The following is a 57,671-nucleotide window of genomic DNA, read 5'->3' as shown; positions in this document are numbered from 1 at the left end:
CATCTCGGCCGCCATCGGTTATGCCGAACAGACGGGCATTCCTTACGAGCTGGGATTGATCAAGAATAAATACACGGGCCGGACGTTCATTCAGCCGAGCCAGGAGCTGCGCGAGCAGGGCGTGAAGATGAAGCTGAGCGCGGTACGGCGCGTGGTCGAAGGCAAACGGGTGGTCATGATCGATGATTCCATCGTACGGGGAACCACCTCCCGCCGGATCGTCAACCTGCTTCGCGAAGCGGGCGCGACCGAAGTGCATGTGCGGATTACGTCGCCGCCGTTCAAGAATCCATGCTTCTACGGCATCGACACGCCGGATCGCAGGGAATTAATCGCCTCCGAGAAAAGCGTCGAGGAAATCTGCCGGGAGATCAATGCGGATTCCCTGTCGTTCCTGAGTCCGGAGGGACTGATATCCGCCATTGGCGGTTATGATGAGCACAGCCCTAAAGGCGGCTTGTGCATGGCATGCTTTGATAATGAGTACCCGACGCAGATTGATTTCAACGGGGAAGAGAAGATGGGCTGCAGCTGCTGATTCTGCAGCAGACAACCATTTTTTCTCGGATACACCCATTAAGTGCGTGTTCAAAAAGGTCGGTTTTCAGCACCGAGAGGGTTGGTTTGAACAACCTCTTTAAGCTGATTATTGATTAAGCCCATAAATGATGTGTGAACTGAACTGATACTTTCGTCATAACGAAAAAGGAGTGTTGAGCGCGTGTCTGATACTTACAAACAAGCAGGCGTGGATATCGCTGCAGGCAACGAAGCGGTAGAGCGGATGAAAAAGCATGTCAAAACGACTTTCAGGCCGGAAGTCATGACAGACCTCGGTGGTTTTGGCGCACTGTTCAAGCTGAATAAAGACCAATATGAAGAGCCGGTACTCGTCTCAGGCACGGATGGCGTCGGCACAAAGCTGAAGCTTGCATTCGCGATGGACCAACATGATACCATCGGCATCGATGCGGTAGCGATGTGCGTGAACGATATCGTGGTGCAGGGCGCAGAACCGCTCTTTTTTCTCGACTATTTAGCTTGCGACAAGGTCATTCCGTCCAAAATCGAGTCCATCGTCAAAGGGATCGCCGACGGATGCAATCAGGCGGGCTGTTCCCTGATCGGCGGGGAAACGGCGGAGATGCCGGGCATGTACAGCGAAGGCGAGTATGACATCGCGGGCTTTACCGTGGGGATTGTCGACAAAAGCAAAATGATCAACGGGTCGAATATCGCGGCAGGCGACACGGTGATCGGACTGGCCTCCAGCGGCGTGCACAGCAACGGTTTCTCGCTCGTCCGCAAGCTGCTTCTGGAGGATGCCGGCTACTCGCTGCAGCAGGAGCTCCCGGAACTGGGAGGACGTCTTGGCGACGTACTGCTGGCACCAACCAAGATTTATGTGAAGCCTCTGCTCGGGCTGCTGAAAGAGATCGAAGTGAAGGGCATGGCGCATATCACGGGCGGCGGATTCATCGAAAATATTCCGCGCATGCTGCCGGAGGGCGTCAACGTCGACATCGAATACGGCGCTTGGCCGATTCTGCCGATTTTTAAGCTGATGCAGGATAAAGGCAGCATTTCGAACAAGGACATGTTTACGACATTCAATATGGGAATCGGCATGGTGCTTGTCGTCAAGGAGCAGGATGCTGACGGGGCACTTCAATATCTCCGCTCCGCAGGCGAAGAGGCTTATGTGATCGGCCGCGTGACCGAAGGCGAGCGCATCGTAACCTTCACGGGAGCTGAGGTGTAATGAGAGCGTTTCGGATGGCGGTGTTCGCTTCCGGAAGAGGCAGCAACTTTCAGGCTTTGGTCGATGCGCAGCAAAGCGGAGCCCTGGGCGGCGAGATCAGCATTCTGGTATGCGACAAGCCTCAGGCTCCCGTCGTGGAGCTGGCTAAAGCGGCGAATGTGGATGTATTCGCCTTTCAGCCGAAGGAATATGCCTCTAAGGAAGATTACGAACGGGAAATTGCGGCAGAGCTTCAGCAGCGCGGTGTCGAATTAATTGTCCTTGCAGGATATATGCGGCTATTGAGCCCTTCCTTTGTCGAGTTTTATAACGGGCGGATTATCAATATTCATCCTTCACTCCTGCCTGCTTTTCCAGGCAAAGACGCGATCGGCCAAGCGCTTGCGTATGGCGTCAAGATGACCGGCGTCACGGTGCATTTCGTGGATGGCGGCATGGATACCGGGCCGGTTATCGCTCAGAAGGCCGTTGAAATCAAGGACGGCGATACGGCGGAAACGCTGGCAGAACGCATTCACGCCGTGGAGCAGAAGTTATACTCTGAAGTCGTTTCCTGGTTTGCCGAGGGGCGGATTTCGCTGAACGGGCGGAATGTGACGATTGCCTAATAGGCTTTTGTAATAAAAGCGGACAAGGTCTTACAGTTAATCGACATGTTCGATATTTCTCGGGAAATAATTTGCAATTATGGATCTTCGACAGCATCTACGGTATCAAGACAGGCCTAACTTAGTAGATTTTCATTCAAAATAGGGGGTATGAACGTGGGTATCAAAAGAGCTTTGGTCAGCGTGTCGGACAAAACCGGCGTCGTGGAATTTTGCCGCGAGTTGTCTTCATTGGGTGTAGAGATCATTTCGACAGGAGGGACGAAGAACCTCCTAGCAAAAGAAGGCGTTCCTGTCATCGGCATTTCCGATGTGACCGGATTCCCGGAAATTCTGGACGGACGCGTCAAAACCCTTCATCCAGCGGTGCACAGCGGCTTGCTTGCCATTCGCGACAGCGAGGAGCATCAGCGTCAAATGCAGGAGCTGGGCCTCGATTACATCGATCTGGTCGTGGTGAACCTGTACCCGTTCCAGGAAACGATCGCGAAACCGGATGTCGAGTATGAAGATGCGATCGAAAATATCGACATCGGCGGTCCGACGATGCTGCGTTCGGCTGCGAAAAACCATGCTTTTGTGAGCGTGGTTGTCGATGCGGCGGATTACGGCAACGTGATCGAGGAAATCCGAGGCGGCGGCGATACGACGCTGGAAACCCGTAAACGCCTTGCAGCCAAAGTATTCCGTCATACGGCTGCCTACGATACGCTCATTTCCGACTATTTGTCGAATGTGACAGGGGATCCGCTTCCTGAGCGCTTCAGCGTCACCTACGAGAAGATCCAGGACCTTCGCTACGGCGAAAATCCACATCAAAAGGCGGCATTTTACCGGAAGCCGCTGGCTCCCGCGGGAACGATGACGACCGCCGAGCAGCTGCACGGCAAAGAGCTCTCCTACAACAATATCAATGACGCAAACGCGGCCCTGCAGATCGTGAAGGAATTCGACGAGCCGACCGTGGTGGCCGTGAAGCATATGAATCCTTGCGGCGTCGGTATCGGGACGAATGTATTGGAAGCTTATCAAAAAGCTTACAATGCGGATCCGACGTCCATCTTCGGCGGCATCGTGGCCGCAAACCGGACGATTGACGCTCCGACGGCCGATCTGCTGAAGGATATTTTCCTTGAAATTATCCTGGCACCGGACTTCACGCCGGAGGCGCTGGAGATTCTGACGAAAAAGAAAAACATCCGTCTGCTGAAGATGGGCGAGTTCGGCTCGGCCAAGGAGCGCCAAAGCACGCTTGCCGTAACAACCATCGAAGGCGGCATGATCGTGCAGGAAAGCGATATGCATTCCCTCGATGCGGCTGACCTGAAGGTCGTGACGGACCGTGAGCCTACCGAAGCCGAGCTGAAGCAGCTGCTCTTCGGCTGGAAGGTGGTCAAGCACGTCAAGTCGAACGCAATCGTATTGGCGGCAGACGACATGACCGTCGGCGTAGGCGCAGGCCAAATGAACCGTGTCGGTTCCGCGCGCATTGCGGTGGAGCAGGCGGGAGAGAAAGCCAAAGGCGCGGTTCTCGCTTCCGATGCGTTCTTCCCGATGGGCGATACCGTGGAGCTTGCGGCGAAAGCCGGCATTACCGCCATCATTCAGCCGGGCGGCTCCATCAAGGATGAGGAATCGATCAAGGCTGCCAATGAATACGGGATCGCCATGGTCTTTACAGGCGTGAGACATTTCAAGCACTAATTCATTCGCTAAAAAATGACGGGGGCTTGGTTGCAGACATCAGACTGCATTCGAAGTACACCCCTTTCAATCAACATTGGCAGAGGCGACGCCGCGCTTAGCGCGCGCCGCCTTTACGTTTAAGGGGCGAAAGGCCGACTTATCGCTTTGCCCCGTAAATGATTCATGCGGTGAAACGATATCGCGGGCAATATGAAATGATTCGGGAGGGATAAACCATGGATATTTTGGTTATCGGAGGCGGCGGAAGAGAGCATGCCATCGTATGGGCACTGGCAAAGAGCCCGAAAGCAGGCACCATTTACTGTGCGCCGGGCAATGCCGGAATCGGGCAGCTGGCAAAATGCGTGCCGATTGCGGTATCGGAATTTGATAAGCTGGCGGCTTTCGCCGTAGAGAAGCAGGTGGGACTCATAGTTGTCGGTCCGGATGATCCGCTGGCGGAAGGCATCGTGGATGCGTTTGACGCTACGGGCATCCCGGTATTCGGTCCGCGCAAAAACGCGGCCGAAATCGAGGGCAGCAAAACCTTCATGAAGGATCTGCTTCATAAATACAGCATACCGACAGCGGCTTACGCGAAGTTCGACAATTACGAGGAGGCGCTTGCTTACTTGCGCCAGCAAGGCGCGCCGATCGTCGTGAAAGCGGACGGGCTCGCAGCAGGCAAGGGCGTTACCGTTGCGCGGACCATCGAGGAGGCCGAGCAGGCACTCAGCGACATCATGCAATCGAAGGTGTTTGGCGATGCCGGAAGCCGCGTAGTTATCGAGGAGTTCCTGGAAGGCCAGGAAATGTCGATCCTCGCCTTTGTGGACGGAGAAACCGTGAAGCCGATGTCAGCCGCGCAGGATCACAAGCCGGCGTATGACGGGGACCAGGGGCCGAATACCGGAGGAATGGGAACGTATTCGCCATTGCCTCATATTCAGCCGTCCATCATCGAAGAGGCCATTGAGACGATCATCAAGCCTACGGCAAAAGCGATGGTTGACGAAGGACGTCCGTTCCGTGGCGTTCTGTTTGCCGGATTGATGATCACGCCAGACGGCAGACCGAAGACCATTGAATTCAATGCCAGATTCGGCGATCCGGAAGCGCAGGTCGTATTGCCGCGCCTGAAGACCGATCTGCTTGACGTTTTCCTTGCTGCCGTGAACGGGACCCTGGCCGATCTTGAGCTGGAGTGGAGTGACGAGGCAGCCGTATGCGTCATCCTGGCTTCCGGCGGTTATCCTGCATCGTATCCAAAAGGAATTGCGATTACTGGCCTGGACAACGAGCAGGACGGGACGATCGTATTTCATGCGGGCACTTCTCGCGATGCCGATGGCACCTGGAGAACGAACGGGGGACGTGTCCTGGGCGTTGTCGGTTTAGGCACGGATATCGCTGCGGCACGCGCGAAAGCCTATGAACGGGCAGAAGCGATTGCGTTTGAAGGCAAGTTTAACCGGACGGACATTGCGCTGAAAGCACTGCAATAAGCAAGCTCATTCACTAACAACGATTCGTAAAAATAGGAGGACTGCCGCAGATCGGTTATTCAAAGATCACAAGCGGTAGTCCTTTCTTGCTGTTATCGGAAATACATGGGGAAGCCAAGCTTAGATGCAAGATCCGCTCATGGCAGACCCGGGTACATCTGTTTCTATTTCCCACTACTGTGCAAACGTTTGTTCAACGAGCAGGCATTTATGATGGCTTCTTGTCTCAAATAACGTGCAAAATGACAGGATTGCACAGGATCTGCACAACTATTTTTATGATAACTTACGAAATACAGTGAATATCGAAGGTAATAGAAGATTATATGCCTAAAACGGGGAAAAATGATCTGTGCAAACGTTTTTACATTCGATATTAAATGTTGTATGATGTTTTCAGTGAATGAAGCGCTTTCTCAACGGGATTTTTCCTGAGTATCTCGCCAGATGCTACATAGAAAAAGAGACGCTGAAAATTTTCTGAAATCGTTTGCGCAGATTTCCAACATTTTCTGATCATTTATTGAGAGGGGTAATCATGGAATGAAGATGAAGAAGTTACTTACGCTAGCTGCAACCTTCACGTTGGCGTTCTCCATTACAGCGTGCGGAGGAAATACGGCCGCACCAGCTACGGAGGCACCTGCTGAGACTCCGCCAGCACAGGAAACGCCGGCCGAAAATACAGAGACACAGGAACTTAAGCCAGAAGAAGGCGCGAAATTGGTCGTATGGGAAAGCCGGGACGAAAGAGCTTACACCGATGCGGTCGCCAAAGAATTTACCGAGAAATACGGCGTTGAAGTGACCATTGAAGAATTGTCCCCAACTGATCAAGTAACCAAGCTTGCGCAAGACGGACCATCCGGCTTGGCAGCCGACGTCGTACTGTTCCCTCACGATAACCTGGGCAAAGCCGTAGCGACAAACCTGGTTCTGCCAAACGATTTTTATGAAGAAAAAACGAAAAGCAACAACACGGAAGCAGCCATCCAAGGCGTAAGCTATGACGGCGTTCTGTACGGATACCCTCGCGCTGCGGAAACTTACCTGATGTACTACAACAAGGACTTGGTTAAAGAAGTTCCGACAACGATGGAAGAGGTTATCGAATTCAGCAAAACCTTCACCGACAAATCCAAGAACAAGTATGGATTCATGTTCGAAACAGGCAACCTGTACTTCGCATATCCGTTCCTTGCTTCCAACGGCGGATACATCTTCGGTAACGGCGGTGCCGACGTCAACGATATCGGCCTGAACAACGAAGGCGCAGTGAAGAGCATGGAAGTATATGCAAGCCTTAAGGAAATCCTTCCGGTTAAATCCGGCGATATTACGCCGGATATCAAGCGTGGCTTGTTCACGGCCGGCGATCTGGCGATGGACATTAACGGACCATGGGAGCTTGGCGGATACAAAGAAGCGCTTGGCGACAAGCTCGGCGTTGCTCCAATCCCGACGATCGGCGGTCAGCCTGCAGTATCGTTCTCCGGTATCAAAGCTTGGTACGTAAGCTCGTTCACGAAGTATCCGCAAGCAGCTCGTCTGTTCGCAGACTTCGCAACGTCCAAAGAAGCACAATTGCAATTGAGCGCATTGGTTGGTTCGGTTCCGACCAACAACGAAGCTCAAGAAGACGATCAAATCAAGAACGACGAGTATGTATCGGCATTCACGGAGCAGTTCAAATCTTCCCAGCCGATGCCGTCCGTACCGGAAATGGCTAACGTATGGTCTCCAGTAGGCGCTGCGCTGGCTGAGATCTGGGACAACAACAAAGACGTGAAAGAAACGCTGGATAAAGCTGTAACTCAAGTGAAAGACCTCAACAGTGGTGGAGCTGGCGAGTAATAGCGTTCTTATATAATACGAGACAGATGAAGAAGTTCACCCGCCGAACAACCGGCGGGTGATTCCTCGATTATACGGAGAGGAGAATGGAGGGAGCATGCGTCAACATCGTATCACAGCGGCCGTATTATCAGCCATCTGCATGGGTCTGGGTCAGCTTTACAATCGGCAATGGATCAAAGGCGTTATTTTACTTATCGTAGGCGTATTCAGTCTGTATTACTTCATTAACAACCTGGGTGATGCCATCTGGGGAATGGTAACATTGGGAGAACAGGGGAGCCATTTAGAAAAAGTCAACGGCTTGACCCAAATGGTAGCGGGTGACCATTCCATCAATCTCCTGATTGAAGGACTTATCACCTTAATTATGTTTGCGCTCTTTCTTATTGGCTACTATGCCAATATCAAAAACGCATATAACGCTGGAAAACTAAGGGAAAAGGGTGTAACGCCCAACAATTTCAGACAGACCCTTTACTATATTTTCGAATGGAAATTTGCGCAATCTTTCCTGACACTGCCGGCAATCGGTATTTTGTTTTTCACGGTTATGCCGATCATCTTCATGGTCCTGCTGGCGTTTACGAACTATTCCGCTCCAAACAATCTGCCGCCTGCTAGCCTGGTGGATTGGGTTGGCTTCAAAACCTTTACCAATCTCGTTGCACTAAAATCGTGGAGCCACACCTTTTTCGGGGTTCTGACCTGGACGATCATCTGGGCGGTGCTCGCAACGGTTACCACGTATTTCGGCGGCGTGCTCGTGGCACTGCTTATTCAACAAAAAGGAATTCGATTCAAAGGCGTATGGCGCGTCATCCTGATCATTCCATATGCGATCCCGCAGCTGATCTCGCTGCTTGTCATGCGTAATATGTTTAACGGGCAATTCGGCCCGATCAACCAGTATTTAAGGTACTTCGGTTTGGAAGGACTGCCTTGGCTGACCGATCCGGTCTGGGCTAAAGTGACCGTTATCGTTGTTAATATGTGGGTCGGTATCCCTGTATCCATGCTCCTCGTGATGAGCGTTCTGACCACGATTCCGAAGGATCTCTATGAAGCTGCGGACGTGGATGGAGCGACCGGCTTCCAGAAGTTCAAGATCATTACCCTGCCGATGATTTTGTTCTCGACGGCACCGGTGCTGATTACGCAATTTGCCGGTAACATCAACAACTTTAACTTGATTTTCCTCCTGACGAACGGTAACCCGGTGGTGGGCGACTATCAATACGCGGGAGCGACGGACCTGCTCGTTACCTGGCTCTATAAACTGACGCTGGATCAGCAGCGTTACAGCATGGCATCGGCCATCGGTATTATCATCTTCATGATTATTGCGACCTTCTCAATTTACAATTATCGTCGTACCAGATCATTCAAAGAGGAGGATATGATCCAATAATGGGAATTAAAATGAGAAACGCGATCCGCCTAACGGCAAGCTACATCACGCTTGTCATCATCGCGATCGGCTGTATTTACCCGGCGCTCTGGATTGTTCTGGCCTCTTTCCGTCCCGGAAAGTCGTTGTACAGCAAATCCTTGATTCCAGAATCCTTCACGCTCAGTCATTATAAAGAGCTGTTTACGTCCCAAAGCTTCCTGTTTGGCACATGGTACATGAACACGTTGAAAATTGCGGTGTTCTCCATGATTATCGGGACCATTCTTGTCCTGCTTACTAGTTATGCGGTATCCCGCTTCCGGTTCAAGGGCCGTCAGAATGCGCTATCGGTCATTCTCGTGCTGGGGATGTTCCCGGGCTTCATGAGCATGATCGCCCTGTATATCCTGTTGAACTCCCTGGACCTGCTGAATACGCATGCCGCGATGATCATCGTGTATGCGGCCGGGGCACCGCTTGGCGGAACCCTCATCATGAAGGGCTTCCTGGATACGATACCGCGAAGCTTGGATGAAGCGGCGAAGATTGACGGAGCCACCAACTTCCAGATCTTCCGCAAAATCATTCTGCCGTTGTCGAAGCCGATGATTACGTATATGGGCTTGACGCTGTTCGTCGGCCCATGGGTAGACTTTATCTTTGCCCGGCTCGTGCTCCGGACCAAGGAAAACTGGACGCTTGCCGTCGGCCTGTGGGATCTCGTTAACTCCACCCAGGACAGCAACTTTACGTTGTTCGCGGCGGCATCGGTGCTGATCGCACTGCCGATCACCCTGCTGTTTGTGTTCCTGCAGCGTTTGCTGGTCGATGGCATGACGGCCGGCGCAAGCAAAGGGTAAGCCCAAAAACGGATAGCCCAACTTACGATATCATAAGACACATAGATAGAGAGAACAGCGAAGAGACACAGCCGGTAATTGCCTTGCTGTGTCTTTTTGCATGTATTCATGCAATCAGGGGGTACATAACATGAACATGACAAAGCGTTTTCAATTCAAGGCGGTCGGCATGAAGCTGTTTGTTATCTTTTTTACAACGATCGTGCTGTTATCTTCGGCGCTGGGGTTATTGTCGTATTCCATCTCCAAGGACACGGTAATGGATCAGGTATCCGAAGCGACCTCGGGGCAGATGATGCAGGCTGCGGACAAGCTGGATTTTCTGTTAGGCCAGTATGAAGCCGCTTCCCGCCAGTGGGCGCTGGACACGGTGCTTCGCGAAGATCTGGTGACGGTCAGCACGGCGGATATCGGCATTCGGGACAAAACGCAGGCCGAGAACCGCATCCGTGAGAAGCTGAACGGGATGGCATCTTCGGATAAACGTCTGCAGGGCATGCGTCTGGTCGCGCCCAATCTTCAGGCTCAAAGCTCCTATAACTCCACGGGCTATTCGGGAATGTCTTCTTCGGACGGGGTGAAGGCGAAGATCGACCGGATTATCCAGGCCGATGGCGAACCGGTATGGTTCCCGACAGAGATCAAGGGTTTTATGGAGAATGAGAGTACCGCCACCATGACGATGGGGAGATTGCTGAAAAACCTGAAAAATCCGAATGCGCAGTACGTCCTGCTGATGGATGTCAAGGATGAGGCGGTCGGCGAGGTGCTGGCGAATCTAAAAATAGGGAATAACGGACAGATGCGGATCGTGGCCGAAGATAACCGGATCGTGCACGACATGGACCCGGCCCAGCTGATGCAGCCGTCCGCCATTACGGTTCCTCCGGATGCCGAGGAAGGGGGGATCTATTATACCGCCGACGAGCAGATGGTGGTATATACGCCTTTAAAGACCGCGCCATGGCATATGGTCGGCTTTGCTCCCGTTAGCGATTTCGTGCAGGCCACTGACAAATTGCTTGCCGTGACGCTTGCGGTCATTGTGGCAGCGGTTCTGGTTGCTGTTCTGATCGGCTACTATATGATGCGTACCGTCGGCCGACCGCTGAACCAGATGTGCAGCCTGATGGAAGAGGGAGAGCAGGGGAACTTAAGGGTGCGGACGGAATTCCGCCGTGCCGATGAGATTGGCCGTCTGGGTCAGAGCTTCAACCGGATGATGGGGCAAATCTCGGCTTTGGTCGATCAGACCAATGCGTCGGCGAAGGAAGTGCTGGTTACGGCCGAGGAATTGGCCGAAGCCTCAAGAGGAACCTCGCTTACGGCCGGCGAAATTGCGGCCGCCATGGAACAGATTGCGCAGGGAAGCGGAAGCCTGGCCATGGAGGCCGAACGCGAGAATCAGCTGGCCGAGAACATCGGCGTCCGGATGAGCAAGGTGTCCGATACGAATCAGGTGATCGCGGCCGCGGCGGATCGCGTGCTCCGGGTAACGGGGGAAGGCGCGCAGCATATGGACAGCCTGGTGGAGAAATCGACGCGGATTAACCAGGTGAACCGGGCGATCGTCCAGAATGCGGAGAAGCTGAAGGATAATACCGCATCGATTCACAAAATATTGGAGCTGATGTCGGAGATTACGCATCAGACCAACGTGCTGTCCATTAACGCGACGATTGAAGCGGCCCGCGCCGGGGCGGCAGGCAGCGGCTTCATGGTGGTTGCCAATGAAGTGCGGAGCCTCGCGGATCGTTCCAAGGAGTCGATCCAGACCGTAGGCGCCATGATTCTGGACATTCGGCGCGAGGTGCAGGGCTCCGTGGATGCTTTGACGTCGGCATCGCCGCTCTTTGACGAGCAGCTGCATTCGGTGCAGGAAGCACAGGGTGTCTTTGATAACGTGCGTCACGAGATGGATGCGCTCTTAACCGAGATCAGCGAGTCTACGCATGCGGTGGAGGTTCTGATCGATTCCCAGCTGGCGCTGACCGACTCCATCTCGGAGGCGAGCTCGATTGTCCAGGAAACCAGCGCCGCCACGGAGGAGGTCGCTTCGATGTCGTCCGAGCAGTTCAAGGTGAGCGAGAAGCTGGTCGGCCTGTCGTCGCGATTGGAGGAGCTGTCGGAGGGCTTGCGCAAATCTTTGGTGATGTTTAGGACGTAAATGGTTTTGGTAATGATGTGATGGCTATATACAGCACTCCGTATGCGGATCATGCTTCCGATCCCTGTTACCCCCGGATTTCTATTGGAATGATATTTATGGTTGAAATCCGGGGATAAAGGGGACCACTTCGTTTCTCCACCATGATTCCGCCTGATCCGTTGAAGCTTGCGGGGAATCGATTCGTCCTCTCCGCTACTACGTGCTCTGCGTACAGCCATTTACGCTAAGGTGTGGGGGGGAGAAAAAGGCCGATGAAGGGGAACATCTTCATCGGCTTTTTTGCTGGTGTGCGTGGTGCTCGGATGGCTGGAAATTAGCGCGGGTCCGTTGGGTTTCCTCGTGCGCTTGGTGAGTTACTGCCTGCTGAGCACGCTCTCTCTTTGGGAATCGCTCATGCAGGGCTGAGGGAATGTTGAGGTGCTTCGCGTAACGGGCTATTGCTACTGGAATTATGACTGCATGAACAAAACCAGCTCCGGGATCATATCCGGAGCTGGTTTTATTTAGGTGCCGTTCTTCGGCAAAAGCTAGTCGTTCTTGAACTTACGGCTGCCAGTTCACGTTAATGGTGGCCGTGCCGCTCGTTGGTGCGGTGAAGGTATGGTTCGAGCCGCCTTCCCATGTTACCGTCGAGCCCTGTTTTTTCAGGAATTTGAATTCGATCGTTTTGCCGGCGGGCACGCTGACGTCATAGTACCAGGTTGGGTATTGGTAGATGACCTGGTTGTACAACGGACCGATGGCTTTGGCCGGGTCCCAGTTGCCAAGCTCGCTTACGCTGCCTGCCAGATACACGTTCTGGCCGAGCGCGGTGGTGGCGTTGTTCACCACAAAGCGCACGCTGACCTGATCCCCGCTCAGCACTTCGAAGTTGTCATGCACATTGCTTGAGGTTCCGGCACTGTTGGCGATTTTGATATTGTATACGCCTCCGGCAACGGCAGGGATTTTCACCTTGATCTGCGTGTCTTCCCAAGCCGTAATGTTAGCGCCGGTAACTGCCGTCGTGCCGAAGTATACCGTGCCTTTGGTTGCACCGAAACCGCGGCCGTCAATGGTGACGGTTGCGCCCGGTTTGGCCATCATCGGTCCTACGTGCCCGATGGTTGGCGCAGTCACGGCCGTGGTGTACTGCCACACGGCCGTACCGCCCGCTGCCAGCGTGAAGTTGGAAGCGGATCCGCCGGAGCCGACGGTCAGGCTGTTACCGTTCAGGAGGCCGCCCAGCACGTCGGTGTAGCTGCCGGCCGGCAGTGAGGTTACCAATCCCGTAATGGAGGCCGGCGTGTTCACGTTGCGGTTGACGGCGATGACGGCCACGTTGTTGCCGAACTTGCGCTCATAGATCAGCACATCGTTGTTGATCCAGCGCTCCTGCGTCGTCCCATAAGCGATGGCCGGGTTGGATTTGCGCAGAGGCGCCAGCTTTTTAATGACCTGATAAGCCGTAGTCGTGGTAGAGAAAGAAGGAATTCGAGCCCGGTTGTCGGGATCGTTCCCGCCGGACATGTATTGCTCGGTTCCATAATAGATGGCTGGCACGCCGCGGGAAGTTAACGTGAAGGCGAGCGCTTGCTCCAGCTTCCGGCGGTTGGCGCTGTTATTATGGAAACGTTCCATGTCGTGGTTATCGATGAACGTGACCTGATCCTCCACCTGCGCGTAATCGGCTGCAGAGCCCTCCAGCATGGATTTCAGTCCGTACATATTGTCGGTGTTGTCCCTGAATACCTGGCGAACCTTCTGCGCGAAGCGGAAGTCCAGCAGGCTCATGCCGGACTCGTTGGCGAACTTATGATTCTCGGCACTCACTTCGTTTACCCCGAGGAACCATTCGCCGAAGGTGAAGACCGGCTTGTAATTGTTGACGGTGGCCATGAAGCTCTTCTGCCAGCCGAACGGCATATGTTTTACCGCGTCCATTCGAATGCCGTCAATGCCCAGATCGAGCCACATTTTAATGGCATCCTTCAGGTAGGTATCCACGGTGCTGTTGTTATGGTTCAGGTCAGCAAGGTCGTACAGGTTTTTGTAAATCCCGTTCTCGGTCGTCGAGAAATCGGTGCCTCCGTTATGGTGGAACAAATTCTGCGTATCGTTTGTATATCCGCCGAGCAGGGTGCCGTTGTTGTACAGCTTACCGTTCTCCGCGAACGAAGGCTGGTCCGAGGAAGCGGGGGACGTGTGGTTCGGTGCGAAGTCGATGATGACTTTGATGTTCTTGGCATGGGCGGCAGCGATGAGATTCTGGAAATCGGCGATCGTGCCGTAAGCCGGGTTCGTTTTCTTGAAGTCTCTAGCCCAATAGCCGTGGTATGCGGTGTTGTTCACGCCGGAATAATTAATGACGCTGTAGATGTTCTCGACCGGCTGGGAGATCCAGATGGCGGTAACGCCCATGCCGGTCAGGTAGCCGTCGTTGATTTTGTTGATGATCCCTTGCCAGTCGCCGCCGCAGTAAAGCCTCAGGTTGGTGCAGGTACCGTCAAAGGCCGGGCCGGTCGGGTTGTTGGCAGGATTGCCGTCGGAGAAACGGTCCGTAAAGATTTGATAAATGACATCCGTGCTGAAATTTTGCTTGTTGGATACCGAGGTATCCGGGGCTGCATGGGCTGGTCCGAGCAAGCTCAGCGCCAGGGACAAGCTAAGGGCAAGGGCGGTTGTCAGTTTGTAGAATTTTTTCATCGTATTCCTCCTATGTAGCAGTTATTGAATGGGGGTTGGTTCAATGAGCAAACCGAAGCTGCGGGGAATCACCTCCTGTACGAAATATAGGGCAACAAAAAACCCCGGCATCTCCTGAAGAGAAACCGGGGTTGTTCCATACCGGGTGTGCGGTGACGGAATGCATGGCCCTTAAATTATGCGAGTGTTTGATTTCAACAATATTGTAAATGAAAGCGTATTCAGGTGTCAATATGTAATATCCAAATAAAAGGAAATTAATATTTTATGACATGAAATTAAATTTTATAATTCTTATTTATTATTGAAACAAAATTTTACAGGCCATATAATAGGTTTAGCAAGCGTTTACAATTTGAAGATCCGTTCATGTGAAAATGGCGTGTTTGTTGTTCAGTTAATCCAATTCAAGGCCTTGAAGAAAGGGGGGGAGTTCAGTGAAGACTCATGTGAAGGCCGGTGCAGAGCAGCTGGGCTTGGGAGTCAAGGGAGTGAAGGCGGCGTGCGCCGCCATTGAACGCGAGATAGCCGCGGGTACGACGCCGGGTGCCGTACTGGGCGTTCTGCATGAAGGCAGGATATGGTTCTACACAGCAGGCTATGCCAATCCTAATCCGGTGCAGGGCCAGCCTGTGCCTGTTAGCGAGGATACATTATACGACTGTGCATCCTTGACCAAGGTGGCGGTCACGCTCCCGTTGATTCTGCAATTGATCGATGATGGGGTTCTGACCTTGAGCACAAAAGCGAGCGATATGCTGCCTTCATTCGGAACGGCAGGCAAAGAAGAGATCACGGTAGGCCAGCTGCTGACGCATACTTCCGGGCTCCAGGCGGATATGAACCTGCATTCCCATGGCTGGGACAGGGAGCAGATGTGGGATGCCGTTTTTTCAGCGCCGCTTGCAGCGAAGCCGAATACCGAAGTGATTTACAGCGACTTGGGGTATCTGACGCTTGGTCGCATCATAGAACGGTCGCTCAAACTGCCTTTGGACCAAGCGTTTAAGCGATGGGTGTCGGATCCGCTGGGCATGCGACATGCCACGTTAACTCCTTCGCCGGGACAGCCCGGCCGCTATGCCGCAACGGAGTATGAGGATACCATCCAGGATCATCTGAGCGGGATTGTGCATGATGAGAAGGCAAGGGCCTTAGGGGGTGTATGCGGCCATGCGGGATTGTTTGCCACGGCAGGTGACCTGCTGCAGTATGCCCGAATGTGGCTTTCACTGGGCGCAATTCCGACGGTTACGGCTGCGGAGACCGGAACAGACGAATCGAGGCTCCTATCTCGGGCTGCGGCGGCTACGGCCACCCGCTCCCATACGAGCCATATTCATGGCTCGAGCCGTGGTCTGGGGTGGGTGCTGAAAGGGGATAAGATGGACGCCTCCGGAGATTGGATGAGCCCGGGCTGTTACGGACATACCGGCTTTACCGGAACCAGCCTGTGGATCGATCCCCAGTCTGATCTTGCGGTCGTATTGCTGACCAACCGCGTATATGGGGGGCGGAGCAGCAGCGTGGCTCAGCTGCGCGCACAGGTCCACAACGCTTTGAAGGGAGCCGTGGCATGGTAAGAATGGAATGCGGCATATGGTTGACGGCCATCCAAGCATGCTCCAGACCACGCACCGTTTGTACAGGGATCAGCGCTCACAAAAGCACACAATAGCCGTCGTTCTCGATTCGGCAGCGGCAGCAATCCGAAAACCGATCTAACGACGGGATGGACGTAAGCAATGCCCCCTGATGTCGGAACATTTATGGGAGCTGCCACATAGATATTCCGTCCGTACATGAGGGATTTGTGAATGGACATGAACCGGTCGCATGCCGTTACGGGCAAACGCCGACGATCCAATGACTTACTACTATAAATGACTTACGACTATAAGGAGGGAATACGCAATGACGAGTTTAGCCTACAGGTCTTACCGGCCTGGGGACGAGGAAGGGATTACGGCTTTGTGGAATGCCTGCCTGCCGGGAGATCCCATCACCCGGCTCCGCTTTCGGAATTTGGTGCTGCTGGACCCGAACTTTGATCCGGAGGGACTGCGGATCGCGGAGCAGGAGGGTCGCATAGTGGGCGTCCTATATGCGGTGCGCCGGAGATTGCCGATGATCGGCACCGAGCTGGACCCGGATCACGGCTGGATCACCTTCTTCTATACCGATCCATCGGTTCGAAGATTGGGGGTGGCGTCGCGGCTGCTGCAGGAAGGAGAAGATTATCTTCGTCATCATGGGCGCAGCAAAGTCTTTTTCTCCTCGTATGCCCCGAATTATATCGTTCCGGGCATTGATGGGGAGCGCTATCCGGAGGGCTTGGCATGGCTTGCGGCCAGCGGTTTTACCCGCAATTACACGGCGGTTGCGATGGATCGCTCCCTGGTTGGCTTCCATATGCCGCCTGAGGTTGCGGAGCTGAAGCGGCAGCGGGAGCATGAAGGCTTTACTTTCAAGCCGGCTAAGGACAGCGATCTGGTGGAGCTGATCGAGTTTGCGACGGACGTGTTTAACCCGGATTGGGGCCGGGCGATTCGTGAGGGGCTGCTCCAGCGATTAACAACGGATCAGATTCTGATCGCACGCGATCAAGGGAAGCTGGTGGGCTTCTGCCTGCATGGCGGATATGAGGGCGTGGCGGAACGATTCGGTCCCTTTGGCGTGGATCCGTCGATGCAAGGGAAGGGACTCGGAAAAATCCTCTTGTATGACTGCCTTGCCCTTATGCGTGCTCAAGGACTGCACGGTGCCTGGTTCCTCTGGACGGGCGAGCAGAGTCCCGCAGGCCATCTGTACCGCAAAGCCGGCTTCGACGTGACACGCCGGTTCGATATTATGAGCAAGCCGCTGCAATAGATAGCTTCGACTACATGGATATATAAAGGAGAGATTACATTGACGGAAGCAAAGCAGCATCACATTTTGGCGATTGGCGGGCATGCGGGCGATATGGATCTTACCGCAGGTGCAGTGATCGCCAAATATACGCAGGCTGGCCACAAAGCGACTTTTCTTCATCTAACGCCGGGAGAGAAGGGACACCCCCGTCTGACGCCGGAGGAGTACGCAAAGCAAAAGATTGACGAAGCTCACCAATTTGCCGATATCGTCGGCGCGGATGTGCGGTTCCTTGCCTACAAGGATGCCGAGCTTCCGCTGGACGAGGAAGTAAAGTATCAGGTCGCCGACGTCATACGGGAAGTGAAACCGGATATCATCATCACGCATTGGAAGGAGAGCATTCATAAGGATCATTCCAATACGCATTATATCGTGGAGGACGCCCGCTTCTATGCGGGCCTGAAGACGATTGAACGCGAGCTTCCGTCCCACTATGCCCAGCATTTATACTATGCGGACAATTGGGAGGACCCGTACGATTTCCATCCCGAGGTATTCATCGACATTCCGGACGAAGCCTATGAAACCTGGGTGAGAGCCATGAACGTATACGCTTATGCGCGCGGGGAAACCTACGGCTTCCCGTTCATCGAATACTACAAGGCACTGACGATCGTGCGGGGAGCGCCGATGAACTTCAAGCGCGCGCAGGCCTTCGCTGTACCGAGAGGTGCGTTGACCAAACGGTTACAATTTTTCTAAATATATGGTTTTTTATCCAATCAACTGGAATAATCGCTAACATTCTCACAAAAAAATTGTGAGAAATACCAAAACATCCACTGACATTATACCTATCTTTTGATATAATGAGTGATGTTACGGGGGAACACGTACGGAATCATATATAGAGAATACAAACAGGAGAGGAAGTCTTCCATAGTGGAGGCTTCCTCTCTTTTCGTTTTGTTCGTCACCGGTTGTGATACACAGGCTACGGGCGACATAGCGTTTCCGATTGCAGCTCTAGCGGGGAGGCGATGCGGAAGGGCAGCTGTTGCATTTTTTAAAATCCATGGTATGATGTATTTAAAGAATCTTAAATTAAAGATATTATAACAGGATATAAGGGCAACCTTTGATGGGGATTGCGACCTAATTTATGAAGTGGTTTTTAGGGCAGCCTTTGGTCCTATTGAGCTATTCCAGGGCATTCTAACATTAATGGTGTCAAACGGATTCGAAATTTAACCATATCACCAATCGAAGGGAGACTACAAACATATGGAACATACGCATATTTACCGCCAGGGAACTTCCCCGGAGGCACCAACCTTACTATTGCTGCACGGTACCGGAGGGAACGAGGAGGATTTGCTGCCGCTGGCCGAGATGATCTCGCCAACGTCGAATGTGCTCGGCGTCCGCGGGAACGTGCTGGAGAACGGCATGCCGAGATTTTTCCGGCGCCTGGCCGAAGGCGTGTTTGATCTAGAGGATCTCGTGAAACGCACGCACGAGCTGAATGAATTCCTGAACTGGGCAGCGGCCGAGTACGATTTTGACCGCAGCCGCATCGTGGCCGTCGGGTATTCAAATGGCGCCAACATTGCCGCAAGCCTGCTGTTCCACGAAGGGGACGCGCTGCAGGGGGCCATTCTCCACCATCCGATGGTTCCGCTGCGGGATAAAACCTTGCCGGATTTGACCGGCGTTCCGGTCTTTATCGCTGCAGGCCGGCGCGATCCGATGTGCACGCCGCAGGAGAGCGAGGATCTGAACGAGCTATTGAGCGGGGCAGGCGCGGACGTGAAGCTGCATTGGGAGAACGGGGGGCATCAGCTCAGCCGTGCAGAGGTCGGGATGGCCGCTGGCTGGTTTAAGGAGAAATTCCTGTAATACCGGGCATGCCAAGATCCATGATGCGTTCCCTGTCTAATCAAGTAAAAATGAAAGCGAATATGATCAAAATACCGTCAATGCGTTGGCGGTATTTTTTTTATACTTTACCCATCGAATAAGAATCGAGGGGGTCCGACATGGCACAAACAATGGAGACGATGAAAAAGCCTGGCGCCCAGCCGACGCGGGTGGACAAGTCCAGGGGATCCTTGCAGCGGGGAGAGAACCTATGGGGGATCGCATTCGTAAGCCCGATGCTGATCGGCGTTATCATTTTGGTGCTGTTTCCGATATTGGCTACGCTCGTGCTGGGTTTTGCCGATTGGAATTTCGTGCAGGGCTGGGACGGCATCCAGTGGGTCGGGTTTCAGAATTTCCGCCAGCTGCTGGAGGATGACATGTTTATCAAGTCGGTACGCAACAACATCTTGTTTCTTCTGACGGTTCCGGTCTATATGATGATTTCGATGACGCTGGCCATCTTGATCGACCGGTTTGTCTATATGAAGGGCTATTTTAAAGTGGCTTACTTCATGCCCTACATATCCAACATCGTGGCGGTGGCCGTCGTATGGCAGGTGCTGTTCCAGCCGTCCTACGGGCCGATCAACGAAATCCTCCGGACGCTCGGGATGTCCAATCCGCCCAAGTGGATCGCGGATCCGAATTTCGCGCTGATTTCCATCATGCTGATATCGATCTGGATTTCGATCGGCTTCAATCTGATTATCTATATCGCCGGCCTGCAATCCATCCCGAAGGATCTGTACGAAGCGGCCGATATCGATGGAGCGAACGGCTGGACCAAGTTCAGGCGCATTACGCTGCCCCTGCTGTCGCCGACGTCCTTTTTCCTGCTGGTAACGGGGATCATCTCCACGTTCAAGGTCTTTGATATCATTGCCGTCATGACGCAAGGGGGACCGATCGGCTCAACGACCATGATGGTGTGGTACTTGTACGATACGGCATTCGTCAACCTGAAGGTCGGTTACGCATCGTCCATTGCCGCGGTTCTGTTCGGCTTTGTCATGCTGATTACGCTGGGGCAGTGGGCCGCTCAGAAGAAGTGGGTCAACTACTAAGAGGGAGGGCGTTATATGGGGACAAGAGTCGGCGTCGACTGGCGCAAGCTTATCGTCACGATCGCGATGTTCGCGGTGAGCATTCTGTTTCTCCTTCCTTTTATCTGGATGCTGGTGACATCCTTTAAGATGGAGCGAGACGTATTCGTATATCCGATTCAATGGATTCCGCGGGAGTGGAACGCGATTCAGAATTACAAGGAGGTATGGTTCGGCGATTATCCCTTCTATCTCTATTATTGGAACTCGATCAAGGTCAGCATACTGACCACGATCATCTCGGCCATGGTATCTGCCCTGGCAGCCTACGGCTTCTCCAAAATCCGGTTTGCCGCCGGCAATTGGCTGTTCATCATCGTGCTGGTGACCTACATGATTCCGGGCCAGGCCATCCTGATCCCGCAGTTTATTCTATACCGCAACATCGGGCTGTTCGATAACCATTTCGGGCTCATTATGCTGGGAAGCTTCAGCGTGCTCGGAACGTTCATGCTCAGGCAATTCTTCATGGGGGTGCATCAGGAATTCATCGAATCCGCCAAAATCGACGGTGCGAACCATCCGCGAATCTTCTGGTCCATTGCCCTGCCGCTGGTAAAACCCGCTGTTGCCACGTATGCGATCCTGCGGTTCATCTGGACGTGGAACGATTATCAGAATCCGCTCATCTTCCTGCGGACGGACCGGCTGTTCACGATTCCGCTGGCGATGCAGAAATTCACGTCCTTGAGCGGAGAATTCTACTCCCTGATCATGGCGGCTGCCGTGTCGGCGATATTCCCGCTGCTGATCGTTTTTATCATCGGCCAGAAGAGCGTCATCGAAGGTATTGCGCTGGGTGGGGTCAAGGGCTAAGTCTCTCGGGAATGAATGGGGTAAAAATAGTTCCAACATCAGTAAAGATTGTTTTATGGTTAAGATGTAAGCGCTCTATATAATGTGGATAGTTACAGCTAGAATCGTCACGACCTTACATACCGATATCAATGGGGAGGGTTATAGACAATGATGAACAAGAAATGGTGGTCAGGCGTTCTCACGGCCGCGATGGTGATCGGCTTGCTGTCCGGCTGCGGGGGAGCGAAAGAGGATGGGGCGCAAGGTGATTCCGCGCAAGGCGGAGGCAAGACCAATCTGAGGCTGTACACGTATGGCACGGAGGAAGCCTACAATTGGAAGAAAACGATCCAAGCCTATGAAGAGGCAACCCCGGGCGTGACCATTGAGCTGGTCCAGCTCAGCGAGAAGGGGGATACGCAGGAGGCGTTCAAGAAGCTTGACCTGGAGGCGGCATCCTCGGCCCAGATGGACATTCTGATGTTCAGCGATCCGGCGGGTTATGCGCAGCGGGTGGCGCTCGGCATGGCCGAGCCGCTGGACGACTATATCGCGAAGGACGGCTACAGCGTGGAAACCGATTATAAAGTGGATACCCGCCTCGACGGCAAGGTCTACGCGCTGCCAGGCAAGTTCAACCCTTGGTATGTGCTGCTGAACAAGGATCACCTGGAGGAAGCGGGACTTCCTGTACCGACGGACTGGACCTGGGACGAATATGCGGATTATGCCAAAAAATTGACCCAGGGCGAAGGAGCGTCGAAGCGCTACGGGACGTACTTCCATGGCCCGCAAGGGGGCGGATGGCTGGAATTTCTGAAGCTGATGATGGCCAATCAGCCTCAAGATACCGACTATTTGAAGGCCGACGGCTCTTCCAATCTGGATAACCCGACCTTCAGGCAGACGCTGGAGCTGCGCGTGCGGATGGAGAAGGAGGACCAATCCTCTGTGCCTTATACGGACATGATCTCCCAGAAGCTGAATTACCGGACGCAATTCTTCAATCAATCCGCAAGCATGATCACGATCGGCAGCTGGATGAACACGGAGATCGGCGGAACGGATAAAGTGCCGCTGGACTTCAATGTCGCCGTAGCTCCATTCCCGAAAAACGAGGAAGGCGATCCGACGGGACTTACGCCGGTCACCACGGATTACGTGGCGGTGGCGGCCAAGTCCAAGCATAAGGAAGAGGCCTATAAATTCGTCCGCTGGTATACAACGGAAGGGCAAATCGTGCAGGGCAAGAACATTCCGGCCTGGCAGCAGGTGAAGACCGAGCAGGTGGAGGAGATCATCGACACCATCCTGTCGGGCACGAAGAGTCCGGATAAGGTAGACAAAAAATCGCTCGTGGACACATTGGTTGCCTCGAAGGCCTCGGCCATCGTCCCTCCGGCGCCTTATCAGGCGGAAGTGTACGAGGCGGTGAACGAGGAATACGAGAAGCTGATACTGGGCAATCAGGATATTGACCAGACCATCGCGAATTCGCAGGAGCGAGTGAACAAAATTATAGAATCCAACAAAAAATGATCTGGTATAATAGACAAAAAAATCGGGACGAAACTCTTCGTCCCTTTTTTTGAATTCGCGTACATCATTCCCGTCACGCCATACCCGAGGTGGATCCTATGCCCGCACGATTGAAGAGCCTGATCCCCAGCTCCATCAGGCATAAGCTGATTTTGGCTGCCGTCACCTGCATCGTGGTTCCCGCCATCGTCAGCCTGATTCTGTATAATTCGTTAACGAAAGAAGCCTTGAGGCAGCAGGCGGTATCCAATGCAAGCGATGCCCTTCAGCTGGTCCGCGGATCGGTGACGAATCTGCTCTTAAGCAAAATCAATATCGCCAACTATATCCAGATGAATTCCGGTTTGAATTCCTATTTCAAGCAGGTGGTCTCCGGCAACGAGGACCCGGATCCTTATCGCAGGTTCATGGAATCCAACCGGGTGCTGGAGCATCTGGACAGCTTGACGGTTGTCGGCGAGAAAAGCTATGTCACCGTCATTCTGGAGAACGGCTCCTATTACATGAATTATTCCGTAAGCGATTACAATCCGCCCGATTACAGGCTGCGCCCCTGGTTTGGCCAAATTTCGGAGCTGCAAGGCTTGGAGTCCCTATGGACGGAGCCGGAGGCCACGATGTTTCGCTCCGATCAGATTGATCATCCGACGCAATTATCGGTGGTGCGCACGCTCCGGCTGCCGGATTCCGAAATTTACGGTTACGTGATCGTGACGTTCATGGAGGATCAGATCAGCGGGATCTTCAACTCCCTTTCGGAAGGCAACGAGCTGGTGCTGCTGGATGCTGAGGGAACCATCGTTTCCGGCAGCCATCAGAGCCAGATCGGAACGACCTTTGCTTATCTCGAAAATTTGGATCAAGAGAAGCCGTATTCAATCGTGCCGATGAAGGGGGAGAAGCAGCTGATGGTACACCAGGACATCCCGTATGCCGGGTGGCGTCTGGTGCTGATGCAGCCGTACAAGGATGCGATCGTCAATATCAACTCGATTTTCAACCAGGTGTTCTGGTTTCAGATGTGCTCCTTCCTGATCTTTCTGCTGCTGCTCATTGCGCTTGTCCGCGCGTTTACCAAGCCGTTAGTCAAGCTCGGCAAAGTGGCGACCTCCGTGCAGCGCGGAAACCTGGAAGTGAGGTCGAATGTTCATGGCAATGATGAGGTTGGACGGCTGGGGCATTTATTCGACGACATGCTGGACCGGTTCAAAGCCATGATCTCGGAAATATCCGAGAATCAGGCGAGAAAACGCAAAGCGGAGCTCCGAATGCTTCAAGCCCAGATCCATCCCCATTTTCTGTTCAATGTCCTGAATTCGATCCGGATGAAGGTCATGAAGCGAGGCGATCCCGAAAGCGCCAAGATGATCGGCTCCCTGTCCGTGCTGCTCCGCATGACGATCAGCCGCGAAGAGGACGAGATTGCGCTACATGAAGAAATCGACCTGATCTCGCATTACGTCGCCCTGATGAACCTTCGGCAGAAGGAGGAGGTCAGGCTGGAGCTGGATATCGCGCCGGAGGCTTTCCTCTTCAAGGTGCCGCGCTTTTTTCTGCAGCCGATCGTGGAGAATGCGTTGATCCATGGGCTCAACCAGCAGGCAGGGACGATTCGGATTGCAGCCGCCATGAAGGGCAGGCATCTCGTGCTGGCGGTGAAGGATGACGGCATCGGCATGGATGCCGCCATCCGGGAGTCGATTGCCCGGAGAATCCAGGGCGGCTCCGCCGGGTCCTCGACGCAGGAGGAGGCAAGCGGGGGCAGCTTCTCCCACATCGGTCTGCAAAATGTAATGGAACGGATGAGCATGGTGTTCGGCGAGGCTTTTCAATGTCGCGTCTACAGCGAGCCTGGCCAAGGAACGGTGATCGAGATGTTTATACCGGAAAGAGGGAAAACGGATGTATAACGTGATGCTGGTGGACGATGATTATCCGGTCATCGAGCTGTTGTCGGAGGCCATCTCGTGGAATGAGCTGGGCTTGAATCTGATGGGAAGCTATGAGAACGGGATGAGTGCTTGGGAGGATGCGAGATCTTCGCCCCCGGACATTCTGATTACGGATATCGGCATGCCCAAAATGAACGGGCTTGAGCTGTCCGCACGCATCAAAGAAGTGAAGGCCGATGTGCGGATCGCCATTCTGTCCTGCCACAACGAATTCCAATATGCCCAGCAGGCCATGCGCCTGAACGTGCAGGATTATTTGTTGAAGGATACGCTTGACCCCGAGGAGCTGGCGCAGCTGCTGAGGCGGTTCAAGCAGGCGATGGACGAGGAAGCCCAGAAGGGCTGGGAGCGGTCGCGGATGATCCATCTGGTGGACGAATCCAAGGAGCTGCGGAAAGAGCAGAGTCTCAAAAATTTCATCCATCAGCCCCTGCTGTCCCCCGAAACATGGCGGCAGGAGCTGTCGGAGTACGGAGTGCTGAAGCCTGGTTATCACTGCCTTCCCGCGGTCGGACATCTGGAGGATGTCCGGGTGATCAGGCACCGCTTCGCCTCCAACCAGACGCTGCATTTTGCCCTGGGCAACGTGCTGCGGGAGGTGCTGGACCAACTGAATCCGGATGCGGTGCATGTCCTATACGATGCAAAGTCTTCGCTGCTCCTGTTCTCGTATCGACCCGGCTTGGGCAGCAACATATACGATGAGGCCGCAGCCTGCCTGAAGGAGGTGCAGCGGACGCTTCAGCGCGTGCTGCGAATCCGCATGTCATTCCTGATCGGCCGGGGGTGCGCGGATCCCGAAGGCCTAAAGGCAGGGCTTAATGAACTGCTGGCGTGCCAGCACCAACGATTTTATCTGGAGCCGCAAGAGATATCCAAACTGAACGGAGCTCTGGAGAAAAGAAGCCAGCATGGGGATCCCGATCTCTTCGCTTATTATGAACGGGCCAGTTCGGAGCTGCGGGAATCGCTGCTTGGAAAAGACGGCTTATGCGGGGTGCGCGACACGGTCGATCGGTGGATCTCATGGATACAGGAGAAGCGGTACGCACCGGAATCGGTCAAGGACTGGGTATTGAAGCTCCTGCTGGATCTGAAGCTGAGGCTTCACCTCCTGCACTCGCTGTCACCCGCGTATACGGCCGATGCGTTGCACAAAGAGATCATGGACATGGATTCCCTGAACGAGCTGAAATCTTGGCTTCACGATTATTTGGAATCCACCATGCAGGCTATGGACCGGGGATTCGGGGGCAGCAGACGATCGGAAGTGGCGGAGGCCTGCAAATACGTGTCCCTTCGGCTTGACCAGAGGATCACGCTGGATGACGTTGCGGGCTGCCTGCACCTGAATCCGAGCTATTTCAGCCGCATGTTCAAGAAAGAAACCGGTGTGACCTTCATTGAATACGTCACCCGCATGAAGATGGAGCGCGCCAAGGAGCTGCTGCGGCAGACGGACCGTACGGTCGGGGAAATCTGCGAAAGTCTGGCTTACGACAATGTGAGTTATTTCAGCAAGACATTCAAGGCGTATGCGGGGGTAACCCCCGTAGAGTTCCGGAATGGTTGAAAGGGCGCCTTAAGGGCGTCACTAACAGACGTTGAAACGGAAAGGAGGGGGGGCTTAGTCCGATGAACAGGATACAGGAGCTGACAACGATCGTGAACGGGATGGCTCCCGCCGATCTGCGGATGTATTACCAGGGCGGGGACCAGAGTTCCTTCTGGGAAGGCATTCAGCGAAGCGGGGATTACAAGCAGGACATATCCGAGATTCGCGAGGAAGGGGAGCGGCTGCTGTCTGCCCCGAACCCGCCGCTGACGTATGACTTATTCACCCGGTTTGCCCGGCAGGGAACGAGGCTGGATTATGAGAAGGCGTATTTCGAGCGAAGGCGCCGGCTGAATACCTTTGCCCTGCTGACTCTTCTTGAGCCGGATAAAGAAGCTTACCGGACGGCTCTCCAGGAGATGATCTGGTCCATCTGCGATGAGTATACCTGGTGTTTGCCGGCGCATGTGAACGTCGAATCGCCGGGCGGCATCAAAGGGACGATTGATCTGTTCAGCGCCGAGACCGGATTTACCCTCAGCGAAATCCGCGTGCTGCTGCGGGACCATCTGCCTTCCCTGCTAATCTCGAGAATCGGGGAGGAGGTTGAAGCGCGGTTGTTCATTCCTTTCCTAAGTCACGAGCACGGCTGGGAGACCGCCACGCATAATTGGTCTGCGGTCTGTGCCGGTTCCATCGGCTCCGCCGCGCTGCTGCTTAAAGAAAGCGGGGAATCGCTTGCGAAGGTTCTGCTGAAGACGGAGCGGTGCATGGACTATTATCTGCAGGGCTTCGGCCCCGATGGAGCCTGTCTGGAAGGGCTGGGATATTGGAATTACGGGTTCGGGTATTTCGTGTACTATGCCGATTTGCTGCGCAAGCGCACCCGAGGCGAGATGGACTGGTTCCGTGCGGAGAAGGTCGGCCGCATCGCCTTGTTTCAGCAAAAGGGCTTTTTAGGAGGAAAGGCCGTCGTCAACTTCTCCGATTCGCAGCCGGAAAGCACGGTACATATCGGCTTGTCTCATTATCTGGCCGGATTGTACGGGGACTTCGAGTCTCCGCCGCAGTCTCTCCGATCGGGTTACCGCGACGACCATTGCAGCCGCTGGGCTCCGGCTTTGCGCAACCTGATCTGGCGGGATCCTTTGATAGCGGGAAGCGATTGGGGGGAGGCAAGTTATTATTTGCCCGATGCCCAGTGGCTGATCTCCCGCAGCTTCCATGGAGGCGAAGTGTACGCGTTTGCCGCCAAGGGCGGCAGCAACGGCGAGCCGCACAACCATAATGATCTTGGGCATTTTATCCTGTACGGCGCCGGGGAAGTTTGGTGCTCGGACCTCGGCTGCGGCGAGTACACGGCGGAGTATTTCGGCGAAGGCCGGTATGGTTATGATTGCAACGGCTCCCAAGGCCACTCCGTGCCGATCATCGACGGCCATGTTCAGCAAGAGGGCCCGGATAGCGCCGCGGTCGTATTGGAAGCGGTGACGGGTGAAGCCCTGGATCGGCTTGCGCTTGAGCTGACCTCGGCCTACCGGGTTCCTGGGCTTCAGTCATTCACGAGGACGCTGGAGTGGAACAAGCAGGGGAATCGGCCGGAACTGACGCTGAGCGACCGGTTTACGTTCGATTCGCCGCCGAAGAGTCTGGTGGAGCGGGTGGTCACCAGGATACGGCCCGAGCTTGTGCTGATGGATGGGCGGGAGGTCGTTAGGTTGCGGGCACCGGGTTCTTACGAGCAAGCAGAGACAGGAGGTCCAGAAGTCGTTCAAGCCTTGGATGACAGGCCCGGCCTGCTGATCCACTATGACAGCAAGCTGGTGGAGCCTGAGCTGACAAGCCACGTTTTCCGTGATCACTTCGGCAAGGAAGCGGCTTGGCATGCCGTGGATTTTAGAGTGAAGGCCCCTGGCTTGCATGCGAATATCGATTTCAGATTTCAATTCATATGAACAGAGGAGTGGAGAGGGATGAAAACGGAGGTCGCTTTGGATTGGTTGACGGAGGCATGGGAAAAATCGCTTGCGAAGACGCGGCGGAACGTAGCACGGATCGGGGCGAGGTTTCCGCATGCCAGCCAGAATGGCGTCTACCAGCTGGAGCCGCCGCATTGGTGGACGGCCGGCTTCTGGCCGGGCATGCTGTGGCTTCTTTACAATGACAGCGGGATCGTGGAGCTTAGAACCACCGCTGAGCAGTGCGAGCTCATTCTGGATGACGTACTGAACCAATATGTGCGTCTGGACCATGATCTCGGCTTCATGTGGACGCTGACCAGCATGGCGTCCTATAAGCTGACCGGCAGCGAAGAGTCCAAGGTGCGCGCGCTCAAGGCAGCCAACTACCTGGCTGCACGCTTCAACCTGAAGGGCCAATACATTCGAGCGTGGAATCCGTGGTCGGAAGGGGAGGATAACGCGGGTCTCGCCATTATCGATTGCGCCATGAATACGCCCCTGTTGTTCCTGGCGTCGCAGATCAGCGGCGATCCCCGCTACCGGCATATAGCCGAAGCGCATATGGATACGGTGGTCCGCGACTTCGTCCGGCCGGACGGTTCCGTCTATCACATCGTACGATACGATCAGGTTACCGGCGAACGTCTGGAAGGGATCGGCGGGCAGGGCTTTGCGCCGGAATCCGCCTGGTCCAGGGGAACGGCGTGGGCGATTTACGGCTTGACGCTTGCCTACCATCATACGGGCAAGTCGATCTACCTCGATACGGCCAAAACGGTGGCGCATTTCTTCCTGGCGAACCTGCCGGAAGACCATGTCCCGTTCTGGGACTTCCGCGCGCCGGACGAGGCCCGCATCTACCGGGATTCGTCCGCCGGAGCCTGCGCCGCCAGCGGGCTGCTGCTGCTGGCTGACCAGGTGGAGCCGGGGCAGGCGGCCGTATACCGGACATCCGCGGTCCGGATTTTGGAATCGCTGTACCGGAATTACGGCACATGGGACAACGATGGCGAGGAAGGCTTGATTCTCCATGGGACCAGCCATTATCCGGAGGGCAAGAATATCGATGTGCCCCTGATTTACGGCGACTTTTTCTTTGTGGAGGGACTTGCGCGGCTGAGAGGGAAGGGGCCGTTTTACTGGGAATAGCGGAGATTGAAGCGGTGCTCGGGAAGCAAATAGTAGAAGTAAGGCAAGGAAGAGGATAAGGGAATTAGAAGAAACATTCCGGAAATGGAGTGAGCATTTAAGATGAGCATACAGGTTACTGGAATTCCCGAGGGCGGCTTAATCCATCCGGTTGTCCGGAATCCGCTGAGAACAAGACGGGACGTGCAGGAGGCGCTATCGCAGCTGCTGGAGCCTTTAAGCAAATGCTACAGCGAGGGGCGCGCACGCTTAATCCTTGAGCGTTCGGGCGCCGATGCCTATGCCGATATTGCGGAGATGGAGGGTTTCTCTCGCGTCTTGTGGGGGCTCGTTCCCGCCGCTGCCGGCGGCTCCCATGACGAGCTGTGGGAGCTGTGCCTGCAAGGGATTCGCGCGGGGACGGATCCGGAGCATGCCGAGTACTGGGGGCAGGTTAATGACTATGATCAGCGTCTCGTAGAGATGGCGGTATTCGGATTGGCCTTTGCCCTGATTCCGGACCGCATCTGGCAGCCGCTGAGCGAGAAGGAGAAGGCCAACCTCTATCAGTGGCTCGATCAAATCAACCATCATCCTTGCTATGATTGCAATTGGCTGTTCTTCCATGTTTTTGTCAACGTTGGTTTCCGCAAAGCAGGCCTACCATACGATGCCGGGCAGCTGGAGAGCAATCTCCAGCGCATTGAGGAATTCTATCTGGATGCAGGCTGGTATAGCGACGGGATCGGGGGGCACTGCGATTATTACGTGCCGTATGCTTTTCATTTCTATGGCTTGCTCTATGCGCAGCTGATGGGAGACGAAGATCCAGACCGCGCCGGGCGCTACAGGGAGCGGGCCGCGTTGTTTGCACGCGATTTCGTCCACTGGTTTGCTCCCGACGGGTCGGCCGTTCCTTACGGACGCAGCTTGACGTACCGCTTTGCGCAGTCGGCCTTCTGGTCGGCTGCGGCTTATGCCGGGCTGGACGGGTTTAGTCCGGGCCAGCTGAAGGGACTGGTCCTTAGAAATCTCAGATGGTGGTTTCAGCAGCCGATATTCGACCGGGACGGCGTGTTGACGGTGGGTTACGCTTACCCGAACCGAATCATGTCGGAGAACTATAACGCGGCCGGCTCGGTGTACTGGTCGCTGAAGACGTTCCTGATCCTGGCTTTGCCGGATAGCCATCCGTTCTGGGCGGCAGAGGAGCAGGAGCAGGCGGAGCTAGAACGTATCTCGGTGCAGGAGCCTGCACATCTGGTGCTTTGCAGGGACCCGCAGACCGGCCATGTGGCTGCGTTCAATACGGGCCACCCGTCTACCAACGAGCATACGCATACTTCCGCCAAGTACGAGAAGTTTGTTTACTCTACCGCCTTTGCGTTCAGCGTGCCGAGGGCGGAATGGGGACTGGCCCAGGGGGCGTTTGATTCCATGTTGGCCCTTAGCGAGGGCGATCGGCTGTTCCGTGTCAAGCGCTTATGCGAGGAGACGCGGATTCAGGAGCATGTGCTGTATGCAAAATGGAAGCCGTGGAGAGACGTCGAGGTAAGGACCTGGATAGCGGCAGGGCTGCCATGGCATATTCGCATCCATCGGATCAGCACGGAACGAAACCTCGATGCTGCCGAAGGCGGGTTTGCTTTAGGCTTGGGATCTCTGGACAGCTCCCGTGCGGGAGATGGGGCAGCATCAGCTTCCGGCACCTTCGGCACGAGTGCCATCCACGGCATGCTCGGTTACGATACGGCAGAGCTCATCTATCCCCATGCCAATACCAATCTGCTGCGTCCCCGCACGGTGATTCCTACGCTGAGGACAGCACTCGAACCCGGAACCCATTGGCTCATAGCGGCCGTGCATGGCACCCCCAGCGCTCCCGACACTCCCGCCATTGAGGAGCCTTCCATGGAAGATGTGAAAGAAAGGCTGGGCGTCGAGATTTTGCAGCATCAAATTACAATCACCACGCAGACGGGAAACGTGATCGTGATTCCGATGGACTAAGGGCAGGTGGTCTCACCCTAATAGGTATGTGTTATGAAGCAGTGGTTTGTCAGAGCTAATATAGATCATACAGATAGACAGGCGAAAGCCGGGGGTCATTAACCCCCGGCTTTCAATATCCTGGCCTTCCGCCCGCGCGAATCATTGCAAGGGCTTATTTTGTCAAATAGGAACTGGTCAGAGGAACAAACAGGGAAGTGCCCGGCCCTTCATCAACGATCTCCACAAAAATAAAATCGGCAGCCGATACATCGACGTCTACGCCGACCAGGCCATCTTCAGCACCCAGGGACACCTTTTTGAGCGTTGAGTTGTTGTGGTCCATAATTACGATTTCTTGCGCACCGCCAGTCACGGCCAGCTCAAGATGCAGTTTGGCATATTTTTTACCCGTCATGATCTGGAAGCTGTTGCCTTGTTTGGCCGAATCGGTATGTAAATAAACGTCTTTATAATCTTTGCCTTTGTAGACCGTATCGCTGGAATCTTTGGTGTGCCAGGCTGATGTCCCCAATACGGAGGCTCCGAGCGAGCTTAATGATAACGGACTGGAGGTTTGGGATGGGGATCCCTGATTGCCGCCAATCAGTACTGAAGAAGTTGCGCTGTCATAACGAATGTCGATATTCATCAGATCGCCTACAGCTCGCACAGGCAAGTACGTCGTGCCGTTGTAAGTGATCGGCAGCACGGTTTTGCCGTTTGCGTCTTTCGGCGTTACCACCGTACCGTTTAATTTCAGGGAAATCTTGCTGTTCAAATAGGCTTTGATTGGCTCCAAAGCTGACGACGCCATAGCGCCTGTACCAATCCCCAGCGTGAGTGTACCCGCCAATAACCCATACAATACTTTCTTCTTCATTAAAATCACTCCCAAAATTTAGGTTAATTTTCATGCTTTATAGTATTAAAGTGTCAGAAGGAAGTCAACCCTCTTTAAAGGAAAGGTCCGATCCTTCTATCCATATCCGGGTTACCGAGTATCGGCTGTACATCCGGCTTATACTTGTTGCGAAAATGACTCTTTTACGAAAGCTTGCCAGAAAAGGGCGGGATATTTTCATGAAAAGTGATACAATGATAGAAATACGTAAATAAGGGTAGCGGATGGATCAACGTTTACCTGGCAGCGAAGTGGGAGTGTGATCGAGAGAATGGAAGAGACGTATACGGCAAAACGGGCAGTCAGCATGGAGGACATCGTGCGCGCACACCACGTGCTTCGCGAAGTGATCGTACGCACGCCGCTGCAGCGGGATGCAGTACTGTCAGCCAAGTATGACTGCGAAGTGTATCTGAAGCGCGAGGACCTGCAGGTGGTTCGCTCCTTCAAGATCCGCGGCGCTTACAATATGATTCGCAGCTTGTCGGAGGAAGAACGCAGCAACGGCATTGTGTGCGCAAGCGCGGGCAACCACGCGCAAGGGGTGGCTTTCTCCTGCAACGCGCTGAATATCAAAGGCAAGATTTACATGCCGAGCACGACCCCGAACCAGAAGGTGAAGCAGGTGAAGCGTTTTGGCGGGGGCAGCGTCGAGGTCATTCTGACAGGGGATACCTTCGATGATGCATATGCCGAAGCGATTAAGGCATGCGACGAGTACGGCATGACCTTTATCCACCCGTTCGATGAAGCGAAGATCATCGCGGGCAACGGCACGATCGGGATGGAGGTTATGGAGGAGCTGGACGCGCCGGCCGATTATATGTTTGTCACCATCGGCGGCGGCGGTCTTGCGGCCGGCGTGGCAACCTACGTCAAAACCGTCAGCCCAACGACGCAAGTCATTGGCGTCGAACCGCTTGGGGCAGCGTCCATGATCGAGTCCAAGAAGCAGGGCGAAGTCGTCACCATGCATGAGATCGACAAATTCGTGGATGGCGCCGCCGTGAAGCGCGTCGGGCAGCTGACGTATGATATCTGCTGCGAGTTGGTGGACGACATCGTGACGGTACCGGAAGGCAAGGCCTGCACCACCATCCTGGAGCTGTATAACGAGAATGCGATCGTTGTGGAGCCGGCGGGGTCGCTGGCCGTAGCGGCACTGGATATGAACAGGGACCGGATTCGCGGGAAAACGGTCGTCTGCATCATCAGCGGCGGCAATAACGATATCGACCGGATGCAGGAAATCAAGGAGCGCTCCTTGATTTACGAAGGGTTGAAGCATTACTTCATGATCAACTTCCCGCAGCGCGCGGGGGCGCTCCGCGAATTTCTGGAAGAAGTGCTTGGTCCTGACGACGACATCGCGCGCTTCGAGTACACGAAGAAGCATAACAAGGAAGACGGGCCTGCCCTGGTGGGCATCGAGCTCTTGAGGCCGGAGGATTACGGCCCGTTAGTGGAACGGATGCAGCGCAAGGGATTGGATTACACGGAGCTGAACAAGAACATGAACCTGTTCAATCTGCTGATTTAAGAGGTACAAGGAACACCATAAAAAGCCGGATTCCCCTAACGGGAACTCCGGCTTTTCTAGTTATTTCATGTATGGCTCTCTTGCGGTCCATGGCGTCACCCGCCATTAACGTCGGGATGGCTCAGTCAATCGGAACCGCCTTGGCACGGTACCGCTCCACTTCCTGGTTCAGCTTGTCTTTGTTGCTCTCCAGCACGTCGGACCAGGACTTGAGCTTTTTGAGAAGGGCGCTTTTTGAGACAGCGTCACTGTCTTTCAGTACTTTATCGAATGCTTGCCGCACTTCCGGGTCCAGCAGATTGTCCTCGTATTTGAACAGCGGCGTGTTGTTGTATCCGTAGTATAAGCTAAGCTCGGTGAATCGAAGCTTCAGCTTCACGTCCGCAGTCCGATTGGATTTGGGATACGCGCTGATAAAGGCCTCTTGCGTTAGTCCCCGATCAATGACCTCGCTCCATGGGATCACCAAAGCGGCATCACTGACGGCAGGCTTCTCGGATTCAACGACCATGATGTCGATATAGGCTTGAATATCCTTGTTGATATAAGGCTTGTAAGGCTTCAGCGTGGTATAGTCGATAATCGGGAAGATCACGCCCTCGGTCGTATACAGCCTGTAGCCGCTGTCGCGCAGGTTGATGAGCACCTTTCGGAGCGTTTCATCCTTGGTTTTGTTAATGGTGATGTTAATCGGCTCCCCGTATTTGTACAAGTTCATCAGTTTATCCTGAATGCCGATTTCGTACACCTTGTCGGTTTTTGCCGGGAGCGCATCATTCATCGCATTCTCCAGCTTAAGCACCAGCATGGTCGCCTGATACGCGGTCACGCTGCGAATATGCTTGGTGATGTAAGACTTGGCATAAGCCACGTCGGATTCCTTCAGCAGTTTATTGGCTTTGTTGTACACGGCATTGCCGAAGGCGGCAGCTTTGCTTGAAACTGTGTTTGAGCCAGCTTGGGATGCGGGTGCTGCGCTAGCGATAACCCCGGTCTGGATCGATAGAATAAGTGCAAGGATGGCAGCAATCGCGGATTTTTTCGACTTTAACATGGTTTTCCTCCCTTACCACACATTACCCTTATCCTATCATCTTCTATAGAACATTACTTTACAAAGAACGAAAAAATATTAAAGATTTTGTTATGCGACGCCCGCGAATTCATGACGAGTTTGTATTATTTGCTCGAAAAAAGAAGCTTGGTCCCTGCGATTCCGATCAGGAATATGACGAGGCTGATCCATGGCGCAACCGTCAGCACCGGCAGCAGCCGTCCCAGCCACACGCCCGCTACCAATATCAATACCGTGATGGCGACATAAATCCCGATATTGCGAGCATTCACCTTGCGTTTGTCTTCCTCCGGCTTGAAGGCGTCGTTCTTCATCCATCTCAGCAATGCGTGGATCAGCACATAGGAACCGCCTGCGATCAGAATCAGGGTCGATAAACGCACCTGCGTCATGCGCTCGACCGGCCCCCCGGCCCACATCGTGATGAACCCGACCAGGGCCTGAACGAAGAAAAACCAGGTTAAGGCCACCCACGGGATCATGAGTTGGAATTGGAGGCTGCTGAGGCCTTTCATTTTTGGCAGCTGCTCGACCAGCTCCTTGCAATAGGATTCGGGATCGCTTCCGAATACCTCCTCGGCGCTTTTGCCTTTGGCTTGCGCGTCCAGCAGGTGCTGGGCGATTTCGAGCAGCAGCTCCTCGCCTTTTTGCTCCTGCACGGAGCTGCTGCGGATATAGACCACCATGTCTTGGTAATAGCTCAAGTTGTTTGGCTTCATGGCATCCTGGAGTTGGTTGTTCTCTTTGATCATCTGTTTGGTATTCATCTTTACTGTCCTCCGCGGGTTAAAATGTGGTCCACACTATCTTTAAGCGTTCCCCAATGTTCCTTGAATTGTTGAAGAACCTGTCGGCCTTTATCGGTCAAATTGTAATATTTGCGTGGCGGTCCCCCGGCACCGGGCGCGGGCCTTAGGGTTCCTTCGATGAGCTGCTCTTTCTGCATGCGCAGCAGCAGGGGATAGATGCTGCCTTCGCTCACAAACGTCAGCCCGCTGTCTTCCAGCAGCGTGCTGAGCTCATAACCGTAAACCTCCCGATGCTCCATGAGCGAGAGGATGCAGCCTTCGAGAATGCCTTTTAGCATTTGACTTTGGGTGGTCATGAATGTGGGAATTCCTCCTTCAGGTATATTGCTATGCAAGGTAGTGAGGCGCATGGGGGACTGCGAGTAGGTACGATAGCAGACTACCTTGTTATGCAATATATCATAGCAGACAACATGCTTGCATTGCAAGGTAGTGCTGCTGAATCTTGTCACCTTCGTGAACAAGGTATAATTCTCCGGCTCCTATTTCACAATAATAAGCATTCTGAATCTATATACGACGCCCTGATCATCAGGGACAAGAAGGAGGAGTTCTCAGATGAGCGCTAGCTTTTTTGACGATGAATTGCACGGAGGAGACGCTGTGCCGGCACAAGGGCAGGAGGTAATCGCAAACAGCGGTGCTCCGGATGGTTCACCGGCCCAGTCTGAAGGAGGATTCGTCTCCGAGCGTGAGGACCATGATCGCTCCGCCGCATCCTTATGGGAGAACGATCCCGTCGGGAAGACCTGGATGAACGATTGGAGCGGGCGCGAAGAAACCCATGCGATGTTTCGCCAGAGCTACGAGTAAGGCTGGAGGTGCGGGCGTCAGCGGGATGAACGACTTGTCAAACAGATATCGCGTTAGTCCGTAATACAGCTAGAGGGCTGATCGGACCGATTCTTAACCCAGCCTTCATTGTTGGCTGAATCTCGCTGCATACTGCCAATTCACCGTTCATCGCACCGTCACACCTTTGCTGAGTTTGCATTTGACTCCTGCTCAATTGCGTTGACAATCCATAATCACGATGCTAAGATAAGTTTAATTAATTCATATTAATCTTATCGGAATTATTAATATAATGATTACGGCGTGTTATCGCAAGGAGGAATCGGCATGGAGCGGCAAATTACAATCCGGCATAATCAAGAGGAACTTACGGCAACCATCCACTACCCATTGAAGGAATCGGCTCACGGAAGCCGGTGCAATCGGGTCCCGCTGGTCATCATCTGCCATGGCTTTGTGGGGAGCCGAATCGGCGTGGATCGGTTGTTTGTCAAAACGGCGCGCGAGTTTGCCGAGGACGGGTACATGGTGATCCGCTTCGACTATATCGGATGCGGGGAAAGCTCGGGCAATTACGGCAGCGAAGGCCTCGACTCGATGATTGCCCAGACGCGTTCCGTTCTTGATTACGGACTCAGCTGCGCAGATGTCGATCCGACGCGCATCACGCTCCTCGGACATAGCCTGGGCGGCGCCGTCGCCCTGCAGACGGCCGTTCGAGATCGCCGGGTAAAGAATTTGATTCTGTGGTCCGCGGTAGGATACCCGTTCAACGATATCGTCAAAATCACCGGTCGCGACGTGTACGACACCTCGGTTAAGTCGGGATCCGCCGATTATTTGGGATACTCGTTTACCCCGGTCTTTTTCGATTCGTTGGCTCAGGGGCAGCCATTCCAGGAAGCCATCAAGTTTACGGGCAATGTGCTGGTCGTCCATGGTACCTCGGATGAGGTGATTCCGGTGGACTACGCTTTCCTGTTTCAGAAGGTGTTCTGGATGCGTCAGGAAGGCCGCTGCGATAAGGAGATTATCTTCCAGGCCGATCACACGTACTCAGCCGGACCCCAGCGCCAGCTGCTCCTTGAGCGGACGCGGGATTGGTTGAACGGGCAGGAGAACATTCAGCAGGAATGGCAGCACTGGATGATTTAAGGGAGTTATTTGGCATAATGGGCGATTTAACGGTACAATAGAGTTGTCCCTTGATTTTGAAGCTGGAGGTGGCATCGATGACGTTACCTGCTTTATTTATTGCCCATGGTTCGCCGATGATGGCCCTGGAGGACAACGAGTACACCCGCTTCCTTGAGCAGTTGGGGCGGGAGCTGCCTGCACCTAGAGGCATTGCGGTATTTTCAGCCCATTGGGACGATCCGGATCAACGGTTGACCGAGGACGCCGAGCATGGAACCATGCATGATTTTTACGGATTTCCGGAAGAGATGTACAAAATTACGTACCCTGCCCGAGGCAGTGCGGAGCTGGCAGCTCAGATCCGTCAGCGTTTTGAGGCAAAAAATCTGCACGCCAAAGCCGTAACCGGCCGCGGACTGGACCATGGGGTATGGGTCATTCTGCGCAAAATGTACCCCGATGCGAATATCCCCGTGGTGGCCTTGTCCGTGGACTCCAAGCGCTCGCCAAGCGAACAATATTCCATCGGTGCGATGCTGTCCGATTTGCGTGATGAAGGCATTCTGATTATCGGCAGCGGCGGCTTGGTGCACAATCTGCGGATGGTGCATCAGAGTAATGAGCCCGATGCTTGGGCGGCTGAATTCGACGAATGGGTCGCGGAGCAGCTGTCGAATTGGGACCTGCACAATCTGTTTGCGTATGACAAAAAAGCGCCTCATGCCAGCGACGCCGTACCTTCCTACGGACGGGAGCATTTTGTTCCCTTGTTCTATGCGATGGGAGCTGCGGACAACGGCCGCAAGGCGAAGCGATTGTTTCAATCTTACCAATATGGCAGTTTGAGCCTGAACTGCTGGTCATTCGAATAATGAGAAGCCGAGCTTGGATCACAAGCTCGGCTTTTGTTGTGTTTGGATGGTTTGAGCGCGTGAAACGCGCGAAACAAAAAAACACCCGCTATGCGGGTGCCGGAGAACAAGAACGCAGTGCCATAGGTCTTATACACAAGCCCATGCAGTCTGAAATAAGATTGCATGGTTTTTTTCTGCACAAACTCGAGTTGACATTATTGAACTACAGTTGTAGTATTGACTTGTAACTACAGCTGTAGTTTATTAATAAAGATTATAGGAGAGGAGCATTACCAAATGAAAGCAGCAACGAAAGTAGCAATCGCTACCCTAAGCAGCATTCTATTACTGGGTTCTTCCGCAAGCCTTGCGGCGGAGGCACAATCCGTCAAGAAAGCCCAAGAATCCGCTGTTAAAAAAACAGCCAAAGCAGACAAGTCTATATCTGCAGAGGAAAAAAAGTTTATCGAAAAAGAGATCCAGAGAGTAAAGGAGTTAACCCAAGAGTCGGGGGATATGTATGTTGTGTATCATAAATACCCAAAGTTAAATAGCGGATTTGATATTAGCTATTGGGGAGGGGTGCATGAATTCACTACATACGAGGACTACTTGAAAAAAGCTTCAACCCTGAAAGGATCCATTCTGCAGCAGCCTGCGAACCTGCCAAAGGGATATAAGTTCTTAACAGCGGTCATTGAAGCTCCGATCGAAGGAAAGTTCGTTGATGAAGTAAGAGCCGAAGGCAAGAAGAGCGGAAAGCCCATCTACATGAAAAAGATAGATTGGAAAGAAGCGGCAACCATCCGACTAAAATATACGAACGGAGAAGACACGCTGGGCTTTTCCAAGTATACGGCAGATTCGGCGGGAAGCAAGAAAAAAGGTTTCTTTAACGATAAGCTGCCGGCTCATGTTTTTCCAAAATACGTTTTTTGGAATGATGGCGGCAAATTTGAATACAGTATTTCACTAACCTCATTGGATATGTCCAGGAAACAGAAGATCGAGATTCTGAAAGCAGCGGTGAAAAAATAACATTTGCGTCAGCTGTAAGTCTTGCGGACAAGCCCATACATCTCTAGAAATCGGATGGCATGAGTTCTTTTACAGATCAACATGCCCACAAGCGGTACAAGTATACGGCATGTAACGAAACCAAGAATTTTCTTGACCCAACATGTTGACATTATTAAACTACAATCGTAGCATTAACATAACTACACATGTAGTTTGACTGAATTAACATTGGAGGTTTCATGCATGAATCATCAAATACCACCGATTACGGATGCAGAACTGGAAATTATGCGCGTATTGTGGGCTAATCCGGACTGCCCTTCCAGCGAGGTCGTAAAGAAAATGACGGATCTGATGGGGTGGAACCCCAATACAACCCGGACGCTCCTCAGTCGTCTGGTGCAGAAGGAAGCAGCGGGTGCGAAACTGGAAAAGGGTTCAAAGCGCAACCAACTATTTTATCCGATCATCAGCGAGCAGGAGTATCTGCAGTCTGAAACCAAATCCTTCATGAAAAAACTTTATGGGGGGGCCTTAAAGCCAATGCTGGCCAACTTTTTGCAGGATAAAAAACTGAATGCGCAAGAAATCGAGGATCTGAAAGCTTTGTTTGACGAGAACAGCAGCGACGGGGAAGCAGAAAAGAGAGAGCCCTGATGAGTCATACATTGCATGAAAATTTATTGTTGTTTTTCGGCTGGGTCATTCGCGGATCGTTCATGGCCGGCATCATGATCGTCCTCGTCCTGATCCTGCAATTTCTACTAAAAAACAAGATTGAAGCCAGATGGAGATACTGGCTTTGGTTTCCTGTGGCCATTCGCTTGCTGCTCCCTTGGGCCCCGGAATCTTCGCTTAGCCTATACAATGTTTTGTCTCTGGAGGCTCTAGTGCCCGGCATTCACCAACAAACTCAAGCTCCACCGCTCTGGATGGAAACGGGGAGAATAAGCGAAGCGGTGGTTCGCGCTGAGGGTTCTTTAAATCTGGAAGCAGGCGGAACTTCGGAAGTACCTGCTCCATCCCTTGAATCAGGACCCGTGCAGGAGAGCCGCTTTTGGTGGAATGGGTTCAAGCAAATAGGCTTCACCAATATATTGATGTCGGTTTGGCTTGCGGGCGTGCTGATTCTTGCCGCGAAAACGGTCTACGACCAGATTCGATTGAAACAAGCCCTGCGCGCGGGCCGAAAAATGGATACGCCTTTTTTATCGGCAGTGTTTCACGAGACGAAACAGCAATTAGGCGTGAAGCGAAACGTGCAGTTTGTCGCCAGCGAGCGAATTCCAGGACCTGCCGTCGTCGGTTATAGTAAGCCGGCGATCGTCATTTCGCCAAGCCTGCTCATCACATTGAAACAGGAGCAGCTTCAATATATTCTTGCGCATGAGTTCGCGCATATTCAGCGGCGGGATGTGGCAGTGAACTGGTTGGTGCATATCATCCTGATCATCCACTGGTTTAATCCGTTATTATGGCTGGCCGTACATAAAGCTAGGCAAGACCAGGAGATGGCTTGCGATGCATGCGTCTTGGATCGGATGAGCCCGCAGCAAAACAGTGCATACGGACAAACGATCCTCCATGTGTTGGAGCATTTTTCAGGAAACCAACGCCAGCCGGGGCTTGCCGGCCTGTCCGCCACGCATAAACAAATGAAAAGGAGACTGAAAATGATTAAACATTTTAACAAAAAATCCTACCGCCTGTCCATTTTGGGACTGGGAATGATTCTCGCGCTCGGAAGCGTGACGTTGGTTAATGCAAAGGAAAGCAATGCGGGGAACGTACCGCAAAAAGCTCCAGTTCAATCGGAACAGGATTCAAAAGCTGCTGTGAATCATGATCAGGATATGATTTATCCCGATGGGGATATAGACCGCGAGCTTTACAAGAAAGAACGGGAACAGGCCCAGAAAAAAGCAGCAGCCGCAGCCAAGGCTCTAACTCCAGAGGAAAAGAAGTATATCGAAGATGAGACCAATCGAGTGAAGAAACTAAGTAAAGAGACAGGTGATATGTACGTTCTGTATCATAAATATAAGGATCTTAACAGCGGATTCGACCTAAGTTATTGGGGAGGGATAGAAAAATTCTCTGCTTACGAGGACTACCTGAAAAGAGCTTCCACGCTGGAAGGTTCCATCCTGGAGCAGCCTGCCAACCTGCCGGAAGGATATAAGTTTGCCAAAGCGAGAATTGAAGGTCCAACCGAAGGAAAGTTCCTTGATGATGTAAGGGCCGAAGGCAAGAAGAGCGGAAAACCCGTCTACGCGAAAAAGATAGACTGGAAAGAGGCGGCAACCATCCGTCTTGAATATACGAACGGGAAAGACACGCTGACCATTTCTAAATATACGTTGGACTCAGAAGGAAGCAAGAAGAAAGGTTTCTTTGAGGATGACTTCCCGGCGCATATCTATCCAAAATACGTTTTTTGGCATGAAGGCGGCTTCGAATACAGCATTTCAACCACATGGGATATGTCCAAGGAACAGAAGATTGAAATTTTGAAAGCAGCGGTGCAGAAATAACATTTTGAGCAAGCTATTATTCGCGATAGGCCCATGCAGTCCTGTAAATAGGATTGCATGGGTTCTTTTGTTGATCATGATTTTTCTGGAGTCCGAAAGAAGAGAATCCTAACTGGGAAGGAATATATGATCAACTTGCTTTTCTGGATTGAAAACGGCAAGTCATTTAGCATCACAACCGATCCGGGACATCCGTTGACGAATGAAGACCTGATTCCCATGATTCGAATGCCAAAAATGCGATTACATGAAAAAGCCTGGCTTTCCAGGCAGCGCTCTGAAAGAGCTCGTAGGCTACCACGTTGTATGTAACACGAGTTACGGCCTGGCCGTATCGGACCTCAGATCCGCTATTTTTGCTTTTTGCTCGCAATTGGGGGATCTATCGGACACACGATCCGTTAAGTTGCGGATATAGCGTAAAATGAAGGCCAAATTCGGAGAATAACGGATCTCTGGTCCGTTAGTGTTAAAGAAAAGGTGGTTTTGGTCAATATAAGGTCCGCTGAGTCCGCTAAAATGGTAAGTAGCTAGTTAGTGCCGTATAAATTAACGTTCGAACGTAAGCACAACGCCCGAACGTATGTTAAAGCTCGAACGTAAGCCAAAGCTTGAAAGTAAGCCAAGGCTCGAACGTATGCCAAAGCTTGAAAGTAAGCCAAGGCTCGAACGTATGCCAAAGTGTAAGCCCAACGCCCGAACGTATGTTAAAGCTCAAACTTATGCTGAGGCTCGAACGTACGCCAAAGCTTAAAAGTAAGCGAAAGCTCCAGCCGTATGCCAAAGCTCAGACGTATGCCAAGCATGAGCAGCATGCCAAAACACAAGCAGTATGTCCAAACCCAAACGTATGCGAAAACAGAGGTGGTATGCCGAAACTCCAACATATGCCATAACAAAAACCACCCGGCTTGATGGCTCAAGTCGGGCGGTTTAATCAATAGGTTAGATTGTTTAGTTTCAGTTGATTACTATGTTATGCGGTTTGTTTTTTGAAAGGTGTGTGGGTGGTGCCGTCGCCTTTGGTGGTTCTGTGCGTCATTTTGTTCCACAGGCCGCGGAGGTAAGGGAGAACCCAATGGTCGAGACCGATTTTACCGGCGTTAGCAGCAGCGACGATGATCAGCACTTCAAGCAGTAACATTTGGGCGTTGGTGCTCACGGTGCCCGAGAAGAGGAACGCGGCGTTCATCACAAGACCCATCAGAGCAGCGAAGGTGGTGAAGGTACCGAGGATCAGTCCGACACCGACGAGGAACTCACCGAGCGGGATGATGAAGTTGAAGAGCTTCACGCCTGGCAGTGCGGCGTGCTCCAGGAACGCTGCCCACCAGCCTTGGACGGCGGGGTGATCGCCGGCTGCTTTGGCAATCGCGCCTTGCAGGAAGCCGCCTGCTTCGAATCCGCCCGTCAATTTGCCCCAGCCAGCCGTCATCCATTCATACCCGATGTAGACCCGGATGAATGTCAGTAACCACATTGCCACTTTGTTTGTTCTCAGCCAATTGTTAAACATATAAACCACTCCTTAAATGAGTTTTTAATTTTTTGGATTCACATAATTGCTTTGTTTCTAATGTCGATGTTGTTTGTTCATGTTGCCTTGGGAAGTGATCACCTTCTCTATGTCTTTATTATAAGTGAAAAAAATCACAATATATGTGATTTAAATCACATTCGTGATAAAAATCATAAAAAAACTTTACATTCGTGAGTTGGCAGGGGGAAGTGATAGGTGAAAAGGGGTGGGGAGAACGTGGGAAGCAGTACGCAAATGGCTGCCGCAATAGAATAAGCAAAAGAGCTCAAACAGCAAGAAGTATACGCACATCCAATATCAATTAGCAGAGCATAAGTAAGTTTTACGCATAAAGCCAGCAGATAATAAGTGAAGCAATATGCAGTAGACATAAACCGGTAAGTGATAAGAAAAAGCTGCATGGAGTAGGCATATATCCATTAAATGATATGCAAAATAGGAAGTGGTAAATGCAAAACCAGCAAGCGGAGTAGTAAATCGTCAGCGAAAACTCAGCTAGCTGTTAGCAGTAAGCGTAAAAAAGTACCTAGTACCTGGAGCGATTAGATAATGCGAACGCATTGGGAGATGCCATTTCCCTGGACCCTGAGGCTCGTCGTGAATTTATTACTAAGCGTAACTGTTTATAAAACACGGATGACCGGTACCGATGGCCGCGGTCACCCGATGGTTTATTGATAAGGCAAGCAGAAAGAGTGCGAATAGAGGAGAACCATTCAAATCGTACTGTTAGGAAGAAGAAACGAGATGGATTTAGCTATGGGACGGGGGAACCAGGCACGAATTTAACTGACGAGAAGAGTAAGACCGGATACGACCAAATACGATACAGCTTGAGAATACTTTAAATTACATTTTAATTCTATTTTACTCCCGTATTCCTTATAAATCAGACTGCCTGATTCTGCAGAGGGGAGGAGTCGTTGCTGACTTTCGCCTTGCGCGTGAATTTATTCTGAAGATAAGGCATGAGCCAACGGTCGATGCCGATCTTACCGCTGTTGGCCGCTGAGAGGATGATCAGAAATTCGAGCAGCAGGAGCTGACCATTGATGCTGATCGAACCGGAAAAGAGGAACGCCGAGTTCATCACCAGCCCCATTAGCGCAGCGAACACGGTGAACGAGCCGAGGATCAGGCCGAGCCCGACGAGGAATTCGCCCAGCGGAATGATGACGTTGAACCATTTGACCCCGGGGAGCGCGGCATGCTTGAGGAATACGGCCCACCAATCTTGAACCGCGGGATTCTCGCCGGTGGACTTGGCGATGGCTCCCTGCATAAATCCGCTCGCATCGAAGCCTCCCGTTAACTTGCCCCAGCCAGCCGATAACCACTTATACCCGACGTACACCCGAATGACCGTCAGCAGCCACATCGCGATTTTGCTGGATTGCAACCATTGAATAAACATCAACACCACTCCTCCAATGAATAATCATTCTCTTTTTTGTTTTCAGATTTTTGCAAATTTGAAATTCATAAGCACGACGGAAGCCGAAAAAACAGCAACGATCTATATAATGTCGCATCATCACAAATTATTCATATTTGCAAAAATCTGTATTTAAATACAGTATTCGCATAGACTGTGATTTGGCATAGGTTCTTGGCATGGAAAAAAGACGATGGAGAACCGGAGTTCTCCACCGTCTTGCATGGATCGTTACGAAGTTAAGCTGTTCGTTTTTTCAGATGAGTCGTCGGCGCTTTAGGCTCATGATCGCGGTGCGTCATTTTGTTCCACAGGCCGCGGAGGTAAGGGAGAACCCAATGGTCGAGACCGATTTTACCGGCGTTGGCAGCAGCGACGATGATCAGCACTTCAAGCAGCAGCATTTGGGCGTTGGTGCTCACGGTGCCCGAGAAGAGGAACGCGGCGTTCATCACAAGTCCCATCAGAGCAGCGAAGGTGGTGAAGGTACCGAGGATCAGTCCGACACCGACGAGGAACTCACCGAGCGGGATGATGAAGTTGAAGAGCTTCACGCCCGGCAGTGCTGCGTGCTCCAGGAACGCTGCCCACCAGCCTTGGACGGCGGGGTGATCGCCGGCTGCTTTGGCAATCGCGCCTTGCAGGAATCCGCCTGCTTCGAATCCGCCCGTCAATTTACCCCAACCTGCCGTCATCCATTCATACCCGATGTAGACCCGGATGAATGTCAGTAACCACATTGCCACTTTGTTTGTTCTCAGCCAATTGTTAAACATATAAACCACTCCTTAAATGAGTTTTAATTTTTTGGATTAACATGTTGTTTTTGATGTCGATGATGTGTGTTCTTGTTGCCTTGGGAAGTGATCACCTTCTCTATGTCTTTATTATAAGTGAAAATATTCACAATACACGTGATAAATATCACAAAGTTGTGAACATTCAATCTAATCCTCCCATTGACTAGATTAGTCAATCGTTTTCGTTTTCAGGAGTGCAGGGATTCTCTCGCTGTGGTCATTCGATCCGATGTGCCCGCTTTGAGGGCCAAACTTCAATCATTTTTGATTCTCCAGCTCCAGAAAAGCTCGAAGGGCGCTGCTCAGTGGCACGTCGCGGTGATAGATAAAATACACCACGACCTCGCGGTAGGACTCCGGCAGTGTCATGGCTGCAATGTTTTTCTCGTTGGAAAGCGAAACGGCATTGGACCTTGGGAGAAGCGCTACGCCGAGACCCGAAGCAACCCCGCCTAACACGGCTTCGAGCGAACCGAACTCTATGATTTGCGGATGTTGAACGCCAGCTTCGGCCAGCAGGCGCTCCACTCTGGATCGGTGAGTGCAGCCTGTCGACAAAATAAGCATCGGCTTCTGCAACTGCTCCTGCTGGCTTGCCGCTCCGGCTTCGGAGATGAGTACCAGTTCCTCATTATACGAAGGAATCTGTTTCAGCATAGGGTGCGTCAAAGGTCCGTACACGAAAGCGCCGTCCAGTTCGCGGTCCAGCACTTGCTGCATCAGCACGCTGGAGTTGCCCGTGGTGAGGGACAGGCTGACCTCGGGGTGACGGGCATAATAGTCGGCCAGGCGTCCTGGCAGATATGCAGCGGCGGTGGATTCAATCGCACCGATTCGTAGCGGTCCCCGCGGCGTATCCTCAGCCTGTACGGATTTCTCCGCTTCATCCAGCAAATTTAAAATTTGACGCGTGTATCCAAGCAGGCGCTCGCCGGCCGGGGTCAGATCCATCCCTCGATTGCTTCGGATAAACAGGGCCGTCTGGAGCCTGTCCTCCAGCTGGCGGATCCGGCCCGTGACGTTGGAGGGAACATACTGCAGGCGTTGGGCCGCCCGCGTAATGCTGCCTTCCTCCGCTACTGCGCGGAATATCCGTAAATCTCCGCTTTCCATTAGTCTCACCTTCCTGACTTCATTCTGACTGAATGCCATATTCAATACTACTCATTTTACATGCTCCGAGGCGATCTATACAATTGAACCTAACATGGCCTACACAAGCCGGAAGAAGGGGAGAGATTCATGTGAAAGCAGCCATTCATCGCGGCCGGAGCGGACTGGACGGACTTCGGGTCGGCAATATGGAATCGAAACAACCGGGTCCTGGTGAGATCCGGGTCCGTCTAAAGACGGCCGGACTCAATCACCGAGATCTGTTTCTGATGAAGGGACGTCATGCGGCGGATGCACCGCTCATTCTGGGCTCAGACGGCGCAGGCATCATTGATGCCGTAGGTGAAGGAGTGGGGGGGCTGACGGTCGGCACGGAAGTCATCATCCATCCGACGATCGGTTGGGATAACACCGAAGAGGTCCCGGTGGTGCCGCAGATCCTGGGCGGACCCACGGACGGTACGTTTGCTGAAACGGTCGTCATCCCAGCGGACAATGCCTTCAGAAAGCCGACATACCTGACATGGGAGGAAGCGGGAGTACTGCCTTTATCCGCGCTAACGGCCTACCGTGCGCTGTTTACGAGGGCGCATATCAAGCCTGGCGAGCATGTGCTTATACCAGGTATAGGAGGCGGGGTTGCAACCTACGCCATGCTCATGGCCCAGAATGCGGGGGCTGTCGTCAGCGTCACTTCCCGAAGCCAATCCAAGCTCGAAGAAGCGCGGCGCTATTCTGTGCATAGGGCTTTTTCGAGCGGCGGGGATTGGAACGAAGAGCTGCAAGGGGAGAAGGTGGACGTGATTCTGGATAGTATCGGTCCGGCAACCTTTCCCCAATACCTGGAAGTGATCAAGCCGAATGGGCGGATCGTCAGCTTTGGGGCCAGCTCCGGCGACGCGGTCGAGGTTCCGCTGAGAGCCTTATTTTTTCCGCAGCTGTCCTGGATCGGTACGTCGATGGGGAGCCGCGAGGAGTTCGGAGAGATGCTTCGGTTCATGGAGGAGCACACCATTGCGCCCCTGATCGACCGGATGTACCCGCTGGATGAGATTCTGGATGCGTTCCGGCGGATGACGGCGGGCGAGCAGTTTGGCAATATTGGTTTGCGGATCGGATGACAATCGCATCTCGTTTCTCTTCGGATACTTTTAAAGCTAAATAAATGGATGGAAGCAGGAAGTCTCTTAAAGGCATACGCACTATACGTATGCCTTCTAAGAGACTTTTTTATGTCACAAACCGGGTCATTAAGAACCTCACCATGGTTTGAGTTGGAACTGCTGCCAAGGCCATGCTGTCAAGGTGATTCATTAAAGGATAGTATCTCTTCTATATACAGACAAAGCGCGGATTTTGTGATTAAATGTAAATTAAAGTTGAAACGTCGGTTGGAAATTACGGGTAAATGGTCTGGAAATTTAGGGTAATAAGTAATGGGAGCGTTCATAGGGGGAAACGATATGTTTAGCAAAGGGTCTTTGTCTTTCCGAAAATATGCGTGGAGGACAAGCTTATTGTCCATGGCGACAGTATTGCTGCTGTCCGGCTGCAGCGGCGGTAAACAGCAGGCGGAGCCAACGCCGGCACCCGTGGTGGAGGCTCCGGTCGAGCAGCCGGTCGAAGTGCCCCAGGAGGAAACCTCTTCTCCATATAAGGCACCTCTGACGGGATTGCCGTTAGAAGCGTCACTGACGCAGCGTCCGCTGGCCGTTATGATCAATAACGCACCGGCTGCTAGGCCGCAATCGGGTCTCAGTCAAGCGGACATGGTGTATGAAGTGCTGGCGGAGGGAGGAATCACGCGGCTGATCGGCATTTTCCAAAGCCAGAGCAACATTGAGAAGATCGGGCCGATTCGCAGCATTCGACCGTATCTGATCAATCTTGGCGAGAGTTACGGCGGTGTTCTGGTGCATGCGGGAGGAAGCCCGGAAGCCTACAGCATCATTCAAAAGCAAGGCAAGCAGGACATGGACGAGATCGGGAATGCAGGCGCCTACTTCTGGAGAGCCAAGGACCGCAAAGCCCCGCATAATCTGTATTCCAGCGACGAGAAGCTCCGTGAAGGAGCCGCCAAGCTGAATTACGGCAACGAGGTGAAGGTTCCGCAATATACGTTCTATCCGGAGGCGATCGCTGCAAGCGCCGATGGCGAAGAGGGCACTGAACCGGTTGAGGTTGTTTCCGGGGAGGCTGCAGAGAAGGTGGAAATCAAATTTTTATTGGACAGCTATGTCGTGGATTATCAGTATGACGGTTCCTCCAATACGTACAAACGGTCGATCAACGGATCGCCGCATGTGGATCTCAACGATAACGTTCAGCTGGAGGCCGCGAATGTGATCGTGCTGGGGGCGGACCATAAGGTGCTGGATGACGTGGGCCGGCTTGCCGTGAACGTGGAAGCGGGCGGGGAAGCGATGCTGTTCCAGCGCGGGGAAGTCATCAAGGGGCAGTGGGTACGCGCTGCGGGTGATGCGATCCGTTTCGTCAAGGACGGCAAGGAAGTGCCGCTGGTTCCGGGAACGACATATTTCAACATTGTGCCCAACACGCCTTCTTTTGAAAGCCACGTCACGATCTCGAATCCCTAGAATTCGAGGCAGCGAATCAGGCCTGCCGTTTCGGGATAATTTGCACGCATACGGAGATGTTAATAGGCAAGGGAATTGAAGGGATATCCATGCATCTTCTGTTTTGTTAGTTCCTTACATTTTTGAGTGTTACTTTTCTATACACACCCTGCCATGGATGTGATAAGATAGTCAAGGTTGTCTATCTTTTCAGGGCGTTCGCGGCAATTTATCGAAAAAAGGGGTTAAGAGTATGAAAATGAAGAAAAAGGATATATTCTTCCAAACGCTGGAGAATATGGCCGATACGGTGGTACAAGCCGCAGACTATTTTTCGCAGCACGTTTCCAATCTTGAAGATGTGCTTGAATTTGCCAACGAAATGAAGAAATACGAGTCGCAGTGTGATACCTACACGCATACCATCATTACTGAACTCAACAAAACATTTATTACGCCAATCGAACGCGACGACATCATGGACCTGACAACCAGCATGGACGATGTGATGGACGGATTGGAAGCAACCGCATCCCGTTTCTATATGTATAATCTGGGGAAACCTGACGAGTACATGGTGCAGTTTGCAGAGATTCTGCGTCAATCGGCTTATGAAATCCAGAAAGCCATTCATTTGCTCTCCCAGAAGAAACTTCTGGCGATCCGTGAATACACGATCCGCTTGAACGATCTGGAGAACCAAGGCGACGAGCTGCTGCGGATCTGCATCAAGGATCTGTTTGCCACCGTCTCTGACCCGATTCTGCTGATCAAGAAGAAAGAGATTTACGAACGTCTTGAGACGACCACGGACACCTGCGAAGACGTGGCAAATATGCTGGAATCCATCATTATGCGCAACTCGTAAGGGAGTCCTGAACAATGGATACAACGATGTTAGTATTAGTAATAGTTGTTTTTTTGGCGCTTGCATTTGACTTCATCAACGGGTTCCATGATACGGCGAATGCCATCGCAACGTCGGTATCGACCCGGGCCCTGAAGCCGCGGGTAGCCATACTGCTCGCAGCGAGCATGAACTTCGTCGGCGCGATGATGTTCACGGGCGTTGCCAAAACCATCGGCGGCAGCGTCGCGGATCCGACCAAGCTGGATAACGGGATCGAGGTTGTTATTGCAACATTGCTTGCAGCCATCATCTGGAACCTGGTTACCTGGTGGTTCGGATTGCCTTCGTCCTCTTCCCATGCCCTGATCGGGGCACTGGCGGGTGCGGTATTCGTCGGTGCGGGAAGCGACATGCTGAATTACGGCGGATTCAAGGACATCGTGCTTGCGTTGATCCTGTCGCCGATTATCGCATTCGTGATCGGTTATCTGGTCATGCAGCTGCTCAAGGTCATTTTTGCCAAGCGCAGTCCGCATACGGTGAACAAGGGCTTTCGTACGATGCAGATCTTCACGGCAGCGCTGCAATCCTTCACGCACGGTACCAACGATGCGCAGAAGGCGATGGGTATCATCACCTTTGCTCTCGTGACTTCCGGTCAATTGCAGGAGATGGAAGTACCCTTCTGGGTTAAAGTCTCTGCGGCAACAGCGATGGCGCTCGGTACGTCGGTAGGCGGCTGGAAGATCATCAAGACCATGGGTACGAAAATATTCAAAATCGAGCCGATCAACGGGTTCGCAGCTGACTTCTCGGCCGCTTCCGTTATCTTCTCGGCGACATTGCTTCACTTGCCGATCAGTACGACGCATGCCATTACGTCGGCAATTCTCGGCGTAGGCTCGGCGAAACGCTTCTCCGCCGTAAAATGGTCCTTGGCAGGACGCATCGTGGTAACCTGGTTTATTACGATTCCGATTACGGCCGTACTGGCAGGAGTCATCTTTAAAATTCTTTTCTAGACATGAATCATTACACATAGAGAAACGGATAGTTGTGGGGCCAATCAGGAATCGATTGGCTTTTTTTGTTTAAAAGAATCGATGGTACAGGGGAAGGGGACATCCAATCATGATACGCGTTCTGGCGATTACGCCAAGCTATGAACCGGTGACCGGGCTTACGCTGGAAGAGATCCGGATGGAGGACTATGCCTGGATCTGGGCCGATTTTAGCAATCCCACGCCGGAGGAAGCGGGGAAGCTGGAGACCTATTTTCACTTTCATCCGCTGGCGGTGGAGGATTGCCTGCACGTCCTGCAGCGGCCGAAGCTGGATTATTACGACAACATGCAGTTCTTTGTCCTGCATGCCCTTCAGCCGGATACGCTGCAGGCGGTCGAGGTGGATGTGTTCCTGGCCCCTTCGTTCGTGGTCTCCTTCCACCAGCAGGCGCTGCCGGAAATGGACGAGGCTTGGGAACGCGTGCTCGCGGTTGCCGGCAAGGGGCCGCTGGGCCAGGACGGCCCGAGCTTCACGGCGTATACGATTATGGATAAGCTGGTGGACCAGTATTTTCCCAGCCTGTTCGCCATCGAGGACGAGCTGGCCGAGCTGGAAAGCCAAGGGGAGAAGGATTCGGTCGAGGACCTGATGAATCAGGTCTTCGCGCTGCGTTCAAGGCTGCTCCGCCTGCGGCGTACGGTCGTGCCGATGCGGGATCTGCTCTACCGGATCGTGAACTCCCAGCATATGGAGCATCACGCGCACCATGCTTATTTTTCCGACATTTATGACCATCTGCTGAAGCTGGCGGACATGATCGAGGCAGACCGCGAGATGACGGCGGATCTACGGGACAGCTACATATCGGTGAATTCGAACCGGATGAACACAATCATGAAGACGTTGACCGTCATTACAACGATCTTCATGCCGCTCACCCTGATCGCCGGGATTTACGGGATGAATTTCGAGAACATGCCGGAGCTGGGGTGGCATTACGGATACTTTTTTGTACTCCTTCTCATGTTCGTGCTGGGCGGCGGCATGGTGTTGTGGTTTATGCGTAGAGGCTGGTTTAAATAAGGAGGTTCCTTGCGGTAAATACTGTTAAGCCAACCGAAGCGGGGATTCCAGTCGGGACCATCTGCGTCGGCCGAAGTTCTGGGTCAGCGGTAACTTTGAAGAGAGATGAGCGGGGAAGGTTGTCCCATTTCACAGGGCGAATGCTAAATAGCTGTCGTTTCTTGTTCTTCCGTAAGGGGTAAAGCCTTGCTGAGGAGGGACTGCATATGAAACTCGGGCTCAAACGACATCCCAAGAAGCGTTCATCGCGCCAACCTGACGAGCCTTTGCGTTCCCGGCTGCTGCGCCGGATGCTTCGCTTAGCTTGGAAACGAAAACGAAAGCTCGCCGTCACGAACCGTTACGAGGCGGGCATGGTCATCAGCGAGATCGCCACGGGCCTGCTGTTCATCGCAGGCAGCATCATGATGTTCTATCCACAGATGAAACGAATCCCGACGGTGCTGTACCTGCTCGGCAGTATTACGATGCTGCTGCGTTCCGGTTTGCGTGGTTCGTATTGGTTCCGGTTAAAATCGCTGGAAAGCGTCGAGAATAAAGAAGCCGGCCCCGAAGGGGACTGGACGCGCTGATGAGGATATACAGGCCGTAAAAAAGATAGGGCTCCAGTCTGGGGGTACAGACTGGAGCCTGCGTGATGTATGAGGGCTCCGTGCATCTCGCCATGGTCGGCCCTAACGTATCTGATGGACCCTTCCTGACAGATCTGATCTTATTCGCGAATCAGAGCCTGCACTGTTAAATTAGAATTGCACGGCATATAAAAAAGTGTCGTGGGTGCACCGATTACATAGGTTAACGGCGCCGTCTTTTGCCGGAAGACGATTTACGCGAGCCGGAGCGGCGTCTGCTTCCCGAGGACCGCCGTCTTCTCGGTCTGTATTCGTAGCCGTCTTCATTCTGATCCGTATAGGCAGTCGAAGACGATCCGCTGCCCTTCTTCTTAAGTGCGCCTGCCAGCACGGAGAACATAGGCGCAAGCTGCTGGAAGCCCTGCATGACCTTTTGTACCTTGCCGATGTTGTTGACGATGCCGTCGATGCCGCCCATCCGGTCGATGAGTCCCTTGATGTCACTCATATTGTTGACCCCGAGCCCGCCGAGGAGCTTGCTTAATCCACCGCCGCTGCCGCCTCCTCCGCCGAGGAGACCTGCCAGCCCGCCGCCGCCGGAATTCGTGGAGGGAGCGAGAGCCGAAGCCGAAGCCTCCAAATCCGTTACGCCGTCGGTATATGGATATAACGCCGTTTCACCGACTTCCGGATAATCGCCGTATGGCGTGATGCCAGGGTACGGTGTTGGATCCTGCGGCAGTGATTCATATGAATTGAGGGAGCGATGGTTATTCGTGGGTCGGCGATGATAATAGTGAGAATGACGCGTCATGATATCACTTTCCTTTTTGAGTTAAGATACTATACTGTATGATACGGGCGGGCGATGGGTTTAGGCGGATGTCCCGATTTTCGGGATAGGAGCGGAATCGGGCGATCGCCCAGGAAGATTTTGGCGCGCCTCTTTCGGACGTGAATGAGAGCGTTTATGCGGGATGAGTCCCCCTAAGGGGTGGTCGTCCTGTAGTGCGTGAAATCGTTAATGCTTGAAAATACTATATCCGCTCGGGTACAATGGGAGTGCGAGTGTTATACACACAGTAACAATAGGGGATGATCATCCAGTGCAATTAAAGAAGCTAAATGATAAAAGCATCGATCAATTATTCGAAGCGATATTAACCCTGGACAGCGTGGAGGAATGTTATGTATTCTTCGACGATCTCTGTACCGTGAACGAAATTCAATCCTTGTCGCAGCGGCTGGAAGTGGCGCGCATGCTGGGCAAGGGATGCACATACAACCAGATTGAAGCAGAAACGGGAGCCAGCACCGCCACGATCTCGCGCGTGAAGCGCTGCCTGAACTACGGCAATGACGGTTACAAAATGACGCTGGAGCGTCTGGGACGTTAATTCATGACGAAGCCGGGTGTGCTGGTCATCAGTCATGGCTCACGTGAACGGAAATGGGTGTCGCTTGTGGACGAGGCTGTCCACGAACTGGCATCCAGCATGGATATACCGGTCGTATCTTCGTACCTGGAATTGGTAGAGGGCCGTCTGATTCAGGACGGCATCACGGCCTTGGAAGACCAGGGTGTCACCGACATTGTGGTCATTCCTCTATTTGTCTCGTCCGGCAGCACACATGTCGACGAAATAGCTTATGCTATAGGAGCGAAGGCCGTTCCGGACATGGAGACGGACCTGGCGCCGTTTCGGGTTCGGTCCCGCGTTCATTTCGGTACGCCGATGGACGACGCTCCCGAGATTGCGGCCATGGTATGGGATAAGGTAAAAGAGCTGTCCGTGAACCCGGCGAAGGAGGTTATTCTCCTTGTCGGACACGGCAGCCGGCATGATCTGTTTCGCAGCCGCTGGGAAAAGGGTATTAACTCTTTAGCACAGCGAGTTAGCGAGGTAAGCGGAACAAGCGCGGATTATGCCTTACTCAGTCCCGGCGATGTTCGGGACAAGGTGACAGCATGGATGGAGCGCGGCTGCGATGTGATCGTAGCTCCGCTTTTTTTGAGTGAGGGGTATTTTACGGAGAAGGTTATACCCGATCGGCTCGAGGGGCTGGGATGCCGTTATTCCGGCAGAACCTTGCTTCCGCATCCGCTGCTGCCGCAGTGGATGGAGTCGCAGGCCAAACGTCTTCTTCTATCCTTGAAATCATAAGTAGGTGGCGTATCGTTAATGAGAAATGCAAGGTTAATCTATAACCCAACCTCCGGCCGGGAGGAAATGAAGCGTCGGCTTGCTGATATATTGCACCGTCTGGATAGTGCTGGCATCGAAACCTCCTGTCATGCAACGACCGGAGAGGGGGATGCGACCCGTGAAGCGGCGGATGCCGTGGAGCGCGGGTACGATCTTGTGATCGCGGCCGGCGGAGACGGTACGCTTAATGAGGTCATCAACGGGATGGCCGGCAGGGATAACCTCCCGCCGCTCGGTATTTTTCCGCTGGGCACCACGAACGATTTTGCGCGGGCGCTCGGTATCTCGAAGAACTGGGAGGAGTACTGCGACCTGGTCATTCGGGGCGAGACGCGTCCAATTGATGTGGGCAAAGCGAATGATCGCTACTTCATCAATATCGCGGGCGGCGGTACGCTGACCGAGCTCACGTATGAAGTGCCAAGCAAGCTGAAGACGATGATCGGGCAGCTGGCGTATTATTTGAAGGGGATCGAGAAAATGGTCAGCCTCGCGCCGCAGGAGCTCATCATCAACGCCAGCGGTCATCCGGCGATCCATGACGAATTCATGGTGTTCCTCATTGCGAACAGCAACTCGGTCGGCGGCTTCGACAAAATCGCGCCGGGCGCAAGCATCGACGACGGCTTGTTCGACGTCATTGCCCTGCGCAAGTGCAATCTGGCGGAGTTCGTACGCGTGGCTACGCTCGCCCTGCGTGGCGAGCACATCAACGATAAGCGGGTCGTGCATTTCCGCACCGACTATATGGAGGTCGTCTCTCCGGGACCGGTTCAGCTGAACCTGGACGGCGAGTTCGGCGGCGTCCTGCCGGGCACGTTCCGCGTCCTGCCGCAGCATTTAAGGATTTTTGGCTGAGATGTTTGGCTGGTAGAGAGGCTGAAGGCATCGGGGTGCTTAAGGCGTGAGGGGTGCTGCCGATGGCTCCGCGTGGACAGATCGCATTAGCGATGGATAGGCGATTGGGGCGATGGGCCATGGAACGAGATGGAACAGGCCGAGAATCGCCGCTTAGGCTTCAGGCTCTTGTAAGTAAATGATTGGATTTGCAGGCTGAATGGATTGAATAACATACGAGGCTCCCGTATAATGATGGACGTGAGCTTGTGCGCTAAGCTCCCTTGGGGGAGCTTTTTGTTGTTTAAGCGAGTGAAGGTTAACGGAAGATCATCCGTTTTGATTATGGATGGTGTTCCGATTGGGAATATAGAGTAGTAAGGGACAAGTTGAACGGAAAGAAGTGAACAGCACACCATGAAGAAGAACCGCAAGGGAAGCGACACGCGCCGCAGCGGCAAGCCGGCGGCTTCGGCGGCCCTCCTGGACCTGCCGGTGGCCAAGAACGACGAGGTCGTGATCGATATTATAGGAATGAACCATGACGGGGAAGGGGTCGGCCGTGCCGACGGCTATACTCTGTTCGTTCAGGGCGCCCTGCCGGGCGAGAAGGCCCGGGTGAAGGTGCTCAAGACCAAGAAGCAGTATGGCTACGCTAAGCTGCTGGAGCTGGTTGAACAGAGCCCGAACCGCATCGCAGCTCCGTGCCCGATCTACGACCAATGCGGCGGCTGCCAGCTGCAGCATATGAGTTATGCCGGACAGCTGGAGTGGAAGCGCCAGCTGGTGGTGGACAACCTGGAGCGGATCGGGAAGCTGCGGGTGGTGCGTGAGGCGGCAGTTGCTGGAGAGATGCGTGTGGACGACGAGCGGAGTGGCACAGATGGTGGAGGGGACATTGAGAATTCTCAAACCAATGGGGCGAATCATGCCGTGTCCGGCGTTGAATCAGATCAAGAGGGGATCCTCGTGCGGCCGACACTCGGCATGAGCGAGCCTTGGCGCTACCGCAACAAGTCTCAGGTGCCGATCGGCGTAACGGAAGGCGGCCTAGTTGGCGGCTTCTACGCCCGCGGCAGCCACCGGATCGTGGACATGGAGACATGCCTCATCCAGCATGAGCAGAACGACGAGGTCGTCAGCCGCGTCAAAGCTATCGGGCGGAAGCTAGGCATCACCGCGTACAATGAAGAGACAGGCCAAGGCCTGCTTCGCCATGTTGTGGTGAAGATCGGCTTTGCCACCCGGGAGATGATGATTGTGCTCGTCACGAACGGCGAGCGGATACCGCGCCTGAACGAGTGGGTCGCTGCGATCCGTGAGGAGCTCCCGGCTGTTGTGAGTGTTTGCCAGAACGTGAATATACGTAAAACTAATGTTATTTTTGGAGATGTAACCCGCGTCCTGTGGGGGCGTGAGGTCATCCATGACTATATCGGTGATGTGAAGTTTGCGATTTCTGCGCGTTCCTTCTACCAGGTGAACCCGGCTCAGACCGAAGTGTTGTACGGTAAAACGGTGGAGTATGCAGGATTAACCGGGGAAGAGACCGTGATCGACGCCTATTGCGGGATCGGGACGATATCCCTGTTCTTGGCGCAGCATGCCAAGAAGGTGTATGGGGTCGAGATCGTGAAGGAAGCGATCGAGGATGCGCG

48 protein-coding genes (1 of these 48 running past the window's edge) are annotated in these 57,671 nt (G+C 53.2%); 38 read left to right on the top strand and 10 right to left on the bottom strand.

Annotation, left to right across the window (positions count from 1 at the left end):
* From purF to HMPREF9412_RS14295, 9 genes are all read left to right on the top strand, one after another.
* A protein-coding gene (gene purF / locus HMPREF9412_RS14335) for an amidophosphoribosyltransferase (protein WP_009592356.1) crosses the window boundary here: on the top strand, positions 1-538 show its final stretch. The gene continues 941 nt to the left of window position 1, outside the view; only the last 538 of its 1,479 coding nucleotides appear in the window; the start codon falls outside the window, past its left edge; its stop codon occupies positions 536-538.
* Positions 539-721: 183 nt separating this feature from the next.
* Complete coding sequence (gene purM, locus HMPREF9412_RS14330) at positions 722-1,762, top strand: phosphoribosylformylglycinamidine cyclo-ligase (RefSeq protein WP_009592292.1); 1,041 nt, start codon at positions 722-724, stop codon at positions 1,760-1,762.
* Positions 1,762-2,370, top strand: a complete 609-nt coding sequence (gene purN / locus HMPREF9412_RS14325) for a phosphoribosylglycinamide formyltransferase (protein WP_009592350.1) — start codon at positions 1,762-1,764, stop codon at positions 2,368-2,370. Before purM ends, purN begins: the two co-directional genes overlap by 1 nt.
* A gap of 156 nt (positions 2,371-2,526) precedes the next feature.
* On the top strand, positions 2,527-4,074 hold the full coding sequence (gene purH, locus HMPREF9412_RS14320) for a bifunctional phosphoribosylaminoimidazolecarboxamide formyltransferase/IMP cyclohydrolase (protein WP_009592328.1): 1,548 nt from the start codon (positions 2,527-2,529) through the stop codon (positions 4,072-4,074).
* Between the two features lie 218 nt (positions 4,075-4,292).
* Positions 4,293-5,561, top strand: coding sequence for a phosphoribosylamine--glycine ligase (gene purD, locus HMPREF9412_RS14315; RefSeq protein WP_009592291.1), 1,269 nt, complete (start codon positions 4,293-4,295; stop codon positions 5,559-5,561).
* 543 nt (positions 5,562-6,104) lie between these two features.
* Entirely contained in the window at positions 6,105-7,415 is a 1,311-nt protein-coding gene (locus HMPREF9412_RS14310; RefSeq protein ID WP_009592303.1) for a sugar ABC transporter substrate-binding protein, read from the top strand.
* A 97-nt stretch (positions 7,416-7,512) separates the two neighbouring features.
* On the top strand, positions 7,513-8,826 hold the full coding sequence (locus HMPREF9412_RS14305; protein ID WP_009592315.1) for a sugar ABC transporter permease: 1,314 nt from the start codon (positions 7,513-7,515) through the stop codon (positions 8,824-8,826).
* Positions 8,826-9,668 carry a sugar ABC transporter permease gene (locus tag HMPREF9412_RS14300; protein WP_009592355.1) on the top strand — a complete coding sequence of 281 codons (843 nt, stop codon included), beginning with the start codon at positions 8,826-8,828 and terminating at the stop codon, positions 9,666-9,668. Before HMPREF9412_RS14305 ends, HMPREF9412_RS14300 begins: the two co-directional genes overlap by 1 nt.
* 130 nt (positions 9,669-9,798) lie before the next feature.
* Positions 9,799-11,835, top strand: coding sequence for a methyl-accepting chemotaxis protein (locus HMPREF9412_RS14295; RefSeq protein ID WP_009592317.1), 2,037 nt, complete (start codon positions 9,799-9,801; stop codon positions 11,833-11,835).
* Positions 11,836-12,381: 546 nt separating this feature from the next.
* On the opposite strand, the gene HMPREF9412_RS14290 is transcribed toward HMPREF9412_RS14295, so the two are convergent.
* Positions 12,382-14,523 (bottom strand): alpha-amylase family glycosyl hydrolase, encoded by a 2,142-nt coding sequence (locus tag HMPREF9412_RS14290; protein WP_009592348.1) that lies wholly within the window; start codon positions 14,521-14,523, stop codon positions 12,382-12,384.
* A gap of 437 nt (positions 14,524-14,960) precedes the next feature.
* On the opposite strand from HMPREF9412_RS14290, the gene HMPREF9412_RS14285 reads away from it, so the two are divergent.
* The 12 genes from HMPREF9412_RS14285 (at position 14,961) to HMPREF9412_RS14230 (ending at position 31,348) form a co-directional block, all read left to right on the top strand.
* A complete protein-coding gene (locus HMPREF9412_RS14285) occupies positions 14,961-16,106 on the top strand; it encodes a serine hydrolase domain-containing protein (RefSeq protein WP_009592279.1) in 1,146 nt (381 codons plus the stop codon).
* Positions 16,107-16,437: 331 nt separating this feature from the next.
* A complete protein-coding gene (locus HMPREF9412_RS14280; protein WP_009592340.1) occupies positions 16,438-17,394 on the top strand; it encodes a GNAT family N-acetyltransferase in 957 nt (318 codons plus the stop codon).
* 39 nt (positions 17,395-17,433) lie between these two features.
* Entirely contained in the window at positions 17,434-18,141 is a 708-nt protein-coding gene (locus HMPREF9412_RS14275) for a PIG-L deacetylase family protein (protein ID WP_009592358.1), read from the top strand.
* Positions 18,142-18,663: 522 nt separating this feature from the next.
* A complete protein-coding gene (locus HMPREF9412_RS14270) occupies positions 18,664-19,278 on the top strand; it encodes an alpha/beta hydrolase (RefSeq protein ID WP_009592349.1) in 615 nt (204 codons plus the stop codon).
* Between the two features lie 140 nt (positions 19,279-19,418).
* A complete protein-coding gene (locus HMPREF9412_RS14265) occupies positions 19,419-20,366 on the top strand; it encodes a carbohydrate ABC transporter permease (RefSeq protein ID WP_009592345.1) in 948 nt (315 codons plus the stop codon).
* A 15-nt stretch (positions 20,367-20,381) separates the two neighbouring features.
* Positions 20,382-21,221: a carbohydrate ABC transporter permease gene (locus HMPREF9412_RS14260; protein ID WP_009592302.1), complete on the top strand. Its 840-nt coding sequence runs from the start codon at positions 20,382-20,384 to the stop codon at positions 21,219-21,221.
* A gap of 150 nt (positions 21,222-21,371) precedes the next feature.
* The gene (locus HMPREF9412_RS14255; protein WP_009592344.1) at positions 21,372-22,742 is read left to right on the top strand and encodes an ABC transporter substrate-binding protein; all 1,371 of its coding nucleotides are present in this window, start codon (positions 21,372-21,374) and stop codon (positions 22,740-22,742) included.
* A gap of 98 nt (positions 22,743-22,840) precedes the next feature.
* Positions 22,841-24,652: a cache domain-containing sensor histidine kinase gene (locus HMPREF9412_RS14250; RefSeq protein WP_009592334.1), complete on the top strand. Its 1,812-nt coding sequence runs from the start codon at positions 22,841-22,843 to the stop codon at positions 24,650-24,652.
* Positions 24,645-26,267, top strand: coding sequence for a response regulator transcription factor (locus HMPREF9412_RS14245; protein ID WP_009592335.1), 1,623 nt, complete (start codon positions 24,645-24,647; stop codon positions 26,265-26,267). Before HMPREF9412_RS14250 ends, HMPREF9412_RS14245 begins: the two co-directional genes overlap by 8 nt.
* Positions 26,268-26,329: 62 nt before the next feature.
* Complete coding sequence (locus HMPREF9412_RS14240) at positions 26,330-28,204, top strand: heparinase II/III family protein (RefSeq protein WP_009592326.1); 1,875 nt, start codon at positions 26,330-26,332, stop codon at positions 28,202-28,204.
* An 18-nt stretch (positions 28,205-28,222) separates the two neighbouring features.
* Positions 28,223-29,359 (top strand): glycoside hydrolase family 88 protein, encoded by a 1,137-nt coding sequence (locus tag HMPREF9412_RS14235; RefSeq protein WP_009592320.1) that lies wholly within the window; start codon positions 28,223-28,225, stop codon positions 29,357-29,359.
* A gap of 102 nt (positions 29,360-29,461) precedes the next feature.
* Positions 29,462-31,348 carry a DUF2264 domain-containing protein gene (locus HMPREF9412_RS14230; RefSeq protein ID WP_009592304.1) on the top strand — a complete coding sequence of 629 codons (1,887 nt, stop codon included), beginning with the start codon at positions 29,462-29,464 and terminating at the stop codon, positions 31,346-31,348.
* A 154-nt stretch (positions 31,349-31,502) separates the two neighbouring features.
* On the opposite strand, the gene HMPREF9412_RS14225 is transcribed toward HMPREF9412_RS14230, so the two are convergent.
* Positions 31,503-32,210 (bottom strand): hypothetical protein, encoded by a 708-nt coding sequence (locus HMPREF9412_RS14225; RefSeq protein ID WP_009592339.1) that lies wholly within the window; start codon positions 32,208-32,210, stop codon positions 31,503-31,505.
* A 292-nt stretch (positions 32,211-32,502) separates the two neighbouring features.
* Between HMPREF9412_RS14225 and ilvA the strand changes: the two genes are divergently transcribed.
* Complete coding sequence (ilvA, locus tag HMPREF9412_RS14220) at positions 32,503-33,771, top strand: threonine ammonia-lyase IlvA (RefSeq protein ID WP_009592278.1); 1,269 nt, start codon at positions 32,503-32,505, stop codon at positions 33,769-33,771.
* Between the two features lie 121 nt (positions 33,772-33,892).
* Here the strand turns inward: ilvA and HMPREF9412_RS14215 are convergent, their stop codons facing one another.
* The 3 genes from HMPREF9412_RS14215 to HMPREF9412_RS14205 form a co-directional block, all read right to left on the bottom strand.
* Positions 33,893-34,825, bottom strand: coding sequence for a hypothetical protein (locus HMPREF9412_RS14215; protein WP_009592324.1), 933 nt, complete (start codon positions 34,823-34,825; stop codon positions 33,893-33,895).
* Positions 34,826-34,950: 125 nt separating this feature from the next.
* Positions 34,951-35,613, bottom strand: coding sequence for a DUF1129 family protein (locus HMPREF9412_RS14210; RefSeq protein ID WP_009592333.1), 663 nt, complete (start codon positions 35,611-35,613; stop codon positions 34,951-34,953).
* A gap of 2 nt (positions 35,614-35,615) precedes the next feature.
* Positions 35,616-35,951, bottom strand: coding sequence for a PadR family transcriptional regulator (locus HMPREF9412_RS14205; protein ID WP_009592352.1), 336 nt, complete (start codon positions 35,949-35,951; stop codon positions 35,616-35,618).
* Between the two features lie 262 nt (positions 35,952-36,213).
* On the opposite strand from HMPREF9412_RS14205, the gene HMPREF9412_RS14195 reads away from it, so the two are divergent.
* The 6 genes from HMPREF9412_RS14195 to HMPREF9412_RS14170 all read left to right on the top strand — a co-directional run bounded on the left by HMPREF9412_RS14195 (position 36,214) and on the right by HMPREF9412_RS14170 (position 41,995).
* Entirely contained in the window at positions 36,214-36,468 is a 255-nt protein-coding gene (locus HMPREF9412_RS14195; protein WP_009592342.1) for a hypothetical protein, read from the top strand.
* 309 nt (positions 36,469-36,777) lie between these two features.
* Positions 36,778-37,605, top strand: coding sequence for an alpha/beta hydrolase (locus HMPREF9412_RS14190; RefSeq protein WP_009592308.1), 828 nt, complete (start codon positions 36,778-36,780; stop codon positions 37,603-37,605).
* Between the two features lie 77 nt (positions 37,606-37,682).
* Positions 37,683-38,459 carry a DODA-type extradiol aromatic ring-opening family dioxygenase gene (locus tag HMPREF9412_RS14185; RefSeq protein WP_009592307.1) on the top strand — a complete coding sequence of 259 codons (777 nt, stop codon included), beginning with the start codon at positions 37,683-37,685 and terminating at the stop codon, positions 38,457-38,459.
* Between the two features lie 279 nt (positions 38,460-38,738).
* Positions 38,739-39,479: a hypothetical protein gene (locus tag HMPREF9412_RS14180; protein WP_009592327.1), complete on the top strand. Its 741-nt coding sequence runs from the start codon at positions 38,739-38,741 to the stop codon at positions 39,477-39,479.
* 225 nt (positions 39,480-39,704) lie between these two features.
* Entirely contained in the window at positions 39,705-40,118 is a 414-nt protein-coding gene (locus HMPREF9412_RS14175) for a BlaI/MecI/CopY family transcriptional regulator (RefSeq protein ID WP_009592353.1), read from the top strand.
* Positions 40,118-41,995: a M56 family metallopeptidase gene (locus HMPREF9412_RS14170; RefSeq protein WP_009592329.1), complete on the top strand. Its 1,878-nt coding sequence runs from the start codon at positions 40,118-40,120 to the stop codon at positions 41,993-41,995. The genes HMPREF9412_RS14175 and HMPREF9412_RS14170 overlap by 1 nt, the downstream gene beginning before the upstream one ends.
* Before the next feature lie 976 nt (positions 41,996-42,971).
* On the opposite strand, the gene HMPREF9412_RS14165 is transcribed toward HMPREF9412_RS14170, so the two are convergent.
* The 4 genes from HMPREF9412_RS14165 to HMPREF9412_RS14150 form a co-directional block, all read right to left on the bottom strand.
* The gene (locus HMPREF9412_RS14165) at positions 42,972-43,511 is read right to left on the bottom strand and encodes a DoxX family protein (RefSeq protein WP_009592282.1); all 540 of its coding nucleotides are present in this window, start codon (positions 43,509-43,511) and stop codon (positions 42,972-42,974) included.
* Positions 43,512-44,424: 913 nt separating this feature from the next.
* Positions 44,425-44,949 carry a DoxX family protein gene (locus HMPREF9412_RS14160; protein WP_009592287.1) on the bottom strand — a complete coding sequence of 175 codons (525 nt, stop codon included), beginning with the start codon at positions 44,947-44,949 and terminating at the stop codon, positions 44,425-44,427.
* A gap of 260 nt (positions 44,950-45,209) precedes the next feature.
* On the bottom strand, positions 45,210-45,746 hold the full coding sequence (locus HMPREF9412_RS14155) for a DoxX family protein (RefSeq protein WP_009592293.1): 537 nt from the start codon (positions 45,744-45,746) through the stop codon (positions 45,210-45,212).
* 282 nt (positions 45,747-46,028) lie between these two features.
* Positions 46,029-46,883, bottom strand: coding sequence for a LysR family transcriptional regulator (locus tag HMPREF9412_RS14150; protein ID WP_009592300.1), 855 nt, complete (start codon positions 46,881-46,883; stop codon positions 46,029-46,031).
* A gap of 131 nt (positions 46,884-47,014) precedes the next feature.
* Between HMPREF9412_RS14150 and HMPREF9412_RS14145 the strand changes: the two genes are divergently transcribed.
* The 6 genes from HMPREF9412_RS14145 to HMPREF9412_RS14120 all read left to right on the top strand — a co-directional run bounded on the left by HMPREF9412_RS14145 (position 47,015) and on the right by HMPREF9412_RS14120 (position 52,969).
* Positions 47,015-48,004, top strand: a complete 990-nt coding sequence (locus tag HMPREF9412_RS14145; RefSeq protein WP_009592285.1) for a zinc-binding dehydrogenase — start codon at positions 47,015-47,017, stop codon at positions 48,002-48,004.
* A gap of 402 nt (positions 48,005-48,406) precedes the next feature.
* Positions 48,407-49,480, top strand: coding sequence for a DUF3048 domain-containing protein (locus tag HMPREF9412_RS14140; RefSeq protein WP_254664052.1), 1,074 nt, complete (start codon positions 48,407-48,409; stop codon positions 49,478-49,480).
* Between the two features lie 232 nt (positions 49,481-49,712).
* Positions 49,713-50,327 (top strand): DUF47 domain-containing protein, encoded by a 615-nt coding sequence (locus HMPREF9412_RS14135; RefSeq protein ID WP_009592343.1) that lies wholly within the window; start codon positions 49,713-49,715, stop codon positions 50,325-50,327.
* A 14-nt stretch (positions 50,328-50,341) separates the two neighbouring features.
* The gene (locus HMPREF9412_RS14130; RefSeq protein WP_009592277.1) at positions 50,342-51,331 is read left to right on the top strand and encodes an inorganic phosphate transporter; all 990 of its coding nucleotides are present in this window, start codon (positions 50,342-50,344) and stop codon (positions 51,329-51,331) included.
* Positions 51,332-51,440: 109 nt separating this feature from the next.
* Entirely contained in the window at positions 51,441-52,397 is a 957-nt protein-coding gene (gene corA / locus HMPREF9412_RS14125) for a magnesium/cobalt transporter CorA (protein WP_009592286.1), read from the top strand.
* Between the two features lie 206 nt (positions 52,398-52,603).
* Positions 52,604-52,969 carry a YrhK family protein gene (locus HMPREF9412_RS14120; RefSeq protein WP_009592295.1) on the top strand — a complete coding sequence of 122 codons (366 nt, stop codon included), beginning with the start codon at positions 52,604-52,606 and terminating at the stop codon, positions 52,967-52,969.
* Between the two features lie 223 nt (positions 52,970-53,192).
* Here HMPREF9412_RS14120 and HMPREF9412_RS14115 read toward each other — a convergent pair whose 3' ends face one another.
* Positions 53,193-53,783, bottom strand: a complete 591-nt coding sequence (locus HMPREF9412_RS14115; RefSeq protein ID WP_009592309.1) for a hypothetical protein — start codon at positions 53,781-53,783, stop codon at positions 53,193-53,195.
* 292 nt (positions 53,784-54,075) lie between these two features.
* Here HMPREF9412_RS14115 and HMPREF9412_RS14110 point away from each other — a divergent pair, with 292 nt between their 5' ends.
* From HMPREF9412_RS14110 to rlmD, 4 genes are all read left to right on the top strand, one after another.
* Positions 54,076-54,366: a YerC/YecD family TrpR-related protein gene (locus tag HMPREF9412_RS14110; protein ID WP_009592310.1), complete on the top strand. Its 291-nt coding sequence runs from the start codon at positions 54,076-54,078 to the stop codon at positions 54,364-54,366.
* 3 nt (positions 54,367-54,369) lie between these two features.
* Positions 54,370-55,134: a sirohydrochlorin chelatase gene (locus HMPREF9412_RS14105; protein WP_009592330.1), complete on the top strand. Its 765-nt coding sequence runs from the start codon at positions 54,370-54,372 to the stop codon at positions 55,132-55,134.
* A gap of 18 nt (positions 55,135-55,152) precedes the next feature.
* Positions 55,153-56,034, top strand: a complete 882-nt coding sequence (locus HMPREF9412_RS14100; protein WP_009592325.1) for a diacylglycerol kinase — start codon at positions 55,153-55,155, stop codon at positions 56,032-56,034.
* 396 nt (positions 56,035-56,430) lie between these two features.
* Positions 56,431-57,671 (top strand): 23S rRNA (uracil(1939)-C(5))-methyltransferase RlmD (gene rlmD / locus HMPREF9412_RS14095; protein ID WP_009592280.1); only part of this gene is annotated, 1,241 nt, incomplete at its 3' end.

Source organism: Paenibacillus sp. HGF5 (genome assembly GCF_000204455.1).
Classification (GTDB): domain Bacteria; phylum Bacillota; class Bacilli; order Paenibacillales; family Paenibacillaceae; genus Paenibacillus_AQ; species Paenibacillus_AQ lautus_A.
The sequence above is the reverse complement of the archived record's forward strand: the minus strand, read 5'-3'. Positions and strand labels throughout refer to the sequence as shown.

Excerpts from the sequence above, each read along its gene's own strand:
- purN (WP_009592350.1), top strand. The coding sequence starts at position 1,762 with ATGAGAGCGTTTCGGATGGCGGTGTTCGCTTCCGGAAGAGGCAGCAAC.
- purD (WP_009592291.1), top strand. The coding sequence starts at position 4,293 with ATGGATATTTTGGTTATCGGAGGCGGCGGAAGAGAGCATGCCATCGTA.
- HMPREF9412_RS14310 (WP_009592303.1), top strand. The coding sequence starts at position 6,105 with ATGAAGATGAAGAAGTTACTTACGCTAGCTGCAACCTTCACGTTGGCG.
- HMPREF9412_RS14305 (WP_009592315.1), top strand. The coding sequence starts at position 7,513 with ATGCGTCAACATCGTATCACAGCGGCCGTATTATCAGCCATCTGCATG.
- HMPREF9412_RS14300 (WP_009592355.1), top strand. The coding sequence starts at position 8,826 with ATGGGAATTAAAATGAGAAACGCGATCCGCCTAACGGCAAGCTACATC.
- HMPREF9412_RS14295 (WP_009592317.1), top strand. The coding sequence starts at position 9,799 with ATGAACATGACAAAGCGTTTTCAATTCAAGGCGGTCGGCATGAAGCTG.
- HMPREF9412_RS14290 (WP_009592348.1), bottom strand. The coding sequence starts at position 14,523 with ATGAAAAAATTCTACAAACTGACAACCGCCCTTGCCCTTAGCTTGTCC.
- HMPREF9412_RS14280 (WP_009592340.1), top strand. The coding sequence starts at position 16,438 with ATGACGAGTTTAGCCTACAGGTCTTACCGGCCTGGGGACGAGGAAGGG.
- HMPREF9412_RS14270 (WP_009592349.1), top strand. The coding sequence starts at position 18,664 with ATGGAACATACGCATATTTACCGCCAGGGAACTTCCCCGGAGGCACCA.
- HMPREF9412_RS14265 (WP_009592345.1), top strand. The coding sequence starts at position 19,419 with ATGGCACAAACAATGGAGACGATGAAAAAGCCTGGCGCCCAGCCGACG.
- HMPREF9412_RS14260 (WP_009592302.1), top strand. The coding sequence starts at position 20,382 with ATGGGGACAAGAGTCGGCGTCGACTGGCGCAAGCTTATCGTCACGATC.
- HMPREF9412_RS14255 (WP_009592344.1), top strand. The coding sequence starts at position 21,372 with ATGATGAACAAGAAATGGTGGTCAGGCGTTCTCACGGCCGCGATGGTG.
- HMPREF9412_RS14250 (WP_009592334.1), top strand. The coding sequence starts at position 22,841 with ATGCCCGCACGATTGAAGAGCCTGATCCCCAGCTCCATCAGGCATAAG.
- HMPREF9412_RS14245 (WP_009592335.1), top strand. The coding sequence starts at position 24,645 with ATGTATAACGTGATGCTGGTGGACGATGATTATCCGGTCATCGAGCTG.
- HMPREF9412_RS14240 (WP_009592326.1), top strand. The coding sequence starts at position 26,330 with ATGAACAGGATACAGGAGCTGACAACGATCGTGAACGGGATGGCTCCC.
- HMPREF9412_RS14235 (WP_009592320.1), top strand. The coding sequence starts at position 28,223 with ATGAAAACGGAGGTCGCTTTGGATTGGTTGACGGAGGCATGGGAAAAA.
- HMPREF9412_RS14230 (WP_009592304.1), top strand. The coding sequence starts at position 29,462 with ATGAGCATACAGGTTACTGGAATTCCCGAGGGCGGCTTAATCCATCCG.
- HMPREF9412_RS14225 (WP_009592339.1), bottom strand. The coding sequence starts at position 32,210 with ATGAAGAAGAAAGTATTGTATGGGTTATTGGCGGGTACACTCACGCTG.
- ilvA (WP_009592278.1), top strand. The coding sequence starts at position 32,503 with ATGGAAGAGACGTATACGGCAAAACGGGCAGTCAGCATGGAGGACATC.
- HMPREF9412_RS14215 (WP_009592324.1), bottom strand. The coding sequence starts at position 34,825 with ATGTTAAAGTCGAAAAAATCCGCGATTGCTGCCATCCTTGCACTTATT.
- HMPREF9412_RS14210 (WP_009592333.1), bottom strand. The coding sequence starts at position 35,613 with ATGAATACCAAACAGATGATCAAAGAGAACAACCAACTCCAGGATGCC.
- HMPREF9412_RS14205 (WP_009592352.1), bottom strand. The coding sequence starts at position 35,951 with ATGACCACCCAAAGTCAAATGCTAAAAGGCATTCTCGAAGGCTGCATC.
- HMPREF9412_RS14195 (WP_009592342.1), top strand. The coding sequence starts at position 36,214 with ATGAGCGCTAGCTTTTTTGACGATGAATTGCACGGAGGAGACGCTGTG.
- HMPREF9412_RS14190 (WP_009592308.1), top strand. The coding sequence starts at position 36,778 with ATGGAGCGGCAAATTACAATCCGGCATAATCAAGAGGAACTTACGGCA.
- HMPREF9412_RS14185 (WP_009592307.1), top strand. The coding sequence starts at position 37,683 with ATGACGTTACCTGCTTTATTTATTGCCCATGGTTCGCCGATGATGGCC.
- HMPREF9412_RS14180 (WP_009592327.1), top strand. The coding sequence starts at position 38,739 with ATGAAAGCAGCAACGAAAGTAGCAATCGCTACCCTAAGCAGCATTCTA.
- HMPREF9412_RS14175 (WP_009592353.1), top strand. The coding sequence starts at position 39,705 with ATGAATCATCAAATACCACCGATTACGGATGCAGAACTGGAAATTATG.
- HMPREF9412_RS14170 (WP_009592329.1), top strand. The coding sequence starts at position 40,118 with ATGAGTCATACATTGCATGAAAATTTATTGTTGTTTTTCGGCTGGGTC.
- HMPREF9412_RS14165 (WP_009592282.1), bottom strand. The coding sequence starts at position 43,511 with ATGTTTAACAATTGGCTGAGAACAAACAAAGTGGCAATGTGGTTACTG.
- HMPREF9412_RS14160 (WP_009592287.1), bottom strand. The coding sequence starts at position 44,949 with ATGTTTATTCAATGGTTGCAATCCAGCAAAATCGCGATGTGGCTGCTG.
- HMPREF9412_RS14155 (WP_009592293.1), bottom strand. The coding sequence starts at position 45,746 with ATGTTTAACAATTGGCTGAGAACAAACAAAGTGGCAATGTGGTTACTG.
- HMPREF9412_RS14150 (WP_009592300.1), bottom strand. The coding sequence starts at position 46,883 with ATGGAAAGCGGAGATTTACGGATATTCCGCGCAGTAGCGGAGGAAGGC.
- HMPREF9412_RS14140 (WP_254664052.1), top strand. The coding sequence starts at position 48,407 with ATGGCGACAGTATTGCTGCTGTCCGGCTGCAGCGGCGGTAAACAGCAG.
- HMPREF9412_RS14135 (WP_009592343.1), top strand. The coding sequence starts at position 49,713 with ATGAAAATGAAGAAAAAGGATATATTCTTCCAAACGCTGGAGAATATG.
- HMPREF9412_RS14130 (WP_009592277.1), top strand. The coding sequence starts at position 50,342 with ATGGATACAACGATGTTAGTATTAGTAATAGTTGTTTTTTTGGCGCTT.
- corA (WP_009592286.1), top strand. The coding sequence starts at position 51,441 with ATGATACGCGTTCTGGCGATTACGCCAAGCTATGAACCGGTGACCGGG.
- HMPREF9412_RS14120 (WP_009592295.1), top strand. The coding sequence starts at position 52,604 with ATGAAACTCGGGCTCAAACGACATCCCAAGAAGCGTTCATCGCGCCAA.
- HMPREF9412_RS14115 (WP_009592309.1), bottom strand. The coding sequence starts at position 53,783 with ATGACGCGTCATTCTCACTATTATCATCGCCGACCCACGAATAACCAT.
- HMPREF9412_RS14105 (WP_009592330.1), top strand. The coding sequence starts at position 54,370 with ATGACGAAGCCGGGTGTGCTGGTCATCAGTCATGGCTCACGTGAACGG.
- HMPREF9412_RS14100 (WP_009592325.1), top strand. The coding sequence starts at position 55,153 with ATGAGAAATGCAAGGTTAATCTATAACCCAACCTCCGGCCGGGAGGAA.